We start from the raw sequence: 57,671 nt of genomic DNA, 5'->3' as shown, positions 1-57,671 counted from the left end.
GAACAGCGGGATACGGGAGGCCGTGGCCTGCTCCATCGCGTTGGCGAGCAGCGCGGCGGAACCGGTGGCCACGGCGGGCTCCCGGCCGGTGTACGGGCCGAGGAATATCCGGTCCTGCGCGTAGTCGTTGACCGGATAGTTGTCCATGGTGACCAGCGGATGCTCGAAGGCGTCCCGCGCGCCCGCCAGTTCGCGGCCGGTGATGGTGCGCGGCACCACGCCGACGCCGGTCCAGGCCACGCTGACGCCGCCGTCCAACTGCTCGGCGAGCGCGCGCCGGTAGTCGGTGGCGCCCTCCTGGTAGAACTCGGTCGGCATCACCGACAGCGGCTCCGCCTCCGGGTGCCGCTCCGCCAGATGGCGTGCCACCACGCCCGCGACCCGCGCGTGCGCCCGCGCCGCCGCCCGAGGGCCGGACCCGAAGGTCTCCGCGTCCTTGGAGCAGTGCCACTCGCTGTAGCTGACGTCCTGGAACTGCAGCTGGAAGGCGCGGAAACCGAGCGCCCACATGGCGTCGATCTTCCGGGTGAGCGCCTTCATGTCCGCGTCGTCGGCCAGGCACATCGACTGCGCGGGCGCGACGGCCCAGGCGAGGGTGACGTGGTTGCGGCGCGCCCGTTCGGCCAGTTCGCGGAACTCGGTCCGCTGGGCCGCCGGATACGGGTCGCGCCAGCGGGCCTGCCGGAACGGGTCGTCGCCGGGGGCGTAGAGATAGCGGTTCTGCTTGGTGCGGCCCATGAAGTCGAGCTGCGACAGTCGCTGTTCGCGGTTCCAGGGCTGGCCGTAGAACCCCTCCGTGGTGCCGCGCACGGCGGTCCCGGGCCAGTCGCGGACGACGACGCCCGCGACGGTCCCCCGGTCGATGAGCTGGCGCAGGGTCTGCACCCCGTGGAAGAGGCCGTCGTCCCCGACGCCGTCGAGGGCGACGGTGTCGCGGCCCGCGACGCGGCCGACGGCGAGCCGGTAGCCGCCGGAGGGAAGGTCGGCGCGCTCCGGCGCGCGCAGGGCGCGCAGCGCCGACGCGGCCTCGCCGCCGCCGAGGTGCACCACGGGGCCGCGTCCCGGCAGCGCGGTGTGCACGGTCCGCACGCCCGCGGCGTGCAGCAGCTCCGTCAGCAGCGCGGCCGCGTACGGGTCGGCGGAGGGTCCGGCGGCGACGGTCACCTCGTCGCCGAGCCGTACCGCCTCTCCCTGGGCGCGCAGCGACTGCGGACGCGGCCACACCGCCGGGGGCGCGGCGGAGCCCTGAGGGTCCTGCGCGGCGCCTGCGGGGGAGCCGGGCTCCTGCGGCTGGAGGGTCGCGCCGTGTGCCGCTCCCGCCCCGCCGAGCAGGCCGCCGATGACGGCCACGGCGACGGCTGCCGCTGTACGTCTCCTGGCCCCGAGCCGCACGGCTCTCTCCCCTCGTCGCGCCACTGCCGTTCCGGTCGGCCCGAGCCCACCACCACCACCGTCGGAGTGTCAATGCGCGTGGCCGTTGTGGGCGTTTTGCCGGATGTGGTGAATGATCGGAGACAACTGCCGGACGGGGAGCGGAATGTGACACGGAACACGTCGGCCGATCGGGTACGTCTGCGGTTCCGCCCGCTGGGTAGGGCTGCTGTGACCTCTCATGTCTGCTTGGAGTGATTACCGTGGCCGCATCCGCGCACCTGCTGCTCTCCGCCCTGTCCAAACAGGTTCCGGGACAGCTTCCTGGCCCGTCGAAACCGGCACCGAGCGCCTGCCCGCTCGACCACGAGGTGCCGCTCACCAGCGAGCCGTCGCTCGCCTATGACGTCCCTCTCACGAGCGAGCCGCCGCTCGCTCACGCCGCCCCTCTCACCAGCGAGCCCCCGCTCGCCGACATCGCGCCCCTCACGAGTGAGCCGACCGCCCACGGAACGGCAGGCGGTGCGGAGTCGCCAGGGGCCTAAGGAGTCCGCATGGGCCTTGCCCGGCTTGCCGAGCTGCACGGAGTCGCCACCGCGTTCTCGCCCGCCAGGGGCGTCACCGCCGCAGTCCCGGATGCCACCGTCGTGGCCGTTCTCGCCGCGCTGGACATCGACGCGTCCACGCCGGAGGCGGTACGCGCCGCGCTGGAGCGCGCCGAGCGGGCCGCCGCGGAGCGGCTGCTGCCGCCGACGGTGGTCGTATGGCGGGGCCCCGACGGCGGACGGCCGGCGATCCCGCCGGCCCTGACCGGCCTTCCCGCCGGCACCAGGCTCCGTCTGACCATGGAGTCGGGCCAGGAACTCGACTGGACGGCCCTCACATCCCCGGACACGGCTCCCGCGCCCTCGGACACGGCCCCGGCCCGTCCACCGGCCGGACGGGACCGGACGGCCGCGACGACCCCTTCTCCACCGGGTGCCGCCGCCCCGGCCGGCCAGGACCGGACCGCGCGAGGAGCCGGGCCCGGTGACGGCGCGGGCACCGCGCCGTGGCGGCAACTGCCGCTGGGTGTGCACCGGTTGCACGCCGAGGCGCCGGACGGGCGCTCCGCCTCCGTCACCCTCGTCGTCGCCCCGGACCGCGCGCCGGTCCCGGAAGGGCGTTCGCACGGCTTCCTGGTGCAGCTCTACTCGCTCCTGACCGCCCGCTCCTGGGGCATGGGCGATCTCGCCGACCTCGCGGAGCTCGCCGCCTGGTCCGGGCGCTCCCTCGGCGCGTCCTTCGTCCAGGTGAATCCGTTGCACGCGGGAGTGCCGGGCGCCCCCACCGATCCGTCCCCGTACCGCCCTTCCTCCCGGCGCTTCCCCGACCCCGTCCATCTGCGCGTCGAGGACGTCCCCGAGTACGTGTACGCGGACCCGGCGGCCCGGCAGCGTCTGGAGGAGCTGCGCGACAAGGCGGCCGAGCTGCGTGAGTCGGTGCTCGCCAAGGGGGCGTTGATCGACCGGGACGCCGTCTGGGAGCTCAAGCGGGAGGCGCTGGAGATCCTGCACCGCGTCCCCCTCGGGCCCGGGCGTCACGCCGCCTACTGCGCCTTCCTCGCCGAACAGGGCCGGGCGCTGGAGGACCACGCCACCTGGTGCGCGCTCGCCGAGGTGCACGGCCCCCAGTGGCACGACTGGCCGGCCGCGCTGCGCGACCCCCGCTCACCGCTCACCGCCGCGGCCAGGACCGAGCTGACCGACCGGGTCGACTTCCACAGCCGGCTGGTCTGGCTGACCGACGAGCAGCTCGCCGCCGCCGGCCGCGCGGCGAGCGGGGCCGGCATGGAGATCGGGATCGTCCACGACCTCGCGGTCGGGGTGCACCCCGGCGGCGCCGACGCCTGGGCGCAGCAGGACGCGTTCGCCGCGGGGATGTCGGTGGGCGCCCCGCCCGACGCGTTCAACGCCCACGGCCAGGACTGGGGCCTGCCGCCCTGGCGGCCCGACGCTCTGGCCGCGTCGGGCTTCGCCCCGTACCGGGGCCTGCTGCGAGGCATCCTGCGGAACGCGGGCGCGCTGCGCATCGACCACGTGATGGGCCTGTTCCGGCTCTGGTGGGTGCCGGCCGGCAGCCCGCCCACCGAGGGCGCCTACGTCCGGTACGACGCGGAGGCGATGCTCGCGGTGCTCGTCCTGGAGGCGCACCGCGCCGGCGCCGTCGTCGTGGGCGAGGACCTGGGCACCGTGGAGCCCGGCGTACGGGAGGCCCTCTCCCGGCGGGGCGTGCTCGGCACCTCCGTGCTCTGGTTCGAACGGGACTGGGACCGCGACGGGCGCCCGCTGCCGCCCGGGAAGTGGCGCGAGGGCTGCGTCGCCACCGCCACCACGCACGACCTGCCCTCCACGGCGGCCCGGCTGACCGGCGGCCATGTGGAGCTGCGCCACCGGCTCGGCCTGCTGGCCCGCCCCCTGGAGGAGGAGCGCACCGAGGACGCGGCCGACGTGACCGAGTGGCTGGGCCTGCTCGGCGGCCTCGGCCTGCTCCCCGAGGGCCCGGACGACGAGGAGGGCGCGATCCGGGCCGTGTACCGCTACCTGCTGCGCACCCCGGCCCGGATGGTCGGCATCTGGCTGCCGGACGCCGTGGGTGACCGCCGCCCGCAGAACCTGCCGGGCACCTGGGACCAGTACCCGAACTGGCGGCTGCCCGTGTCCGACGCCGAGGGACGCCCGACGAGTCTGGAGGAGCTGGCCGCCTCGCCGCGGCTGCACCGCCTGCTGGAGGTCTTCACCTCCCGTACGGCACCCCCGGACGCGCGGCTGTCATAGCCGTTCGCTACGTTGGGGACCGTGGACAAGAAGAACGCCTTGCGCGCCGGCGCCGTCGCGGCCGGTACGACGCTGATGATGCTGCTCATGTCGTCCCCGGCCCTCGCGCTCACCCCGGACGACGGCGACGACCCGGGTCCCGGCCTGAGCGTGGCCGAGACTCTCGGCCTGTACGTGGTGGCGCCGATCGCCCTCTTCGTGCTGATCGCCGGTCTGGTGATGGTGCTCGACAAGTCCAAGAAGCAGAGCTGACACAGGACTGACCCGTCCTGAGGGCGCCCGGGGTGCACATCGCACCCGGGGCGCCTTTGTCATGCCTGCCGAGCGCCGCCGACGGGCGTACCGTTCAGTTCTCCTTCAAAGATCCGTCGAAAACATTCGATGGACCTGATGATTCCTCCCGTGTGACGGTTGATCCGACTGCCGACGAGGCCCACTGAGGGCGGAGGAGACACAGGATGGCCGTGACGACGAAGGCGCGAGACGCGGATCCGACCGAGGAGAGAGGGACGGCACGCTGGGCGCGCGGCGCCGTGGGACCGGGGCTGCTGCTCGCCGCCGTCGCGACCGTCGTCTGGTCGGGGAGCTTCGTCACCTCCCGTGCGCTGCACGACTCGGTGCCGCCGGTGCAGGCGGCGTTCTGGCGCTGGATCGTCGCGATCGCCGCCGTCGCCCCCTTCGCCCTGCGGCAGACCTGGCGGCAGCGGGCACTGATCCGCCGCCATCTCGGCTTTCTGGCCGTCGCCTCCCTCCTCGGCGTCACCGTCTACAACACCCTCGTCAACCAGGCCGGCCTCACCACCTCCGCGGGCAACATGGGCATGATCATGGCCGCCTCGCCCGTCGTGATGGCGGCGTACGAGCGCCTGGGCGGCGCCCGGCTCGGGATGCGCCGTACGTTCGGAACGGCCGTCGCCTGCTGTGGCGTCCTGCTCCTCGTCGGCGACGGCTCGCCGACGGTCGACTTCGCCCCCGGCGACCTGTGGATGTTCGGCGCCGCCCTCAGCTTCGCCTCGTACAGCGCGCTGCTGCGCCGCCGCCCGGCCGGACTCGGGGGACCGGTCCTGCTGTTCACCACGTTCCTGCTCGGGGCATTGATGCTGCTGCCCGCGCAGCTGGTGAGCGTGGCCGTGCAGGGCGGCTTCCCGGCGACGGCCGGCACCGTCGGACCGCTGGTGTACGTCGGCGTGTTCTCCTCGGCGCTCGCGTTCTTCGCCTGGAACAGGGCGATCGCCCTGATCGGCGCGGCCAGGGCGGGCATCGTGTACTACCTGCAGCCCGTCTGTGTCGCGCTGCTCTCCTACGCGCTGCTGGGCGAGACGACGGGCGCCGTCCAGGTCGGGTGCATGGCGCTGATCCTGGGCGGGGTGGCCCTGGCGTCGGTCCAGCGGGGCGGGGACCTGCCGACGCCGCGCGGGGGGCCGGCCGGATAGCGTGCGGCGCATGACCGACTGGGACATCAAGAAGCTCCGGATCCTGCGTGCGCTCGGCGAGCACGGGACCGTGACGGCAGCGGCCGAGGCGCTGCTGATGACCCCGTCGGCCGTCTCCCAGCAGCTCTCCAACCTGGCCAGGCAGCTCGGCGTGCCGCTGCTGGAGTCCCATGGACGGCGGGTGCGGCTCACGGACGCGGCGCATCTGGTGCTGCGGCACGCGGAGGCCGTGTTCGCCCAACTGGAGCGCGCCGAGGCCGAACTGGCGCAGTACGTCGGCGGGGAGACCGGCCTGGTGCGGGTCGGGGCGTTCTCGACGGCCGTGCCCGCGCTCGTCGTACCGGCCCTGCGGCGGCTGCGGGAGGGCCACCCGGGGCTCGACGTCCGCATCCGGGAGGCGGAGGCCGCGGAGGCGTACGAACTGCTGGCGTCGGGCCGGGTGGACCTGGCCCTGTCGCTCGCCGCGCACGCCCCGACGGCCCGCGATCCGCGGTTCGCCCTGGTGCCGCTGCTGGCCGACCCGCTGGACGTGGCGCTGCCCGCCGGTCACCGGCTGGCCCGCTCCCCGGAGTTGCGGCTGGCCGACCTGTCCGGCGAGCCGTGGATCTTCGGCGGCAGCGGGCCGTGGTCCGAGATCACCCGCACGGCCTGCGAAGCGGCCGGTTTCGTGCCCGAGCAGGCGCACTCCGCCGCGGGCTGGGCGGCGATCCTGGCGATGGTGGAGGCCGGGATGGGGGTGGCGCTGGTGCCCCGGATGGCGGCCGAGCGGCGCTCCGGAGTGGTGATGTGCGCCCTGGGGGCCGACCGGCCCCGCCGCCATGTGCTGGCGGCGGTCCGGCGCGGCTCGGAGTCGGCTCCCGGAGTCTCCAGGGTGCTGGCCGCCCTGCGGGAGGAGGCGGCGGAGCGGGCGGGGTGATGCCGCGGTGCGGGGCGCGGCGGGCGGTCAGGAGTCCCGGGGCAGCACTCGCATCGGCACCCAGTCCGGGTGGGGCATCGCCGAAGACGCCGCACGCGGCGTGTGGCCGGGCACGGGGCGCAGCCTCCAGCGGCGCAGGACCGTGGCGAGAACGATGGTCGCCTCCGTCCAGGCGAAGGCGTCCCCGATGCACTTCCTGTTTCCCGCGCCGAACGGAACGTACTCCTCCCGCCCCCGTCCCGCCCACCGCTCCGGCAGGAAGCGGTCCGGGGCGAAGCGGTCCGGTTCGTCGTACAGCTCCGGGTCGCGGTGCATCGCGTAGAGGCTGAAGGCGACCTCGGCCCCGGCGGGCAGGGCGTGGCCGCCGACCTCGACCTCCGCGGTCGTACGGCGCATCAGCAGGGTGACGCCGTACAGCCGAATCGTTTCGTCGAGGACCCGCCTGACACCGGGCAGCCGCGGGATGTCCTGGAGGGTCACCGGCCTGTCGCCGACGACCTCGTCGATCTCCGCGACGAGCTGCTTCTCCGCCTCGGGATTGCCGGCCAGTTCGTGGAAGGCCCAGGCCAGGGTCGAGGCGGTCGTCTCCGTGCCGGCGAAGAGGATCGTACGGAGCTCGTCCCGGACCTCTGTGTTCGTCAGGCCCTCGCCGGTCTCCGCGTCCCGCGCGGCGAGCAGCACCGACAGCAGGTCGGGCCGGTCGGTCCGGCCGGACTCACGGGTGCGGGCGATGACCTCGTCGATGACCTGGCTCATGCTCGCCGAAGCGATGCCGAACTCGCGGTTGGCCCGGATCGGCAGCCGGTCCAGGAGTTTGGGCGAAGCCGCTCGTATCAGCATGTACTTCAGGACGACGGGCAGGTTCCGGCGCACCGACTCCACCGCCGGCTTGCCGATGTCCTGCGAGAACATCGTCGCCGCCAGTGTCTCGATGGCGTAGTCGACCATCACCTGGTCGACGGCGATCTCCTGGCCGGGCGACCAGGATTCGGCGAGAGCCATGGCGCGGCTGCTCATGATCTCCGCGTAGCCGCCGATGCGCTCGTGGTGGAACGTCGGCTGCATCAGGCGCCGGTGCTTGCGGTGGGTCTCACCGTTCGAGTTCGCCAGGCCGTTGCCGACGAGGGGCCGCACACGGTCGAAGAGCCGGCCCTTCTCGAAGCTGCGGGCGTGCTTCACGGTCACCTCGTGCACCATCCGGGCGCTCGTGGCGACGTACACGGGCATGGTGCCCAGGTCGACCCGGACCAGTTCTCCCTCATGTCGCAGGGACGTCAGAAAGCCGAGCGGGTCGCGCCACAGCTTCAGGGCGTGGCCCAGAAGCGGCAGGCCCCCGGGGGCGCGTGGGACCGACTGCAACTCAACAGACACCGCGGGATCCTTTGCTTCAGGCGGAGTGCCCGGCAGGCACCGGGTGGCGGACCGGCGCTGGTGCTGCGGCGGGAAGGTCCCACCACCAGGCGATCGCGGGGATGTCCAGCGGTTCTTCGCTGTCGTCGGTCGGGATGTCGGTGAACACGGACGGCATGTTCGCCGGGTCTTCCGGGGTGGTGTACCGCACGGAGCTGATGCCCCAGTCCTGGGCGCCGCGGATGAAGCAGCGCAGGCTGTGGAGGTACTGCCGGAGCTGGGGGCTGCCGTGGTCGGCCAGGTGCTCGCTCACTCTTTCGAACAGGCACATCACCCGGTCCCGTTGGGAGATCGCCAGCTCCAGCGCCCGGGTGGGAGTGATGCCGTGCCCCTGCTCGAGCACCCGCAGCGCGTTGAGGTAGTAGCCCGACCCTCTCCGCTCCTTGTGGTGGGAGAGGATGTCGTTGTCCCAGGTGATGACGAAGGACGCCATCTCGGCCACGGCGCGCACCGCCGTGCGGTCGCGCTCATGGGGCTGGAGCTCGTAGCCGTGCCCCATTTCCAGCATGGGAAGCACCACTGAGGTGGCACCGTCGTAGAGGCGCATCAGGGTGTAGTCGTTGAGGTCGGGGACGCTGCCCGCGCGCCGGTGCGCGGCCTCCCACACGACGGAGAAGAAGTACTCGCGCAGGGCGTCCACCCAGCGGGCCGTCTGGCCGGCCGTCGCGTAGCGGTCCACCCGGAGGCGCAGGTCCCGCAGGCCGGCGGCCAGCGGGTCGTCCTCCAGCATCGGCGCCTCGGGGTTCTGCGCCACCCGGATCAGGCGGTGGAGCAGGCCCGCCAGGTCGCCCGGGCGGTGGCCCAGTTCGCCCTCCTCGCAGTGGCCGTCGTCGACGCCGAAGAGCCAGAGGACGAAGTCGGCGAGGAGGGAGACGACCTCCTCGCGGCCCTCGGGAAGTATTCGGGCGGAGAAGGTGCCTATGTCCTGCGTGACCAGTTTGGCGCGCAGTTGCTCGGAACCGATGCGAAACGTTTCCGCCCAGGCCGCCGTCTGGACGTCGATGTCCGCGTGCCGTGGGTGGATCGCCGGCGGGATGGGAGAGAAGAGCGGCGGAACAGTCAACTCGGGCTCCACAGCGGCCTGCCTCTCGAAGCAGGGTGCGTCGGTTCAACGCGTCTGCAACACGCGCCACTTGCACCTCAGAATGATCAACTATCGCGCATAGTACTCAGCCGACCCAGCCGTTCCAACAGGGCGATGTCGCGACAAAACCGGCCAGGTCGGCCTATTTATCGGTCGGAACGGAAGAGTGACCTCCACGTCCCGCCGGGGCGGCGTGCGGGCGGCTGCTCGGGTTCGGCCACCGCGGGGACGGTCGGCACCGTGTCGGGCAGTGGACCGGGCGTGGAGGCGAAGTCCGTCCCCCGCTGCTTCCCGCCGTCGCTCGCCGAGCGGGGCGGTGTGAAGACGACCGGCAGCGCCTCCAGCCGCTTGGACAGCCAGGCCGCCCGCGACCGCAGCTCGTCCTCCGGGACGGCGAGCCGCACGTCCGGGAGCCGGGCCAGCAGCGAGTCGATGCCGGTGTCGGCGATCGCGCGGCCGATCTCCTGCCCCGGACACTCGTGGGGCCCGCTGCAGAAGGAGAGATGGGCGCGATTGCCGTGCAGCGGCGCGGTCACGTCCGGCCGGATCTCCGGATCGGCGTTGCCGGCCTCGAGACCCAGCATCAGGATGTCGCCGGCCTTGATCTGCTGACCGCCGAGCACCGTGTCGCTGATGGCCCATCGGCCGGGGATCGTCGAGAGCGGAGGCTCGTCCCAGAGCACCTGCTCCAGAGCGTCGGGCAGCGTCATGTGCCCGCCGGCGAGATACGCCCGGAAACGGCGGTCGGTCAGCACCATCCGCAGGCTGTTGGCGATCAGATTGACCGTGGTCTCGTTGGCGGCGACGAGCACGAGCCGCAGGTGCGCCATCACCTCGTCGTCGGTCAGGTCCGCCCGGTGGCTCAGCAGCAGGCTCGCGAGATCGTGCCCCGGAGTCACCTTCTTGCGCTCGACCAGGTCCCGCAACTGGTCCACCACGAAGTCGTTGCTGGCCAGAGCCGTCTCCGTGCCCTTCATCAGGTCCAGGGCCGCATCGACCAGCTCGGGCCCGTACTCCTCGGCCATGCCCAGCAGCTGGGTCATCACCAGCATGGGCAGCTTCTCCGCGAACTGGCCGATCAGATCGGCCTGTCCGCCCGCGGCGAAGGAGTCGACCAGCTGGTTCGTGTACCGGATGACGAAGCGCCGGATGCCGCGGCGGTCGAACTGCTCCAGGCTCTCCGTCACCGCGGAACGCAGCCGCCGGTGCTCCTCGCCGTCCACGAAGATGCAGTTCGGCTGCCACTCGACCATGGGGCGCAGCGGCGAGTCCGCGGTGACCCTGCCCTCCGCGAACATCCGCCAGTGCCGCGAGTCGCGGGTGAACCGGGAGGGGGAGCGGGTGACTTCGAGGATCTCCCGGTACCCCAGTACGAGCCACGCCGGCAGGTCGCCGTGCAGCAGTACCGGTGCCACCGGGCCGTGCTCCTCGCGCAGCAGCTCGTACAGGGCGCGTGGGTCCGCCTCCGCCTGCGCGCCGTACAGCCGGCGCAGGGCCTCCGGCGCCATGCCGTGGGCGGGGCAGCCCGGCGGGGGGACGGGGCCGGCCGGACTGGGGGTGGTCGGGCTGGGGGTGGTCATGACGCCTCCTGCGTCGTGGCGAGAGTCTGGAGATAGCGCATCAGCGTCATCAGCACGTCCCGGCTGGAGCCGCGCAGCCGCGCGTCGCACTGCACGATCGGCACCGCCGCCGGCAGGTCCAGCGCGGCGCGCAGCTCCTCCAGCGGATGCTCGGGCGCGTCGGGGAAGGTGTTGACGGCGACCACGAAGGGCACGCCGCGCTCCTCGAGCCGGCCGATCACGTCGAAGCTGACTTCGAGCCGGCGGGTGTCGACGAGCACCACGGCGCCCAGCGCGCCCTCGAACAGGCCGCGCCACAGGAACCAGAAGCGCTCCTGGCCCGGGGTGCCGAACAGATACAGCACCAGCTCCTCGTTGATGCTGATGCGGCCGAAGTCCATCGCGACGGTCGTGGAGGTCTTGCGCTCCACGCCCTGGGTGTCGTCGACGCCGACCCCGGCCTGGGTCATCGTCTCTTCCGTCGTCAGCGGCCGGATCTCGCTCACCGAGCCGACCAGTGTCGTCTTGCCGACGCCGAAACCACCCACGACGACCACCTTGACGGCGGTCGTGGCCGTCCCGGGCAGCACGTCCTCGCTCCTCGGCCCGACGGCCTGTTCAGAGCTTTCGAAGTCCATCGATCACTGCCTCAATCAATGCGCGGTCGGGGAGACGGGCGGCCTGGACCGGTGCGCGGGCCAGCACCTTGTCCTGGGCCAGAAGGTCGCTGAGCAGCACGGTCACGACGCTCACCGGGAGGCCCAGGTAGGCGGAGATCTCGGCCACCGACAGCGGGGCCTGGCAGATGCGGATGATCGCCGCGTGCTCCGGCTGCATGCCGGGCGCGGGACCCGATCTGGCCACGATCAGCGTGACCAGATCGAGCGTGGCGGGCGCGGACGAGCCGCTGCGGCCGCCAGTGATGACGTAGAGCCGCTCGGGACTGCTCTCTTCCCAGTCCCCGCCCGCGTCGCTCACGCGGTCTGCCCGTCGTGCCGCGGCGGCGTGCTCAGATGCTCGCCGATCCGCAGCACGAGGTCCCGCATCCGCTGGCCCATCAGCCCGGCGTCGACTCCCTCGTCGGCCAGCACCGCGAGGTACGCGCCCTCGCCGGCCGCCATCAGATAGAAGAAGCCGCCGTCCATCTCGATGACGACCAGCCGCATCCGCCCGTCGCCCTGCGGGAGTTCGGAGGCCACCGCGGCCGCCAGGCTCTGCAGCCCCGCGCAGGCGGCGGCCAGCCGGTCCGCCGTGTCGGTGTCCGCACCGTACTGGGCCATGCGCAGACCGTCGGCGGACAGGACGACGACGTTACGGGTCTGCGGAACGCCCTCCGCGAGGTCCTTGAGCATCCAGTCCATGTTGGTCTGGTTGGACTGCCGCTGAATCATGGCTGCTTGTTCCCCTTGCTTGGCTGGGTGGTGTCACCGGACAGGCCACTCTGGAACGCGGCCAGCCACATCCCGGGCTGCACCGCCGGTGCGGACGCCGTCCCGGCGGCGGTCGCGGAGTCCGCCTCGCCGGTCTCGGGTGCGGCCTGCGCGGTCGGAGTGACGGTCGCGGCCGGTGCGGCGGGCGCGACCGCGCGGGCCTTGCGGCGCCGCTGCGGCAGACCGGTCGGGGTCCGCTCGGTCACCTCCGGCACGTCGTCGTCGGCCGGGCCCGCCGCCGGGGCCGTCGGGCCCGTGACCGGCCTCGGCAGCCGCTCGTGGGTCTCCGAACCGGCGGCGCGGGGACCCGAGGCGGTGCCGATGCCGTGCGCCAGGCCGGTCGCCGAGGAGACCGTGGTGATCAGGTCCTGCGGTACGACCAGCACGGCCCGCACGCCGCCGTACGCCGACGAGCGCAGCGAGACCTGGAAGCCGTACGCCTGCGACAGCCGGCCGACCACCGCGAGGCCCAGCCGGGGGGTCTCGCCGAGGTCGTTGACATCGATGCCCTGCTGCGCCTGCCGGAGCATTCGCTCGGCCCGCAGACGGGCCTCCTCGCTCATGCTGACGCCGCCGTCCTCGATCTCGATCGCGATCCCGGACTGCACGTCGACCGCGGTCAGATGGACCTTGGTCTGCGGCGGCGAGTAGCGGGTGGCGTTGTCGAGCAGCTCCGACAGCGCGTGGATCAGCGGCTCGACGGCCGTGCCGACGACGGCGACCTCGGAGACCGAGTGCAGCTCCACCCGCTGGTAGTCCAGGATCCGCGACATGGCGCCACGCATCACGCTGTACAGCGGCACCGCCCTGCTCCACTGACGGCCCGGACGGGCGCCGCCGAGCACCGCGATGGAGTCCGCGAGACGGCCGATCAGGGCCGTGCCGTGGTCGATCCGCAGCAGGTCGCCGAAGACGCTGGGGGTCTGGCCGTGCCGGTCCTCCATCTCGCGCAGCTCCTGCGCCTGCTGGTGGACGATGGCCTGCACACGGCGGGCGATGTTCACGAAGGCACGCTGGGCGGACTCGCGCAGATCCTCCTCGGCGCTGACCGCCTCGACGACCGAGCGGAGCACCGCGCGGTGCTCGGCCGGGGCGTCGATCGAGGCGAGCACGTCCTCGGGGAACTCGCCCTTGCGGAGCCGCTCCACCACCTCGGGCAGCAACTCACCGGCGAGACGGCTGGTCTCGGCGGCCTGGCGGGCGAGCGTCGCCTCCTGGTCGGCGACGGTACGGCGCAGCCTGGCCGCCACTCTGCCGCGCCGCACGACCTCGGCGCAGGCGGCGGCGACCGCGGCGACCGCGACCACGCCGATCAGGGCCACGGGGGTGCGGGCCGAAGTCGGGACCAGGAACACGGCCGCGGCCGCGGCCGCGAAGGTCGCCACTACGGGCAGCTGCCAGAGGCGGCCGGCCGGGGGCCGTGGACTTCCCGTCGACGTTCCCTGTCGAACCATCGGCATCCTCAGAATCGAACGTGCAAGATCATAAGACGAACGGGAGCATATCCCGGTTCCTCAGGGCAGTTTGACGGTAGGTCATAAAGTCGCCGTGACGTATACGACTGAAATGGCAATCCGACGCGCCGTGTTCACGGAGTGAACATGAACCCACCGCAGCGGGCCCACGCTGGTGGTATGGGCCGGGGGCCGTGCGGCACCCCACCCCACCTGCGGGGTGCCCTGGGCTCGCCCGCGCACGGTGGTGAACTCCGGGCGGTCCGCCGGCCACGGGGGCGTGCCGGGGCTGCGTCCCCGGCAGCAGGGGTCTGCGCCGCATTCGCGTGTCGGGAAGTTGTGGTCCGGCGACTGGCCGGACGCCCGCTGGTGGCATCGGCCGCCGGGCCGCGGGGCAGGGCGGCACCCGCCCGCCGTCGGGCGTCGGGGGTTGCGGTCCCGCGACGGGTCATGCCCGCACTGGGCGGCATCGGGGGGAGCGCGCGCGTGGGTCCGGGTCCTCGCGGGCTCCGTCCCTTGCCCGGGCGGGCGATCGGTTGCCTGCGCGGCCGTGCGGCATGGCCGCTGCCCCCGGGGCGCGGGCGCGCGGTGGGTTGCCGCGGGCGCGGGCGCGGGCGGGTGCCGGCAGCGGCAAGCCGGCCGGTACCGGGTGTGGGGTGGCCCGGCCCCGGCCGTGGCGGTGACGTGGGGGCCGGGGCTGACCACGCCCGGCCCCGTACTCGACGGGGCCGGGACCGGTCAGGGCGTCAGGCTGCCGCCGCGTCCGCAGACTGGGCGCGGAGGGCGCGTTCGACGCCCGCGCGGGACTCGGAGACGAGGCGGCGCAGAGCCGCGTTCGGCTCGGCGGACTCGAGCCACGCGTCCGTCGCGTCCAGCGTCTCCTGGGAGACGAGCAGCGACGGGTAGAGACCGATCGCCACCTGCTGCGCCATCTCGTGGCTGCGCGACTCCCAGACGTCCTTGACGGCCGCGAAGTACTTGTCCGCGTACGGCGCCAGCAGCTCGCGCTGGTCGGTCTGGACGAAGCCCGCGATCACCGACTCCTGCACGGCGTTCGGGAGCTTGTCGCTCTCGACGACGGAGGCCCACGCCTCCGCCTTCGCCTCCGGGGTCGGGCGCGCGGCCCGCGCGGTCGCCGCGTGGCGCTCGCCCGCGGCGGTCTTGTCCCGCTCGTACTCGCCCGCGATGTCGTCCTCGTCGAAGACGCCGGTCGCGGCGAGCCGCTCCACGAAGGCCCAGCGCAGCTCGGTGTCGACGGCCAGGCCCTCGATCGTCTCGGTGCCGTCCAGCAGCGCCTGGAGCAGGTCGAGCTGCTGCGGCGTGCGTGCCGTCGCGGCGAACGCCCGCGCCCAGGCGAGCTGGTGGTCGCTGCCCGGCGCCGCCGCCCGCAGGTGCGCCAGCGTGGCGTCCGTCCACCGGGTGAGGCCGGCCTCGCGCCACCCGGGTGCCGCGTACAGGTCGAGGGCGAGCTTGACCTGGCGGTGCAGCGACTGGACGACGCCGATGTCGGACTCCTTGCCGATCCCGGACAGGACCAGCGCCAGGTAGTCGCGGGCGGCGAGCTCGCCGTCGCGGGTCATGTCCCACGCGGAGGCCCAGCACAGCGCGCGCGGCAGGGACTCGGTGAAGTCGCCCAGGTGCGCGGTGACGTTGCGCAGGGACTCCTCGTCGAGGCGGACCTTCGCGTACGACAGGTCGTCGTCGTTGAGCAGCACGACCGCCGGACGCGCCGTGCCCACGAGCTGCGGTACGTCCGTCAGCCCGCCGTCGACGTCGAGCTCGATCCGCTCGCGGCGCACCAGCTTGCCGGAGCCGTCCAGGTCGTACAGGCCGATGGCGATCCGGTGCGGGCGGAGCACCGGCTCCCCCTTGGCGCCAGCCGGAAGCGCCGGGGCCTCCTGGCGTACCGCGAAGGCGGTGACGGTGCCGGAGCCGTCCGTGGTGATCTCGGGCCGCAGGATGTTGATACCGGCTGTTTCCAGCCACGCCTTCGACCAGGTCTTCAGGTCCCGGCCGCTGGTCTCCTCCAGCGCGCCGAGCAGGTCGGACAGGCGGGTGTTGCCGTACGCGTGCGCCTTGAAGTACGCCTGCACACCGCGGAAGAACTCGTCCATGCCGACATACGCGACGAGCTGCTTGAGGACCGACGCGCCCTTGGCGTACGTGATGCCGTCGAAGTTCACGAGAACGTCGTCGAGGTCACGGATTTCGGCCATGATCGGGTGCGTCGACGGCAGCTGGTCCTGCCGGTACGCCCACGTCTTCATGGAGTTCGCGAACGTGGTCCACGAGTGCGGCCACTTCGAGCCCGGCGCGTACGCCTGGCACGCGATCGAGGTGTAGGTGGCGAACGACTCGTTCAGCCACAGGTCGTTCCACCACTCCATGGTGACGAGGTCGCCGAACCACATGTGCGCGAGCTCGTGCAGGATCGTCTCCGCCCGCACCTCGTACGCCGCGTCCGTCACCTTCGAACGGAAGACGTACTGGTCGCGGATGGTGACGGCGCCCGCGTTCTCCATCGCGCCGGCGTTGAACTCCGGCACGAAGAGCTGGTCGTACTTGGCGAACGGGTACGCGTAGTCGAACTTCTCCTGGAACCACTCGAAGCCCTGCCGCGTGACGTCGAAGATCGCGTCCGCGTCCAGGAACTCCGCCAGCGACGGGCGGCAGTAGATGCCGAGCGGGACGGACTGGCCGTCCTTCTCGTACGAGCTGTGCACGGCGTGGTACGGACCGACGATCAGTGCCGTGATGTACGTGGAGATCCGCGGCGTCGGCTCGAAGCGCCAGACGTTGCCGTCGGGCTCCGGCGTCGGCGAGTTCGAGACGACCGTCCAGCCCTCGGGGGCCTTCACGGTGAAGGCGAACGTCGCCTTCAGGTCGGGCTGCTCGAAGCTGGCGAAGACCCGCCGCGCGTCCGGCACCTCGAACTGCGTGTACAGATAGGCCTGCTGGTCCACCGGGTCGACGAAGCGGTGCAGCCCCTCGCCGGTGTTGGTGTAGGAGCAGTCGGCGACGACCTTGAGCTCGTTGTCGCCCTCGCGCAGATGCTTCAGCGCGATCCGCGAGTCCCTGAAGACCGCGGCGACGTCCAGCGGCTTGCCGTTCAGTACGACGTCGTGCACGGCCGGTGCGACGAGGTCGATGAACGTCTCCGCGTTCGCCTCCGCGGACGCGAAACGCACTGTGGTCTCGGACCGGTAGGTCCCGCCTTCCTGCGCCCCGGAGAGATCGAGGTCGATCTCGTACGAGTCAACGGTGAGCAGGCGCGCGCGCTGCTGCGCCTCTTCACGGGTCAGGTTTGTGCCAGGCACCCGGTCATCTCCTCGGTATGTGATGGTTGCGGAACATCCTTCCACGCGGGGTACGCCACCCGCCCGGGAGAATTCGCCACGGCTGCCCGCCCCCGCGGGAACCTCGTGAACGCCGCAGGGGGCGGACGCCGCACCGGCGCCCGCCCCCCGTCGCGAGCCTGCTCAGCCGCGCAGCTCCTCCGCGACGAGCTCCGCGATCTGTACGGCGTTCAGCGCCGCGCCCTTGCGCAGGTTGTCGCCCGACAGGAACAGCGCCAGACCGTTGTCCACGGTCTCGTCCACCCGGATGCGGCCCACGTACGAGACGTCCTTGCCGGCCGCCTGCAGCGGCGTCGGGATCTCGGAGAGCTCGACGCCCGGGGCGTCCTTCAGCAGCTCGTAGGCGCGCTCCACGGCCAGCGGGTTCGCGAAGCGGGCGTTGACCTGCAGCGAGTGACCGGAGAACACGGGGACGCGGACACAGGTGCCGGAGACCTTGAGCTCCGGGATCTCGAGGATCTTGCGGGACTCGTTGCGGAGCTTCTGCTCCTCGTCGGTCTCGTGCGAGCCGTCGTCGACGATCGAGCCGGCCAGCGGCAGCACGTTGAAGGCGATCGGGCGCTTGTAGACGCCGGGCTCGGGGAAGGCGACGGCCTCGCCGTCGTGGGTGAGCTCCTTGGCGCGGTCCGCCGCGGCCCTGACCTGGTCGTCCAGCTCCGCGACGCCCGCGAGGCCCGAGCCGGAGACCGCCTGGTAGGTGGTGGCGACCAGCGCGAGCAGGCCCGCTTCCCGGTGCAGCGGCTTGAGGACCGGCATGGCGGCCATCGTGGTGCAGTTCGGGTTGGCGATGATCCCCTTGGGGCGGTCCTTGATCGCGTGCGGGTTGACCTCGGACACCACCAGCGGCACCTCGGGGTCACGGCGCCAGGCGGAGGAGTTGTCGATCACGACCGCGCCCTGGCCCGCCACCTTCTCGGCGAGCGCCCTGGAGGTCGCGCCGCCGGCGGAGAAGATCGCGATGTCCAGGCCGGTGTAGTCGGCGGTGGAGGCGTCCTCGACCGTGATCTCCCGGCCCTCCCACTCGATGGTGGAACCCGCGGACCGGGCCGAGGCGAACAGCCGCAGCTCGTCCACCGGGAACTTCCGTTCGGCAAGGATCTTGCGCATGACCGTGCCGACCTGCCCGGTGGCTCCGACGATTCCGACCTTCACGGGGACTCCTCCGTACGTTCTTGCGGCCCTGTGCCGCTCCATGATGCGTATGTCCGCACTCGGCTTGTCCAATCGGTTGTCCGAGTGGCGGGACATGTGAGACACCTCATGCCGTCTGACCTGCGCGGACAGAAAGAAGGGGCGGGGACCCGTATCGGATCCCCGCCCCCACACTGTGCAGCCGGGGTGCTACTCGGTGACCTTGCCGATCACCACGCTGCCCGCGCCCGCGACGGTGCCGCGGCCGTTCAGCAGCCGGACCTCACCGAAGAACTGACGTCCCTCGGGTGCCGCCCCGCTCACCACGACCTCTGCGCCGACCTGCGCCGACCCGCCGGCCGGGAGCTCGACCGGCTTGGTCGAGTCGACCTTCAGCGTGCCGAGCGCCGAGGAGAAGTACACGTCGCGGTAGTCGAACTCGGTGGTCCCGGCCGGGACCGAGTAACCGTCGACCCTGATCGTGTAGGTGCCGGCGGCCGGCTTGACCAGGCTCACCGCCTCCTCAGAGTCGCCGTCCGCGGCCTGGCCGACGACCACGCCGTCCTTGAGGACGAACAGGTCCAGGTCGGCGCCGTTGTCGGACGTCGAGCCGATCGCCACGTCGAGTCGCTCCACGCCCTCGCCGATGGTGAGCGTGGACTCCTGCTGCTCACGGTGCGCGATCGTCGGACGGGCGACCTTCGCCGAACCGAGCGAGCCGCCGGCCGGCTTGCCGTCGATGGCGGCGAACTGGTTGGTGACGTTCCACTCGACGGCCGTCGGCGTGCCGATCTTGGCCTCGGGGAGCGTCTTGACGGCCGGGTCGAAGGCGGCGCCCAGCACCGTCACGTCCAGCTTGAACGGGTTGTCCAGCAGCGGGGACGTACGGCGCGACTCGACCTCGATCTCCCACACGCCGGGCAGCGGGTTCTCGTAGGACCGGACGTCCGGACGGCAGACGTTCGCCGGGTTCTCGTAGTTCGGGTAGCAGTTGATCGTCGACGTCGGGTCGACCGGCAGACCGTACGGGTGGATGCCGATGAACCGGGTCTGGCTGCCCTCGTCGAGCCCGCCGATCGCGACCTCGAGGTTCTTGGCGCCCTCGGGGACCGTGACGAAGTACGACTTGTGGCTGTTGCGCTGCACCGAGTCGGACTTCGAGACGGTGTATCCGGGCTTCGCGAGCTCGTCGGAGACGACCACGGTGGCCAGGATCTGCTTGTCCACGCCGACGGTGCGGCGGTCGTTCGCCTCGAGGATCGCGCTGTGCACGCCGGCCGTCTTCGGCCGGGCCTGGACGGTGACCGTGACCGGCTGGTTCAGCGGGAGCCTGACCTTGGAGCCGCCGAGCAGTCGGAAGGTGCCGTCGTTGTTCTTCCAGCGCAGCCTGTGCTCGACCGCCCTGTCCGGGCCGGTCGTGCGCGTGACGGTGACGTCGTACGTACGGCTCTTGCCGACCTGCAGACCGCCCTCGCGGTCGTAGAGGCCGGTGCCGAAGCCCGGGGTCTTCAGCGCGAAGTCGATCGAGGTGTCGACCGGCGCCTTGACCGTGTACTCGTGGGCGGTGACGCCGCGCCGGATCTGCTTCCAGGCGTCCACGACGTCGATCAGGCCCGCGCCCTGCTCGTGCGCCGCCACACCGCTGATGCGGTCGGCGGTGCTGGTCAGGGCGGTGCGCAGCTGCGCCGGGGTGAGCTCGATGCCACGCTGCTTCGCCGCGGAGAGCAGCAGCGCGGCCGCACCGGCGGCCTGCGGCGAGGACATCGAGGTGCCCTGCATCATCGAGTAGCCGGGCGGCAGCGCGTAGCCGGCCTCCTTGACCGGTCCGCCGGCCGCCCAGGTCTGGGTGGTGTTGACGGCCGCGCCCGGGGCGGTCAGCGTCGGCGTGAAGCCGCCGTCCTCACGCGGGCCGCGCGAGGAGAAGGGCAGCATCGCGTACTTCTTCTCGACACCGGAGCCGTAGTTGGCGGCCCAGGTCTCCTTGGAGATGGACGCGCCGACGGAGATCACCTTGTCCGCGACGGCCGGGTCGCCGAGGGTGTTGATGCCGGGGCCGGAGTTGCCCGCGGAGATCACCAGCTGGACACCGTAGGTGTCGATGAGCCGGTTGTAGAGCGCGGCGCGCGCGTTGTTGCCGTCGTTCAGCGCCGGCAGACCGCCGATGGACATGTTGACGATGTCCACGCCGCGGTTGATGACCAGGTCGGCCATGCCCTCGGTGAGCGCGACGTTGGTGCAGCCGCCGCTCCAGGTGCAGGCGCGCGAGGAGACTATCTTCGCGCCGGGCGCGGCACCGTTCATCCGGCCGCCGAAGAGGCTGTTGGCGGCGGTGATACCGGCGACGTGCGTGCCGTGCGAGCCCTCGATGACGCCGATGTTGACGTAGTCGGCCGTCGCGCCCGCGCTGTTGTAGACGACGTCGGTGCGGACCTCGATGACGAACGGGATGCGCTCGGCGATCGCGGTCTTCGGGTCGTCCTCGCCGAAGTAGCCCACCTGGAAGCCGTTCTTGTACGGCTTCATCAGGGTGTCGTCGGTGAAGTCGGCGTTGTTGTCCAGGTCGACGCGCGCCGTGCGGGTGCCCTCGTCGTAGAGGACCGCCCAGACGTCGGTGGTGTCGCCGTCCCGGTTCAGGTCGCCCGCCATGTCGCCGCCCTTGGTGGCGGCCTCGGCGAACAGGTTGAAGCGGTAGTCGCCGGCCGGGGCGGTGTAGGTGCGCCCGTTCACGGCGAACGTCGGGCCGGAGACAGCCGTGTTCATCCGCAGCCAGGTGCGGTCGCCGTCGGACACCGGGTCCGTGGCGGTGACCCAGTCGACGATCTTGCGCTCGCCGGTGGTCGTCTTCTGCAGCGCCGGGTGGGCGACGTCGACACCGGAGTCGAGGACTCCGATGGTCACGCCGCGGCCGTCGGCCTTCGGGTTCTTCTTGACGAAGTCCACCGCTCCCGTCTCGAACGACGGGTTGTACGGGTTCTTGGCCGGCGTCCCCTCCCCGGGCGCCGGGTACTGCTCGACCTGGGCCTCGGCAGTCCCTGCGGACGCGACGGTGTCCGCTGCCGGGGTGGGGTCGTCCAGCTTGATCTCGTGCTTGAGGTCGATACCGTGCACGCTGGACAGCTTGGCGGCCGAGTTGAGGGCCGCCTCCGCCTTGTCCGTGGGCAGCGTGGCACTCACATAGCCGAGTTCGTCGAAGGTGCGGCCGACGACTGCGCCCTCGACGGCGTTCAGCCGGTCCGTGACCTGCTCGGTCTTGCCGGGGGCGGTGGCCACCATGACGGTGACGCTCTTCTCGCCCTTGGCCTCGGCCTCAGCCAGCAGTTCCTCGTCGGCCTTGCCGATCTTGTCGGAGGACTTGGCGGCCTTGATCTCCTTGGTGCCCGCCGGGTCGTCGGCGGGCGTGGAGGCGACAGCCGGGGCGACGCCGGCGGCGACGAGCGCGGCCACCATGGAGGCGGCGGCCGCGACGCGCGCCACGCGTCTGTGCCGTGGCGTCGAGCGTCCTGTTGCGGAGCTCTCGGGTTGGGGGGTCATCAGTATCCCTGTTCGTGAAAGAGAGGGTCCGGAATACGGTGCCGGATGACCGCTCAGCCTTTCGTAAATGACAGGGGTTTGTGGAGGGTTGATCGAGGCAGATCCGCGCATGGCGTACATCCGCCACCGCGCACAGTCCGCCACAGGGAACGAATCGGTGCGTACCTCCCTCGCCCGTTCGGCGCGCCGGTAATCTCACCGGATGAACAAGGAGTTGAGGGTCGCGGCGTACGCCGTGTGCGTCCGGGACGAGCAGATCCTGCTGGCCCGCTGGGTCGCGCGCGACGGAACCAAGAAGTGGACGCTCCCCGGCGGCGGCATGGACCACGGAGAGGACCCCCTCGACACCGTCGTTCGCGAGGTGGCGGAGGAGACCGGGTACGTCTCCGAGATGACGGCCCTGCTCGGACTCGACTCGCTGCGCCGCCGCTATCCGCGCAGACTCGGCGCGTTCGCCGACTTCCAGGGCCTGCGGATCGTGTACGAGGGCCGGATCACCGGCGGCGAGCTGCGCAACGAGGTCAACGGGTCGACGGACCTGGCCGCCTGGCACCCCCTGGCGGCGGTGCCGGGCCTCGAACGCGTGGAACTCGTCGACGTCGGCCTGGAACTGTGGCGCTCCAGGCCCGCGCTCGGCAGGGCGGTTCAGCGGGGCAGGACCACCACGTAGGCGGCGGGATCGCGGTCCGCCGCGGCCATCAGCGCCGTACGCACCACGGTCGCCTGCTGCTCCGGGGCGTCGCGCAGTTGGCGCGGCGTGAGGTGTACGACCGTGATGCCCAGCCGCTCCAAGTGGTCCCGCTTACGGGCGTACCGCGACCACTCCGCGTCCTCGTCCCGGCGCGGGGTCCGGCTGTCCAGCTCCACGGCGACGGCCTGCTCGGGCCAGTACGCGTCGACCCCGCCGAGCCGCGGCCCGCCGGGGAGGCGGAGCTCCACGTTCCACAACGGGTCCGGCAGACCGCCGTCGCTCACCAGCCGGTACAGCCGGCCCTCGGCGAGCGCGCGGCGCTCCACGAGCAGGTCGTCGACGGCGCTGACGACGTGCGGCCGGTCCAGCAGCCCGGCGTCGTTCAACTCGCGCACCAGCGCGGCCGGTTCGCAGTGCCCGCCGCGCACGGCCTCCGTCAGCAGCCGGCCGGCCAGCCGCGCGTCGTCCAGCTGTGCCACCGCGTCGGCGACCGCGCGGGTCGCGGGGGCGACGGGCAGGCCGCCGATCTCCTCCGCCGCCGGCAGCGCGTGCCCCCGCAGCAGCCGGGCGCACCCCGCCGACCGCAGCCGCCGCGTCCGCGGCACCAGCACGTCGATCACATCGAGCGCCGTCAGCGACGGCACGGCCGAGAACCCGTACAGCGCGAGCGCGGCGAGTCCGGTGACCATGGCGTCGCCGTACGGCGATGCGCCCTGCCGCTCCTGCCGCTGCGCCGGCAGGACGGGCCGGCCGGCGTACAGCAGCACGGCGTGCAGCCGCTCGGTCCCGGTGGGCGGCCCCGGATGCAGCAGATACACCCCCGGCAGCAGCATCTGCCACGCCCCACCGGGCCGGCACTGCTCCGCGACCCGCGAGGGCGGGACACCGTGCGTCCGCAACTGCGCGCCGGACACGACGCGGTGGGACGCGGAGGGGAGGGGGAGCGGAAGAGAGGAGAGGGAAGCGTCGGGCTGACTCATGCCGATGATGTGCCCGCGTCGCCGGACCGGCCTAACCGCTGTTACGAACCCGTCGACAATTCGGGACGACCCTGCCCTAAAGTACGCCCGTTCGACTACCGACACCGCGTCCTGCGTTTGGCGCTCTGGGAGCTCGGCGGTCTTGTCGGGGCGCTGGCCCCGAACCCCGCGCCTCAATCGCCGGCGGGGCTGGATGTGTCCGGTTCCGTGCCGGGTCCGGCGGCTTGAGCGCCCGGCGGGCTGGGAGCCTGCCGGTCTTGTCGGGGCGCTGCCCCGAACCCCGCGCCTCAATCGCCGGCGAGGCTTGAGCTGCCGGGCTCAAGCCCGGCCTGGGGGTACCTCCCACGGCCGCCAGGCCGTAGGGGGAGTTTGAGGCCACCGCGCGGAGCGCGGTACCGGGCCTGGGCGGAGCCCGGGTCGCCGCCCGGAGGGCGGTGCGGGGTCCGGGGCATGCCCCGGTTTCGGGAAGGGGCGGGGTGGAGAACAGGCGGCCCCCGCCCCGCGCCCCGTCACCCCCCGTCCCGCCCCTGCGCCCCCAACGCCCGCGCCAAGTCGTCGCGTGCCTCGGCCACCAGCCGCCGCAGCGCCGGCGCCGCCGACGGGTGCGCGGCGAGCCACTCGTCCGTCGCGGCGAGCGTCGCGGGGGAGTCCTGCAGGGACGGGTACAGGCCCCGCACCACGTCCATCCCGATCTGGATCGACCGCTGCGCCCACACGCGTTCGATCGCCTCGAAGTACTTCTCCGTGTACGGCGCGATCAGCGCACGCTGCGACGGCTGGACGAAGCCCGAGATCGTCGCCTCGACCAGCGCGTTGGAGAGCGCGTCCGACTCGACGACCGCCGCCCACGCCTGGTCCTTGACCGCCGCCGACGGCCGGGACGCCAGGCAGCGCACCTCGTGCCGCTTGCCCGACGCCGTGTCGTCGCGCGCCAGTTCCGCCGCGATCGCGGACTCGTCGGCGACGCCGTGCGCGGCCAGCGGTTCGAGGAACGACCAGCGCAGCTCCTGGTCGACGTCCAGGCCGTCGATCTTCGCGGTGCCGGCCAGCAGACCGCCCAGCAGCCCCAGGTCCGCGTCGGACGCGGCGACCGACGCGAAGAACCGCGCCCACGTCAGCTGGTGCTGGCTGCCCGGTTCCGCGTCCCGCAGCTCCCGCAGCGCGCCCTCGGCGGCCAGCCGGCCGCCCTCCTCGCGCCAGGAGGGCGCGACGTAGTGGACGAGGGCCGAGCGGGTCCACGCGTGCAGCATCTGCAGCACGCCGATGTCGGACTCGCGGCCGGCGAACTTCAGCACCAGACGGACGAAGTCCCGCGCCGGCATCAGCGCGTCCCGCGTCAGGTTCCACAGCGCCGACCAGCACAGCGCCCGCGCCAGCGGGTCGGTGATGGCGCCGAGGGACGCCCGCAGCGTCTCCAGCGACCCTTCGTCGAAGCGGAGCTTGCAGTACGTCAGGTCCTCGTCGTTGACCAGGACCAGCCCCGGCCGCTCCGCGCCCGCGAGCCCGGCGACGACCGTCCGAGCCCCGGTGACGTCCACCCCGGTCTGCGCGTACCGCACCAGTTCGCCGTCCTGGAGGCGGTACAGGCCGACCGCCACCCGGTGCGGCCGCAGCGTCGCGCCGTCCTGGGCGATCGCCAGCTCCGCGATCCGGCCGTCGTCCCCGAGGACGACCTCGGGGGTCAGCGAGTTGACGCCGGACGTCTCCAGCCAGGAGCGCGACCAGGTCTTCATGTCGCGCCCGGAGGTCTCCGCCAGCACGGACAGCAGGTCGCCGAGCCGGGTGTTCCCGTACGCGTGCCGCTTGAAGTAGCGCCGCGCGCCCTCCAGGAACGCGTCCCGCCCGACGTACGCGACGAGCTGCTTGAGCACCGACGCGCCCTTGGCGTACGTGATGCCGTCGAAGTTGAGCTTGGCGTCCTCGAGGTCACGGATGTCGGCCGTGATCGGATGCGTCGACGGCAACTGGTCGGCCCGGTACGCCCACGCCTTGCGGTTGTTGGCGAAGGTGACCCAGCCGTTGGTGAAGCGGGTGGCCTCCACCATCGAGAACGAGCCCATGAAGTCCGCGAAGGACTCCTTGAGCCACAGGTCGTCCCACCACTGCATGGTGACCAGGTCGCCGAACCACATGTGCGCCATCTCGTGCAGGATGACGTTGGCCCGGCGCTCGTACGACGCCTGCGTCACCTTGCCGCGGAAGACGAACTCCTCGCGGAAGGTGACACAGCCCGGGTTCTCCATCGCGCCGATGTTGTACTCGGGCACGAACGCCTGGTCGTACTTCCCGAAGGGGTACGGGTAGTCGAAGTGCTCGTGGAAGAAGTCCAGGCCCTGCTTGGTGACGAGGAAGATGTCGTCGGCGTCGAAGTGCCGGGCGAGTCCCTTGCGGCACATCGCGCCCAGCGGGATCCGCAGCACCGTGCCGTCGGCGAGCTCGCGCTCGTACAGATCGGTCTCGTAGTGGTACGGACCGGCGACGATCGCGGTGATGTACGTCGAGATCGGCGCGGTCTCTGCGAACCGCCACGTCCCGTTCTCGGCGCGCGCGCCCTCGCGGTTGCTCCACACCGTCCAGCCCTCGGGAGCCGTCACCTCGAAGCGGAACGGCGCCTTCAGGTCGGGCTGCTCGAAGTTGGCGAAGACCCGCCGCGCGTCGGCCGGTTCGTACTGGGTGTAGAGGTAGACCTCGCCGTCCTCGGGGTCGACGAAGCGGTGCAGGCCCTCGCCGGTGCGGCTGTAGGCGCACTGGGCGTCGACGACCAGCACGTTCTCCGCGGCCAGGCCGTCGAGCGCGATGCGCGAGCCGTCGAAGACGGCGGCCGGGTCCAGCCGCTCGCCGTTGAGGGTGACGGCCGTCACGGCCGGGGCCACCAGGTCGACGAACGTCGAGGCGCCCGGCTCCGCGGCGCGGAAGCGGATCGTGGTCACGGACCGGTACGTGCGCGTCCCGGAGGAGTTCTCGGGCTCCCCGACCGCGGAACGCACGTCGAGGGCCACCTCGTACCCGTCGACCGACAGCAGTCCGGCCCGGGACCGGGCCTCGTCGCGGGACAGATTCTCACCGGGCACAAGCACTCCTTCGTGTCTCGTTCGAACAGAAGTGATCCTCCCACGGGAATCGACGGGGCCCTCGGCGGCGTTGTCAGGGCAGGCGCGCAGGGCGCCGCCCCTTTCCGAGGAGTGATATGTCGCACGACGGCAAGACGCCCGTGGACTTCTGGTTCGACCCGCTGTGCCCCTGGGCCTGGATGACCTCCCGCTGGATGCTCGAGGTCGAGAAGGTCCGTGACGTAGAGGTGCGTTGGCATGTGATGAGCCTCGCCGTGCTCAACGAGGACAAGCTCGACCAGGTCTCGGCGGAGTACCGCGACATGCTGGAGAACCAGGCGTGGGGCCCGGTGCGGGTCGTCGTCGCCGCCCAGCAGGAGTACGGCGACGAGGTGGTCGGCAAGCTCTACACCGCCCTCGGCACCCGCTTCCACAACGAGGGCCAGGGCCCCGTCCGCGAGGCCGTGGTCGCCGCCCTCGAGGAAGTCGGTCTGCCGGCCTCCCTCGCCGACTTCGCGGACAAGGACACGTACGACGCCCAGCTGCGCGCCTCCCACAAGGAGGGCATCGACAAGGTCGGCCAGGAGGTCGGCACGCCGGTCATCGCGGTCCCGGGCGCCGACGGTGAGCAGATCGCCTTCTTCGGCCCGGTCGTCACTCCCGCCCCCAAGGGCGAGGAGGCGGCCAAGCTCTGGGACGGCACGCTGATGGTCGCCTCGATCCCGGGCTTCTACGAGATCAAGCGGACCCGGACGACGGGCCCGATCTTCGACTGAGCGGTTCCCGCACCCACCGAACGCCAGAGGGACCCCCGGGCCATGACGGCCCGGGGGTCCCTCCGTCGTCGTGCCGCGCCGGTCAGTCGAGCGGGGCGCGGGCGCCGCGGCTCCGCTGGATCAGGTAGCCGAGCGCCGCCAGCAGCAGCGTCAGGCCGCCCGTCCACAGCAGTTGGACCCGGGTGCCCTCCTCGCGCGCCATCAGCACGAACACGGCCGCCATGCCCGCCAGCGCCACCCAGGTCAGGCCCGGGAACAGCCACATCTTCACGACCAGCTTCTCGGGCGCCTCGCGCTCGGTGCGGCGGCGCAGGACGAGCTGGGAGACGGCGATGAAGAACCAGACGACCAGGATGATCGCGCCGATCGTGTTGAGCAGCCACATGAAAATGTCGTTCGGCCGCCAGTACGACAGCAGCACGCACAGGAACCCGAAGAGAGAGGAGACGACGACGGCGACACGGGGCACGCCGCCGAAGATCCGGCCCAGCGCCTTCGGACCCTGGTCGCGGGCGACCAGCGAGCAGGCCATGCGGGAGGCGCCGTAGATGTTGGCGTTCATCGCGGAGAGCAGGGCGACCAGCACGACGACGTTCATGATCCCGCCCGCGCCGGGGATGCCCAGGTGGTCCAGGGTCGCGACGTACGGGCCGTCCTTCTCGACCGCCGGGTCGTGCCAGGGCACCAGCGTGACGATGACCGCCATCGAGCCGATGTAGAAGACGGCGATCCGCCACATCGCGGTGCGCACGGCCTTCGCGACACCCCGCACCGGGTGCTCCGACTCGGCGGCGGCGATGGTGACCGTCTCCAGTCCGCCGTAGGCGAAGACGGAGGCGAGCAGACCCACGATCAGGCCTTCGGTGCCGTTGGGCATGAAGCCGCCGTCGCCGGTCAGATTGGTGGCGCCGGGGGCGTCGACGTCCGGCAGGCCGCCGACGATGGCGAGCACACCGATGCCGAGGAAGAGCACGATCGCGCCGACCTTGAGGGCGGCGAACCAGAACTCGAACTCGCCGAAGTTCTTCACCGCCGCCAGGTTGGTGCCGCAGAACACCATCATGAACAGCGCCACCCAGGCCCACTCGGGCGTGCCCGGGAACCAGCCCGTCATGATCCCGGCGGCGCCGATCGCCTCCAGGCCGACGGCCACGCAGAGCAGGAACCAGAACGCCCAGCCGGCGGTGAATCCCGCCCACGGCCCGATCGCGCGCTCGGCGTGCACCGAGAAGGAGCCGGAGGCCGGGTTCGCGGCCGACATCTCGCCCAGCATGCGCATCACCAGCATGACGAGCAGACCGGAGAGCGCATAGGCGACGACGATCGACGGGCCGGCCGCGGCGATGCCGGCTCCGGAGCCGACGAAGAGCCCGGCGCCGATGACACCGCCGAGGGCGATCATCGACAGATGGCGTTGCTTGAGGCCGTGCGTGAGCGTGGCGTCCGCAGCGGCGTCGGCCTGCTGGTCGGCCTTCGCGGGCGCGGTGGTCCGAGACATGGGCGTGCCCTGTTCTGAGCTGAGACGGGGGAGTGGCCAAGTGTGGTCATGGCACCGCTCGCAAGGAACGGATGTCCGCTATACGGTCACGATGCTCACACAAGGTCAGAGGCCGTGCACACGAGCTCCACCTCTCGGTGACGCCGGTCACGTGCCCCCTCGCGCCGAGGTCCCAGTGCACGGTTCACCCGGTACGAGTTATGGAGTCCCTACAGTCTCCCTGAGCGGGGGCCCGCTGCGCAAAACGCAGACTGTGCCCCGGACCTCAGTGAGAAGCATCACGTCATCCGTCGCATGGTCGCGGCTCTTTGTGTGAATCCCACCAAGCCGTCAACCGCCGCTTTGTGGGCGGCTGCTCGTGATCCGGTGCGCTCCCGTGGGCTACCGTCGCCGTGTCCCGAACCGCCCACACCCTCGCCGGAGTCCCGATGAGCACTGCTGCCGCCCCCGTCCGACCGGGGCTCGTCCTCGCCGACCTGCTCCCTGCCTCCCGTGTGCGGGACATCACCCTGGTCGTCGGCGGCGCCGCGCTCACCGGCATCGCGGCGCAGATCGCCCTCCCGGTCCCCGGCTCCCCGGTCCCCGTCTCCGGCCAGACCTTCGCCGCCCTCCTCGTGGGCACCGCGCTCGGCGCCCGCCGCGGCCTGCTGTCGCTCGCCCTCTACGCGGTGGTCGGCATGGCCGGCATGCCGTGGTTCGCCCAGGGCGCCTCCGGCTATGCGATGCCGTCCTTCGGCTACATCCTCGGGATGCTGCTCGCCGCGGGCGTCGTCGGACAGCTCGCCCGCCGCGGCGGCGACCGCTCGGTGCTGCGCATGGCGGGCACCATGGCGGCCGGTTCGGCGGTCGTCTACGCGGTCGGCGTGCCCTATCTGGCGCTGGCCACCGGCAGGTCCCTCGGTGAGGCGGTCGCCGCGGGCCTGGTGCCGTTCCTGATCGGTGACGCGCTGAAGGCCGCCCTGGCGATGGGCGTGCTGCCCACCGCCTGGAAGCTCCTCGGCCGCCGCGGCTGACGCTCAGTCCCGATCGTCCCGATTGTCCCGATCGCGGAAGAGGCTCGCCGGGTCGTACACCGACCGCAGACCGGCGAGCCTCTTCCGCGTCCCGGGCTCGTGCAGCCCCCGCGTACGGCTGCCGCAGCCGAAGGCGAAGTTGACCGAGCGGCCCAGCGTCAGCGGCTCCAGCACCTGGAACACCCGCGCGTGCAGGGCCTCCACGACCCCCGCCTCCGTGTCCGGGCCCAGCGGGTTGAGGATCCACAGCAGATACCGGGCAGCACGGAACGGCACCGCGTTCCGCTGCTCCTTCGCCGTCGCGCCGCCCAAGTGGTTGATCTGGACCACCGACATGACCGGCGCGTCCGGCCCGGTGAGCCGCAGCACCTCGCGCGCCCGGCCCGCGTCGACAGCTAGCAACCCCTGCCGCCGCCGACCCGCGCCGGCGGTTTTCCCGCCCCGAGCCGGATCGCCGCGGTCGCACATGCCACACTCGGACCATGCGCGTGTACCTCGGCTCCGACCATGCCGGCTTCGAACTCAAGAACCACCTCGTCGAGTGGCTCAAGGCCCACGGCCACGAGCCCGTGGACTGCGGTCCCCACATCTACGACGCACAGGACGACTACCCGCCGTTCTGCCTGCGCGCCGCCGAGCGGACGGCCGCGGACGAGGGCAGCCTCGGCATCGTGATCGGCGGCTCCGGGAACGGCGAGCAGATCGCCGCGAACAAGGTCAAGGGCGTGCGTGCCGCGCTCGCCTGGAGCGAGCAGACCGCGGCCCTCGGCCGCGAGCACAACAACGCCAACGTGGTGGCGATCGGCGGCCGGATGCACTCCCTGGAGGAGTCCACCAAGTTCGCCGAGATCTTCCTGAACACCCCGTACTCGGGCGAGGAGCGCCACACCCGCCGCATCGAGATGCTCTCCGCGTACGAGACCACCGGCGACCTGCCCCCGATCCCGGCCCACCACCCGCAGCAGGGCTGATGCCCGAGGGGCACACGATCCACCGACTGGCCGCCGACCACCGCGAGAGGTTCGGCGGCCGGTCCGTGCGTGCGACGAGCCCGCAGGGGAAGTTCTCCGACAGCGCGGCACTGATCGACGGCCAGGTGCTCGAGTACGCCGACGCCCACGGCAAGCACCTCTTCCTCGGGTTCGGGCCGCTCGGCTGGGTCCACATCCACCTCGGCCTGTTCGGCAAGGTCACCTTCGGCGACGCGCCGGCGCCGCCGCCCACCGACACGGTGCGGCTGCGTCTCGCCAACGCCACGTCCTACGTCGACCTGCGCGGCCCCACGGCCTGCGCGCTGCTCACCGACGGCGAGAAGCAGGCGATACACGACCGCCTCGGCCCGGACCCGCTCAGACCGTCCGACACCCCGGACCGGGCCTGGTCACGGATCTCCCGCTCCCGCACGACGATCGCCGCGCTCCTGATGGACCAGAAGATCGTCGCGGGTGTCGGCAACGTCTACCGCGCGGAGGTCCTCTTCCGCCACGGCATCGACCCCTACCGGCCCGGCAGGGACCTCACGCGCGCCCAATGGGACGCGATCTGGGACGACCTGGCCGCCCTGATGCGCGAGGGCGTACGCAACAACCGCATCGACACCGTCCGCCCGGAGCACCTGCCCGAGGCGATGGGCCGCCCGCCGCGCGTCGACGACCACGGCGGCGAGGTCTACGTCTACCGCCGGGCGAACATGCCGTGCCACGTCTGCACCACGCAGATCCGCACGGCGTCGCTCTCGGCCCGCAACCTCTTCTGGTGCCCGAACTGCCAGCTGCAGCGCTGACGGCTCCGGCGTCGGTCGGGCACATCCAGCCCCGCTGGGGCACCTCCCACGGCCGCCAGGCCGTAGGGGGAGTTTGAGGCGCGGGGGTCCGGGGGCGGAGCCCCCGATTACGGGAAGGTGGGGGTACCCCCGCGGCCGCCAGGCCGCAGGGGGAGGGTAGGGGAACGAGCCCGCCGCAGGCGCCTCCGCCCCTCCAACATGCCCCCGCTTAAAACCCGTGCGGCAACCACGGCGCCACGTCCGACCCGAACGCCACCGACGCCTCCCGCAGCGCCCCCTCCCGCACCTCCCGTACCCGCCCCGCCCCCGCCAGGGACGTCAGCGACACGCCCCCCAGATACGCGGCGCCCAACTCCCCCACCCCGAGCTCCAGATCCGCCGCGTCCCGCGTCCGCGCACACGTCGCGCCCTTCGCGTCCCCGGTGAGCCGCCACCGCCCCGTGTTCCACGGGCAGAACGCGTCGTCGACCTCGAACACCACGTCCACCGGCGCCGTGTACCGCCGCGCCTCCAGCGCCGCGCCGACGTCGACCAGCCGGACGTGCAGCGAGTCCCGGACCTGCACGTCGCAGCGGCGGATGTCGCTGACGAGGTGCAGCAGCGGGTCGTCGACCGGACGGCTGCGGGACCGGACGGCCGTCGTCAGGTCGATGTCGCACAGGAACCGCCACAGAACCGCGTACGCCACCGGGTCGAGCGCGTCGATGTGCCGTACCGAGATCGAGCCGTGGGGACCGGCCAGGGTCCAGTCCGGCTTGTTGTGGAACCGGGCGTAGCCCACGACCTGCCCGTCCCGCTCGGCGAGCACGCACTGCATCGGGGACGCGCCCTGCCGCTCGCTCGGCGGGTCGAGCAGCGGCAGCCGCTCCCACCCCGGACGGCGCGCGAGCATCCCGGGCCGCGCGCCGATCGTGCGCCGGTACACCTCCTCGCACGCCTCTGCGCCCTCGGCGACCGAGACGAACCGCAGCCGGACGTCCTCGCCGCCCGCCGGCACGGCGATGCGCACCCGTGAGGAGTCGATCTCCACGGACAGTTGACGGGTGGCGATGCCGTAGCCGAACCGGCCGTAGATCTCCGGCTCGGAGGCCGTCAGCACGGCGAGCGGCTCGCCCCACGAACGGACGTCGTCGAGCTGACGGCGCATCATCGACGTCAGAATGCCGCGCCGCCGGTGGGTGGCCGCGACGCTGACCATGGTCACTCCGGCCGCGGGCACGAACGTGCCGCCCGGCGCGGACACCGAGAAGGTGAACGCACCGGCGGTGCCCACGCACTCCTCGCCGTCCCAGACGCCGATCGAGCGCTCGGTCTCGGTCAGCGACTCCCACAGCTCGCGCTCCTGCCGGGCCTCCGCGACCCCTCCGAAGGCGCGTTCCAGACTCGCGTACCACCGGTCCCACTCGGACTGCCGCAGCACCCTCAGATCTGTCGTCATATGCCATCCCTACCAGCCGCCCACGGCGCGTCGCGACCCGATTTCGAACTAACTGTCGTGGGGTCCCCCTGCACGGCGGGGCGGCGGGTGGATAAGGTCCCCGCAATGGCCCACGGCTCTCAAGCAGACTCGTTCACGGCCCGGATGCGCAAAGCCGTGCACCGGGCCCGTACGACGCTGCGCCGATCCGCCGTCGACTACTTCCGCGGCGACGGCTCCGACTGGCTCGCGCTGGTCGGACTGCTGCTCACCGTCCCCGCGATCACCTGGGGAACGATCGCCGCACCGGTGTGGTGCTCACCGGTGGCGCTGGTCCTGCCGATCGTCGCCGGCGGGCTGCTGCTGCGCCCGGCGAGCCTGCTCGGTCTCTACGCGGCCGCAGCGGGCGCCCTCATCGTCGAGTCGATGGTGCTCGGCCCGTATCTGGAGGGCCCGGCCAGGGTCACCCCGGGCACGGTCCTCGTCGTCGCGGCATGTGGTCTTTTCGGGCTGCTCATCGCCCAGTTCAGGGCGAGGGTCGGCGTGCCGTGGCGGCGCGGCGGCACCATGCTCTTCGACCTGCGCGAGCGCATCCGCGTGCAGAGCGCCCTGCCGCGGCTGCCGAAGGGCTGGCACCAGGAGATGGCGCTCCGCCCGGCCGGCGGCCAGTCCTTCTCCGGCGACTTCACGGTCGCCGCCCGTACCAACGGCGGCCGCACCCTGGAGGTCGTCCTCACGGACGTCTCCGGCAAGGGGATGGACGCGGCGTCGCGGGCGCTGCTGCTGTCGGGGGCGTTCGGCGGACTGCTGGGCTCGCTGCCGCCGCACGGCTTCCTGCCCGCGGCCAACGGCTATCTGCTGCGCCAGGACTGGGACGAGGGCTTCGCCACGTCCATCCATCTCGTGCTCGACCTCGACTCGGGCGACTACGAACTGTTCTCCGCCGGGCATCTGCCCGCGCTCCAGCTCCACGCGGGCAGCGGGCGCTGGGAGGAGAAGTCCGCCGAGGGCCCGCTCCTCGGGGTCTACGACACGGCGCAGTTCGACCCGGTCAAGGGCTCCCTGCGCTCCGGCGACGTGCTGATGCTGTTCACCGACGGGCTGGTCGAGGCGTCCGGCCGCGACATCAGCGAGGGCATCGACCGGCTCACCGGCGAGGCCGACCGCTATGTGGCCTCCGGGTTCGAGGGCGCGGCCTGGCATCTGATCGAGGCGGTCGCCAAGGACGTCAACGACGACCGCGCGCTGCTGCTGCTGTGCCGCCAGGTCTGACACCGCTGCCACGCGCGTACAGTCGTCGCATGTCGGAGCAGATGCTGAGCCTGGCCGAGGTCGAGGCGATCGCCCGTGAGGCGCACGCCGCACAGCAGGACAAGGCGGGCCGCCCGTACGCGGAACACATCGCGGCCGTCGCCGAGGGCGTGCGCGCCCGGGGCGGCAGCGACGACCAGATCGCCGCGGGCTGGCTCCACGACGCGGTCGAGGACGGCGTGCTGAGCCGCGCCTGGCTCGAGGGCGCCGCCCTGCCCAGGCCCGTGAAAGACATGGTCCTCGCCCTCACCAAAGGGGAGGACGAGGACCTCGAGGTCTATACGCGGCGCATCCTGGACACTCCCGGCGCGCTGCTGGTCAAACAGGCCGACCTGGCCCACAACGCCGATCCCGCGCGCCTCGCCGTGCTCGACGAGGCGACGCGGAACAGACTGACCGCCAAGTACGCCAGGACCCGTGAACTGCTGGGCCTGACCGCCGACTAGAGCCGGTACTGCCGGGTACTCACCGGCGCGGGCCCGACTCGGCGGCGTCCTGGCGGAACGCCCACTTCATCTCGGGCTCCGTGACGAACCGCAGGGCCCGGCGTACGGGTGGCGAGCACATCAGGGTCACCATGACGCCCGTACCCAGCGTCAGCACCACCAGACCGACCGGACCGCCGAGCCACGGCCGGCTCTCGAACAGCCCCCAGTAGTCACCGGCCTTGACCGCGAAGCCGTGCAGCAGGTAGCCGCAGATGGTCCCGGCGCCCAGGGCCGTGAACCAGGCCCGGCGGCTCGGCACCAGCGCGAGGAACGCGGCGCTCAGCACCAGCGCGCACCCGAAGAGCGCGACGACCACCACCAGGCCCGACCACCACGGCCAGCCCCGCTCCTGCACGCTGCTGGAGCGGTAGAACCAGCTCAGGTTCATACGGGGGGCCACCCAGTACGCGAAGAGCAGCGCCCCCGCGAGGACGGGCACGGCCAGCAGCCGCGCCTGTGGCCGCCGCAGCAGCTGGAAGTGCTCCGGCTTCAGACACAGGCCCAGCACGAAGAAGGGCAGGAACTGCAGCACCCGCATGAGGTTGAGGTCGTCCCCGATGCCGTCGGAGAGCGACGCCAGCACACTGATGGAGAGCGCGATGGACATCGGCCACCGCACCGACTGCCACAGCGGGGCGGTCAGCCGCCAGATGAACAACGCGGCCAGGAACCAGGTCAGATAGAACGGGTCGAGCAGGCTGATCGGCCGCGACGGATCGTCGTTCGCGTACCGGGCGAACAGCGAGTAGGCCACCTCGAAGACGACGTACGGCAGAGCGATGCCCGTCAGTAGTCGTCTGAGCTGATGCGGTTTGCCCCGGTAACTCCGGGAGAAGTAGCCGGAGACGATGATGAAGGCCGGCATGTGGAAGGTGTAGATCACCATGTACAGGGCACGCGTTGCCCTGCTGCCCTCCATCACCGGCTCCCAGGCGTGCGCCACCGCCACCAGCACGATGGCCAGATACTTCGCGTTGTCGAAGTAGGCGTCCCGACCGGTGGCCTTGGCAGCCGCCCCAGGGGCGGACTTCAGGCCACTCGCGGCCGGGGCGGCAGCGGTCGCCGTCCGGTTCTCCGGGATGGTCTCCGACTCCTTGACCTCGGGCCCAGGCGTCCTCTCGTATCCCTGCGCAGCGTGGAACATTCAAGGCACCCTAGCCCCCGATATTCGCTGCGCAAAACACGCTGGACACCTGGCCCATTCGAATACGATGCTCGCGACGGTGAGCCGATATGTCCTGGTTGGACCCGCATGAACAGTGCATATCGCTCACGTGTCGCGGTCGCGTGAATTGACTCACGGAGATGCTTCGAATTTCTCGTGACAGAAGTGTGGGGACAGTGAAACGATCAAGGGTAATTCCTTTTCGTGTTTCACCCGGGCGGCCCCGCCGGGGCGGCAGCAACCGCCGCGCCCCGTATCCGTGATGGCGTGATCTTGTCCAGGACGGTTCGTCACCCGGCCACAGGGGCAAGGGGGTTGATGGCACGATGGTGCGGGCAGGGGCGTGCTGGGCCGCGCGCTCCGGGCCGGTAAGGCGGACCGACCGAGGGTGTGATCAGTTGTGGCCATTTCACTGTCAGTGGTGCTTCTGTTGGCGATCGTCCTCGTGGTGTTGATCCGCGGCGGCTCCATCAAGGCCGGACCCGCCATCGTGGCGGCCCTCTTCGGCTTCTTCGTCGCCTCGACGGGCATGGCGCCGTCGATCGAGAGGTTCATGAACTCGATAGCCGAGACGATCAACCGGATCAGCTTCTGAGCCGCCCCGCCGCCGGGCCGAGGCGCGCACCGGGCGGGTGACGGAAAGAGTGAGCCCAGGCACACGTGCGGGTGCGCGGACGACAGTGAAGATCGGAAACGCCTCAGGGCCAGGCCGGAGGATGAACCTCCGACCTGGCCCTGAGGCGTGTGGAGCGGGCGACGGGAATCGAACCCGCGTAGCTAGTTTGGAAGACTAGGGCTCTACCATTGAGCTACGCCCGCACGCTCGCACCGCAGGTCACGTGGCCCGCGGCACGAGAAGCATCGTAGCGGGTCCGGGGCGCTCGACGCACACCCCGTCCGTCGTGCGGTAAAACGCGCGGCGCCCGCCCGCCGGGCATGTACCCTACGGTTCGCACCGACGGGGTGTGGCGCAGCTTGGTAGCGCGTCCGCTTTGGGAGCGGAAGGTCGTCGGTTCGAATCCGGCCACCCCGACCACCAGCAAGATCACGTTGTGAGGCGCCTCCCGCTTGCCGTTACTATGCAAGCTGCGTGCCCGTGTGTCTGATGTGCCGGGCTCGATCCGCTGAATCGCCGTTTTCGGTGCAGCAGAACCCCCAAGATGTCAGCCACCAAGGAGACCGAACCGTGAAGAGCGCCGTGGAGAACCTGAACCCGACCCGGGTTCGGCTCACTGTCGAGGTGCCCTTCGAGGAGCTCAAGGCCAGCCTCGACGCGGCGTACAAGAAGATCAACCAGCAGGTCACGGTCAAGGGCTTCCGTAAGGGCAAGATCCCTGCCCGAGTGATCGATCAGCGGTTCGGCCGTGGTGCGGTGCTGGAGGAAGCGGTCAACGACGCGCTTCCCAAGCTCTACACCGAGGCGGTCAACGAGGCCGAGCTGAACCCGCTGGGCCAGCCCGAGGTGGACATCACCGAGCTGAAGGACGGCGAGACGCTGGCCTTCACGGCCGAGGTCGACGTCCGTCCCGAGATCGAGATCCCGGACTACTCCGGTATCGAGGTCACCGTCGACGCCGTCGAGGTCAGCGACGAGGACGTCGAGAAGGCGGTGGAGGAGCTGCGTGAGCGCTTCGCCTCCACCAACCCCGTCGAGCGCGCCGCCGCCGAGGGCGACGTCGTCACGCTCGACCTCGAGGCCAAGGTCGACGGCGAGGTCCTGCCCGACGGTGTCGCCGAGGGTGTCTCGTACACCATCGGTTCCGGCGAGCTTCTCGAGGGCATCGACGAGGCCGTCACCGGCCTGGAGGCCGGCGGCGAGGCCACCTTCACCTCGCAGCTGAGGGGCGGCTCCGCCGAGGGCAAGGACGCCGAGGTCAGCGTCAAGGTCACCGCCGTGGCCGCCAAGGAGCTCCCCGAGCTGGACGACGACTTCGCCCAGATGGCGAGCGAGTTCGACACTCTCGAGGAGCTGAAGGCGGACAGCCGCAAGCGCCTTGCGAACATGAAGCAGTACGACCAGGCCACGCAGGCCCAGGAGCGTGTTCTCGAGAAGCTGCTCGAGCTGGTCGAGGTCCCCGTCCCCGAGAAGCTGCTCGAGGACGAGATCAACACCCGCAAGCACAACCTGGTCAACCACCAGCTGGGCCAGATGGGCCTCGACCTCGCCAAGTACCTGGAGATCCAGGGCAAGACCGAGGAAGAGTTCGATGCCGAGACCAAGGAGCAGGCGGTCAAGGGCATCAAGACCCAGTTCGTGCTGGACGAGCTGGTCAACAAGGAGAAGCTGAACGTCAACCAGGAGGAGCTCACCGAGCACCTCATGCGGCGTGCGCAGTCCTCCGGCATGAGCCCGGACCAGTTCGCCCAGGCCGTCGTCGAGGGTGGCCAGGTGCCGATGCTCGTCGGCGAGGTCGCCCGCGGCAAGGCGCTGGCCGTGGTCGTCGAGGCCGCCAAGGTCCTCGACACCAACGGTGAGGTCGTCGACCTCGAGGACGAAGAGGAAGAGACCGAGACCGCCGCCGAGACGGTCGAGGCCGCCGTCGAGGGTGACGGCGAGGAGAAGACCGAGGCCTGAGCCTCGCGCTGACCCTGCTACGGGCTCCGGGTGCCACTGTGGTGCCCGGGGCCCGTACGCGTACCGCCGCAGCCCCACGGGCCCGTTCCCGGCCGCCGTGGACCCGCTGGGGGCGCCGGGGTGGACGGTGTGGACCTTGCGCTCCGAGCGAACAGTTCGGGAAGCGGGATGGCTCTGTCCGACCTGCGCGTTAGGGTCCATGAATACGAGGGCAGGGGAGTCCCCGCCCCCGGTACGAAGACGCTGAGACGGCCGAAGCCGTCAGAGACGAGCAGGTGGAATACGTGACGAATCTGATGCCTACAGCCGCCGGCGAGCCCTCCATCGGTGGTGGCCTCGGCGACCAGGTCTACAGCCGGCTGCTCGGCGAACGCATCATCTTCCTGGGCCAGCAGGTCGACGACGACATCGCCAACAAGATCACCGCGCAGATGCTGCTCCTCGCCGCCGACCCGGACAAGGACATCTACCTCTACATCAACAGCCCCGGCGGTTCGGTGACGGCCGGCATGGCGGTCTACGACACCATGCAGTACATCCCGAACGACGTGGTGACGATCGGCATGGGCATGGCCGCCTCCATGGGCCAGTTCCTGCTGACCGGCGGTGCGGTCGGCAAGCGGTTCGCGCTGCCGAACACCGACATCCTCATGCACCAGGGTTCGGCCGGCCTCGGCGGCACCGCCTCGGACATCAAGATCCAGGCCGAGTACCTGCTCCGCACGAAGAAGCGCATGGCGGAGATCACCGCCCAGCACTCCGGCCAGACCGTCGAGACGATCATCCGCGACGGCGACCGCGACCGCTGGTTCACCTCCGAAGAGGCCAAGGACTACGGCCTCATCGACGAGATCATCTCCGCCGCCTCGGGCGTCCCGGGCGGTGGCGGCACCGGCGCCTGAGCCGCACCGCACCGACCCCCTCCCGAGCCCGCAGAACGCCACCAGGATGGTGAACACCCACATGAGCAACTTCTCCGCGAGCGGCCTCTACACCGGCCCGCAGCCGGACAGCCGCTACGTCGTCCCGCGCTTCGTCGAGCGCACCTCGCAGGGCGTGCGCGAGTACGACCCGTACGCGAAGCTCTTCGAGGAGCGCGTGATCTTCCTCGGCGTGCAGATCGACGACGCGTCCGCGAACGACGTCATGGCGCAGCTGCTGTGCCTGGAGTCGATGGACCCGGACCGCGACATCTCGATCTACATCAACAGCCCCGGTGGCTCCTTCACCGCGCTGACGGCGATCTACGACACGATGCAGTTCGTGAAGCCGGACATCCAGACGGTCTGCATGGGCCAGGCGGCGTCCGCCGCGGCCGTGCTGCTCGCCGCCGGCACGCCCGGCAAGCGGATGGCCCTGCCGCACGCCCGCGTCCTGATCCACCAGCCGTCCTCGCAGACCGGCCGCGAGCAGCTCTCCGACCTGGAGATCGCGGCCAACGAGATCCTGCGGATGCGTGAGCAGCTGGAGGAGATGCTGGCGAAGCACTCCACCACGCCGCTGGAGAAGATCCGGGACGACATCGAGCGCGACAAGATCCTCACGGCCGACGGCGCGCTCGCGTACGGCCTCGTGGACCAGATCGTCTCGACCCGTAAGAGCACGGCCGGAGCGGCCGCCTGACGTACGACGGCCCTTGGCGCGGTACACGACAATGTGTGAACCGCGCCAAGGGGGGCCCGAACCGAGGGCTCGGCAAGGTACCGTCGAATATGAGGCACCAGGAGCCGGCTGAACCAAGCCGCTCCCAGGCGATTGGGGAAGCACCTCGTGGCACGCATCGGTGATGGCGGCGACCTGCTCAAGTGCTCGTTCTGCGGAAAGAGCCAGAAGCAGGTGAAGAAGCTCATCGCAGGCCCCGGGGTGTACATCTGCGACGAGTGCATCGACCTCTGCAACGAGATCATCGAGGAGGAGCTCGCCGAGACCTCCGAGGTGCGGTGGGAGGAGCTCCCCAAGCCGCGCGAGATCTGTGAGTTCCTCGAGGGGTACGTCGTCGGGCAGGAGCCCGCGAAGAAGGCCCTCTCGGTCGCGGTGTACAACCACTACAAGCGCGTCCAGGCCGGCGAGAACGGCGGAGCGCAGGGCCGGGACGACGCGATCGAGCTCGCCAAGTCCAACATCCTTCTGCTGGGCCCCACGGGCTCCGGCAAGACGCTCCTCGCGCAGACCCTCGCCCGCATGCTGAACGTCCCGTTCGCCATCGCGGACGCGACGGCGCTCACGGAGGCCGGCTACGTCGGCGAGGACGTCGAGAACATCCTGCTCAAGCTGATCCAGGCGGCCGACTACGACGTCAAGAAGGCCGAGACGGGGATCATCTACATCGACGAGATCGACAAGGTCGCCCGCAAGAGCGAGAACCCGTCGATCACCCGGGACGTCTCCGGCGAGGGCGTCCAGCAGGCGCTCCTCAAGATCCTTGAGGGCACCACCGCCTCGGTGCCCCCGCAGGGCGGCCGAAAGCACCCGCACCAGGAGTTCATCCAGATCGACACGACGAACGTGCTCTTCATCGTGGGCGGCGCCTTCGCCGGCCTCGAGAAGATCATCGAGTCGCGCGCAGGAGCGAAGGGCATCGGCTTCGGCGCGACGATCCGCTCCAAGCGCGAGATCGAGGCGAGCGACCAGTTCCAGGAGGTCATGCCGGAGGATCTGGTCAAGTTCGGCATGATCCCCGAGTTCATCGGCCGCCTCCCCGTCATCACCTCGGTCCACAACCTGGACCGCGAGGCCCTCCTCAAGATCCTCGTCGAGCCGCGCAACGCGCTGGTCAAGCAGTACCAGCGGCTGTTCGAACTCGACGGCGTCGAGCTGGACTTCGACCTCCCGGCCCTGGAGGCCATCGCCGACCAGGCCATCCTCCGCGGCACCGGCGCGCGCGGCCTGCGCGCCATCATGGAGGAGGTCCTCCAGTCGGTGATGTACGAGGTCCCGTCCCGCAAGGACGTTGCCCGCGTCGTCATCACCCGCGACGTCGTCCGCAACAACGTCAACCCGACGCTGGTCCCGCGCATCGTCAAGGACGACGGCAACGGCCGCCACGAGAAGAGCGCGTAGCGCTCACCGCGTGAACACGTAAGGGGCGCCCGGTCATCGACCGGGCGCCCCCTTACGCGTGACGGGCGGTGTTACGCCTTGACGCGGACGTCGTTGCGGACGTCGGCAGCGAGCTTCGCCGCCTCGTCGAGCGAGGTGCCGGCCGCACCCTGGATCGGCTCGACGATGCCGATCGTGCTGTAGTCCGCCCAGAGACACATGTGCGTGTTCTGCACGACCCCAGTGAGCTTGTTCTTGCTCTCGGCCTGCTGGCACTTCATCAGAGCACCGTCCAGACCGTCGGGTTCGACCTCCTTGGGGTCCCCGATCAGCTTCGTATCGGAACCCTTGGTGTTCTTCTTGAATTCGGCCATCGTGGCGTCGAGAACCTTCTCCGGGTCCTCGATCTTGCCGTAGACGCCGATGAAGACGATGTTCTTCGCCTTCGACACCTTCTCGGCAGCCTCCGGGTCGCCGGGGGTGATGCCGGTCAGATCGATGGTCGAGTAGGTGCTGGCGATCGACATGGGGTCGGTGACCCCGCCGGCGGCCAGGACCGCCTTGCTGTCCTTGTCCGCCGGCTGCGGCTTCGGCTCGTCCTTGACGGCGCGCTTGTACTCGCCGCCGATGATGGTCGCCGGCGCCGTCAGCTTGTGCGCACCGTCGTCCTCCAGGCCGCCACCGCCGCCCAGCAGGAGGTAACCGCCGCCGCCGATGACTGCCAGGGCCACGACCACGGCGCCGATGATCAGGCCGGTCTTCTTGCCGCCACCGCCCTGGGCCGGCGGCGGGGGCGGGTAGCCGCCCGGCTGCTGCGCGCCGTACTGGGGCTGCTGGCCGTACGGGGCGGGCTGGCCGGGCTGCTGCGGGTAGCCGTACGGCTGCTGCTGCTGCGGCGGCACGCCCTGCGGGGCCTGCTGCGGGTACCCGTAACCGGGCTGCGGGGTCTGCGGCTGCTGGCCGTAAGGGCCCGGCTGGCCCTGCGGCTGCTGGCCGTAGGGCCCCGGCTGGCCGTACGGTCCGGGCTGCTGCGGCTGCTGCCCGCCGTACGGGCCCGGCTGGTTGTAGCTCATTCCAGTCCTCCTCGGATGGCGGCCGATGTGGGGCGGAGCGGCCGTTCCCTGCTTGTGTTCGACAAAGTCCTGGCGGCCTGGCCCCCAGCAGGCCGAAGGGCGCCGGGTGGCCCCGGGCGCCCTTCCGTCGCGACCTCTGCGGGTCAGAGCTTGACGCGAACTTCCTTGCGGAGCTTGGCGGTGGTGGCCGCCGCCTCCTCCGGAGCAATGGCCTTGCCGGACGCCATGGACGCGACATCCATGGGCATGACCATGCCCATGGTGCTGTAGTCGCTCCACACGCACATGGTCATCGACATCTCCTTCGGACCGGCGGTCGCGCCGGAGGAGGAGCCACTGAGATCCATCTTGGCTTCCTGGCACTTCAGAACCGCGCCGTCGAGCTCGGCAGGCTTGTACTCCTTGGGGCTGCCCACGAGCGTCACCTCCTTGTCGTCCTCCTTCTCCGCCTCCTGCTTCGTGAAGGCGAAGAATGCGTCGACCACAGCCTCCGGGTTCTCGATCTCGCCGTAGGCGCCGCCGAAGGTCAGCATCTTCTGCGTGAACGGGTTTTCCTTGTCCCCCGCCTGGTAGTTCGCGTTGACCTGCTTGGCGCCCTTCACGCCCCACTGCTCGGCGTTCTTCATGTCCTCGTCGGAGGAGTTGCTGCTGGAGTCCTTCTTCTTGTACTCGCCCAGCACCGTCGCCGGTGTCGTCAGCTTGTGCGGCCCGTCGTCGGCGACGTCGCTGCCGCCGCCGCCCGCGAACCACCACACACCGCCGGCGACGACGGCGACCGCGACGACTGCGGCTGTGACGATCAGCCCGGTCTTCTTCTTCGGCGCGCCGGGCGGGGGCGGCGGGACCTGGCCGTACTGCGGCTGCGCGCCGTACTGGGGCTGCTGGCCGTACGGGGCGGGCTGGCCGGGCTGCTGCGGGTAGCCGTACGGCTGCTGCTGCGGCGGCACGCCCTGCGGGGCCTGCTGCGGGTACCCGTAACCGGGCTGCGGGGCCTGCGGCTGCTGGCCGTAGGGCCCCGGCTGGCCGTACGGTCCGGGCTGCTGCGGCTGCTGCCCGCCGTACGGGCCCGGCTGGTTGTAGCTCATTACGGGTGGTCCCCTCGTGATGTTTACGTGTTGCGAACATCCTGTCCCAAGGCCGCGTCCAGGTGGGCGGCGGGGCCCACACCGTTACGGAAGAATCGGGTTTCAGTACGGCACTGTGACACCTCTAAACTGGCCGGGTGACCGAGAAGACTCAGCAGCAGACAGCGCCCCCTTCCGAACTGCCGACCCAGTACGCGCCGGCCGAGGTGGAGAGGCCGCTGTACGAGCGCTGGGTAGAACGGGGTTACTTCGAGGCCGACGCGAAGAGCGACAAGCCTCCGTTCACGGTCGTCATCCCGCCGCCGAACGTCACGGGCAGCCTCCACCTGGGCCACGCCTTCGAGCACACGCTGATCGACGCCCTCACCCGCCGCAAGCGGATGCAGGGTTACGAGACGCTGTGGCAGCCCGGCATGGACCACGCCGGTATCGCCACCCAGAACGTCGTCGAGCGCGAGCTCGGCAAGGAGGGCAAGTCCCGCCACGATCTGGGCCGTGAGGCGTTCATCGAGCGGGTCTGGCAGTGGAAGGGCGAGTCCGGCGGCCAGATCTCGGGCCAGATGCGCCGCCTCGGCGACGGCGTCGCCTGGTCGCGCGAGCGCTTCACCATGGACGAGGGGCTCTCCCAGGCCGTCCAGACCATCTTCAAGAAGCTCTACGACGACGAACTGATCTACCGCGCCGAGCGCATCATCAACTGGTGCCCCCGCTGTCTGACCGCCATCTCCGACATCGAGGTCGAGTACCAGGACGACGACGGCGAGCTCGTCTCCATGACGTACGGCGAGGGCGACGAGACCATCGTCGTCGCCACAACTCGCGCCGAGACGATGCTCGGTGACACCGCCGTCGCCGTCCACCCCGACGACGAGCGCTACCGGCACCTGGTCGGCAAGCGGATCAGGCTGCCGCTGACGGACCGTACGATCCCGGTCGTCGCGGACACGCACGTCGACCCCGAGTTCGGGACCGGCGCCGTCAAGGTGACGCCCGCCCACGACCCGAACGACTTCGAGATCGGGCAGCGGCACAACCTGCCGTCGCTCGCGGTCATGGACGAGCGCGCCGTCATCACCGTCCCGGGCCCGTTCGAAGGGCTGGACCGGCTGGAGGCGCGCAGCGCCATCGTCGGCGCCCTGCGCGCCGAGGGCCGGATCGTCGCCGAGAAGCGCCCGTACGTCCACTCCGTCGGCCACTGCTCTCGCTGCAAGACCACCATCGAGCCGCGTCTTTCCATGCAGTGGTGGGTCAAGGTCGGTCCGCTGGCGAAGGCCGCCGGCGACGCCGTCCGCGACGGCCGGGTCAAGATCCACCCGCAGGAGATGGAGAAGCGGTACTTCGACTGGGTCGACAACCTCCACGACTGGTGCATCTCGCGCCAGCTGTGGTGGGGCCACCGCATCCCGGTCTGGTACGGCCCGAACGGCGAGACCGTCTGCGTCGGCCCCGACGAGCAGCCGCCGACGGGCGAGGGCTGGCACCAGGAGACCGATGTCCTCGACACCTGGTTCTCCTCCGGCCTGTGGCCGTTCTCCACGCTCGGCTGGCCCGAGCAGACCGAGAGCCTCGCGAAGTTCTATCCGAACTCCGTCCTGGTCACCGGCTACGACATCCTCTTCTTCTGGGTCGCCCGGATGATGATGTTCGGCCTGTACGCGATGGACGGCACCCCGCCGTTCCACACCATCGCCCTGCACGGCATGGTCCGCGACCAGTTCGGCAAGAAGATGTCCAAGTCCTTCGGCAACGCGGTCAACCCGCTGGACTGGATGGACAAGTACGGCTCCGACGCGCTGCGGTTCACGCTCGCGCGCGGTGCCAACCCGGGCGTCGACGTCCCGATCGGCGAGGACTGGGTCCAGGGCTCGCGGAACTTCGCGAACAAGATCTGGAACGCCACCCGCTTCGCGCTGATGAACGGCGCCACGGTCGAGGGCCCGCTGCCCACGCCCGAGGAGATGTCGTCCACCGACCGCTGGATCCTGTCGCGGCTGAACACGACGGTCGCCGAGGTCGACGCGTACTACGAGGACTACCAGTTCGCGAAGCTCTCGGAGACGCTGTTCCACTTCGCCTGGGACGAGGTCTTCGACTGGTACGTCGAGCTGTCCAAGACGACCTTCTTCGCGGGCGGCGAGCAGGCGAAGGTGTCCGGCCGGGTCCTCGGCGAGGTCCTGGACGTGATGCTGCGACTGCTGCACCCGGTCGTCCCCTTCGTCACCGACACGCTGTGGACGACGCTGACCGGCGGGGAGTCGCTGGTCGTCGCCGACTGGCCGGCCGACAGTGGTTTCCGTGACGAGGCCGCGGAGCGGGAGATCGAGCTCGTCCAGCAGGTCGTCACCGAGGTCCGCCGGTTCCGCAGCGACCAGGGTCTGCAGCCCGGCCAGAAGGTCCCGGCCAGGCTCATGCTGGACGGCACGGCGCTCGCGCCGCACGAGGCCGCGATCCGTCAGCTGCTGCGTCTGCAGCCGGAGGGCGAGGGCTTCCACGCCACCGCTTCCCTCCCGGTCGCCGGTGCGACCGTGGCGCTCGACCTGTCGGGCACGATCGACGTCGAGGCGGAGCGCAAGCGGCTGACGAAGGACCTGGGCGCGGCGCAGAAGGAGGTCGCGCAGGCGACCGCCAAGCTCGGCAACGAGGCGTTCCTCGCCAAGGCCCCGGACCAGGTGGTCGACAAGATCCGGACCCGGCTCGCCAAGGCCGAGAAGGACATCGCGCGGATCGACAGCCAGCTCGGCAGCCTGCCCGAGAGCTGACGGACGGCTGCGGCCGGGGCCCCGGGGGACTCCCCGGGGCCTCGGCCTTTTCTGTCGGTGCCCGTCCGTAGACTGGACCCGTGAGCGAGCACCCCGATCCCTTCGACGAGTCCGACGCCTTCGACGAGCAGGACGACCAGGACGAGTCCGCCGCGTCCGACACCTTCGACAAGATCGTCGACGCAGAGACCGACCGCGACCCCGACCTGGCGGTGATCGAGGCCGGCAGCCGCACGCTGCGCGCACAGGCCGGGATGCCGCAGGCCGACCATGTGCCCGCCCGGCCCGCGGACCCGGAGGTGGACAAGGCGCTCCGGGAGGTCGAGGCCGATCTGGCGACGCGCTGGGGCGAGACCAAGCTGGAGCCCTCCGTCGCCCGGATCGAGGCGCTGATGGACGTGCTGGGCGAGCCCCAGCGGGCGTACCCGTCGATCCACATCACGGGCACGAACGGCAAGACGTCCACGGCCCGGATGATCGAGGCCCTGCTCTCCGCGTTCGAACTGCGCACCGGCCGGTACACCTCGCCGCACGTGCAGTCGGTCACCGAGCGGATCAGCCTGGACGGCGCGCCCGTGTCCGCCGAGCGGTTCATCGAGACGTACCAGGACATCAAGCCGTACGTGGAGATGGTCGACGCGAGCCAGGACTATCGGCTCTCCTTCTTCGAGGTGCTCACCGGCATGGCGTACGCCGCATTCGCCGACGCGCCGGTGGACGTGGCCGTCGTCGAGGTCGGCATGGGCGGCAGCTGGGACGCGACGAACGTGATCGACGGCTCGGTCGCCGTGGTCACCCCCATCGACCTCGACCACACCGACCGGCTGGGCTCCACGCCCGCCGAGATCGCGGTGGAGAAGGCCGGGATCATCAAGCAGGGTGCGACGGTCGTACTGGCGCAGCAGCCGGTGGACGCGGCGCAGGTCATGCTGAAGAAGGCCGTCGAGGTCGACGCGACGGTCGCCCGCGAGGGCATGGAGTTCGGCGTCGCCGCGCGCGAGATCGCGGTCGGCGGGCAGCTCCTGACGCTGCGCGGCCTGGGCGGAGAGTACGACCAGATCTTCCTCCCGCTGTACGGCGCGCACCAGGCGCACAACGCCGCGGTGGCGCTCGCCGCGGTGGAGGCGTTCTTCGGTGTGGGCGCGGGGGAGTCCCGCACTCTGGACGTGGACACGGTCCGCAAGGCGTTCGCCGCCGTGTCGACGCCCGGCCGGCTCGAGGTCGTGCGCCGCAGTCCCACCGTCGTGCTGGACGCCGCGCACAACCCGGCGGGCGCGCGGGCGACGGCGGCGGGCGTCACGGAGTCGTTCGGCTTCTCGCGCCTCATCGGCGTGGTGGGGGCCAGCGACGACAAGGACGTCCGCGGCTTCCTGGAGGCGTTCGAGCCGATCTTCGCGGAGGTCGTCGTGACGCAGAATTCGAGCCACCGCGCGATGGACGCGGACGAGCTCGCCGCGGTCGCCGTGGAGGTCTTCGGCGACGAGCGGGTGGTCGTCGAGCCGCGGCTGGACGACGCGCTGGAGGCGGCGATCACGCTTGCTGAGGAGGAGTCCGAGTTCGCCGGCGCCGGTGTGCTGGTGACCGGTTCGGTGATCACGGTCGGCGAGGCCCGGCTGCTGCTGGGGAAGGGCTGACATCGACGTGCGTACGCTCTGTGCATCGACCCTGATCGGCGAGTTCTTCGTGATCGGCTTCGCCGGTCTGGTCGCCATGAAGTCGGACGACGTCTCGATGACGGCGGTCTGGACGGTCTGCGGCGTCCTGATGCTGGTGTCGCTGCTGCTGTGCGGCATGATCACCCGGCCGGGCGGGATCCAGCTCGGCTGGGCGCTGCAGATCGCGCTGATCGCCAGTGGGTTCGTGGTGCCGACGATGTTCTTCCTCGGCGCCCTCTTCGCCGGTCTGTGGTGGGCCTCCGTCCACTTCGGCCGCAAGGTCGACGAGGCGAAGGCGAAGTGGGCCGCGCAGGCGGACGCGGGGGCCGAGGCCGAGTAGGCGGCAAGGGCGGTCGTCGGGCCCGGGGCGGGTGACGCCCCGGGCGTCACACCCGGTAATCTCGCCCCAACCGCACACTTCCTGGCCTGCAAGGAGCCGCACACCATGACTCAGCGCACCCTCGTCCTTCTCAAGCCGGACGCTGTCCGTCGCGGACTCGTGGGCGAGGTCATCGGCCGCATCGAACGCAAGGCCGACTGGAAGATCGCCGCGCTGGAGCTGCGGCAGCTGGACCGCGCCACCCTGGAGCAGCACTACGGCGAGCACGTCGGCCGGCCGTTCTACGAGCCGCTGGTGGAGTTCATGCTCTCCGGTCCGGTCGTCGCCATGGTCGTCGACGGAGAGCGCGTCATTGAGGGCGTACGCCAACTGGCCGGTCCCACGGACCCGATCGCGGCCGCTCCCGGGTCCATTCGGGGCGACTTCGGCACAATCGTCCGGGAGAATCTGATCCACGCTTCGGACTCCGAGGAGTCCGCCATTCGGGAACTGAAGCTTTTCTTCCCCGGCCTTTCCTGACAGCGCATCAGCCGAAGCGCGCCGAGGGGCCTTCCGGGCGATCTTTTCCTGGCCGCAGGCTCTCGGCAGCGCGGTCCGGAAGGGGCCCGGTCACGGCGCTCTCCCCCTAACCACCGGGCCCGGGGCCCACTGGTCGGCGCCACTGGACGGATCCCCGCAGACAGCCCGCACAGGGCCCTGCCCTGGGGCGACCGATGGAATTTCGGTCGCCCTTCGGTATATGCAGGGGTATTGCGGGAACGCATCGCCCCAACGCATCGTCACCATTAACAAGAGGTGGACCACCGCGCGGTGTCGCTGCAGGCGGCACTACGATGTAAGCCTCCACGCCACACGCACCCACCTCGCCATCCTGAAAAGCCGTCAACGCTCGATTGGGAAGGCCAGACGCATCCTCATGGGGAACAACATGTCGTTCATCGGCCGTGACATGGCTGTTGACCTCGGGACCGCCAACACGCTGGTGTACGTCAGAGGCCGGGGGATCGTTCTCAACGAGCCGTCCGTCGTCGCCATCAACACCAACACGGGCGGCATTCTCGCGGTCGGCGCCGAGGCGAAGAAGATGATCGGCCGGACGCCGGGGAACATCGTTGCCGTCCGGCCGCTGAAGGACGGCGTGATCGCCGACTTCGAGATCACCGAGCGGATGCTCCGCTACTTCATCCTGAAGATCCACAAGCGCCGGTACCTCGCCCGGCCCCGTGTCGTCGTCTGCGTGCCCTCCGGGATCACGGGAGTCGAGCGCCGCGCGGTCATCGAGGCGTCGACGCAGGCGGGTGCGCGGCAGGTCCACATCATCGAAGAGCCCATGGCCGCCGCCATCGGCTCCGGACTCCCCGTCCACGAGGCCACCGGCAACATGGTCGTGGACATCGGCGGCGGCACCACGGAGGTCGCCGTGATCTCGCTCGGAGGAATCGTCACGGCACAGTCCATCCGTGTCGCCGGCGACGAGCTGGACAACGCGATCATCCAGCACATCAAGAAGGAGTACTCGCTCCTCCTCGGTGAGCGGACCGCGGAGAACATCAAGATCACCATCGGTTCCGCGTACGAGATGGAGACGGAGGAACACACGGAGATCCGCGGCCGCGACCTGGTGTCCGGGCTGCCCAAGACCGTGGTCATCTCCGCCGCCGAGGTCCGCAAGGCCATCGAGGAGCCGGTCAACGCGATCGTCGACGCGGTGAAGACCACGCTCGACAAGTGCCCGCCCGAGCTGTCCGGCGACGTCATGGACCGCGGCATCGTCCTCACCGGCGGCGGTGCGCTGCTGCGCGGACTGGACGAGCGGCTGCGCCGCGAGACGGGCATGCCGATCCACATCGCGGAGAACCCGCTGGACTCGGTGGCGCTCGGGTCCGGCAAGTGCGTCGAGGAATTCGAGGCGCTCCAGCAGGTGCTGGACTCCCAGCCGCGTCGTTAGCCGGTCGGGCCGGTCCGTCCGACGGCCCGGCCATGCGCCGTACGGGGGTCGGCAGGCCACCACTTGGGGTCCTCCCCGCGCCGAGGCGGGGGGAGGATCGTTGCTCCACACGACACGACCATTCCTACGAGGAAGGCACGGCCGCCGCACGTGAGGGACACAAAGGAGAGCCGGCTGCTCCTGGTGCTGCTGATCGCCATCGCTTTCGCCTTGATCACGGTGGACATCCGCGGCGGTGAGGAGTCACCGGTCGACGGTGCCCGACAGGCCGCGGCGTCGGTCTTCGGCCCCGTCGAGAACGGTGTCGCGGCGGCCGTCGATCCGATCGGCAACGCGATCGGGGCGGTCCGGGACTCCGGTGACCGCCACGACCGCATCAAGCAGCTCCAGCTGGAGAACGCCCAGCTCAAGCAGCGGCTCGGCAGCGACGAGCGCAAAGAGAGCAGACTGCGCCAGCTGGACGGCCTGATCAGAACGGCCGCCGCCGGGCAGTACGGCATCAAGGGCGCGGAGGTCATCGCCATAGGAGCGGCCCAGGGCTTCTCCTGGACGGTGACCATCGACATCGGCTCCGACGACGGCATCCGGCGCGACATGACCGTCATCAACAACGACGGACTCGTCGGCCGGGTGACCACCGTCGGCCCGCGCACCTCGACCGTGCTGCTCGCCAACGACCCCGACTTCACCGTCGGCACCCGTATGGAGAAGACCGACGAACTGGGCTTCGCGACCGGCCAGGGCGACCGGCCGCTGCTGGTCCAGCTCCTCAACGGCAAGTCGAAGGTCAAGAAGGGCGACCGGCTCGTCACCTTCGGCTCGCAGGCCAACAAGCCCTTCGTGCCGGGCGTCCCGGTCGGCGAGGTCGTCCGCGTGGATCCCGCCCGCGGCGACCTCACCCGCAACGTGTATGTGCGGCCGTACGTCGGCTTCAGCAAGCTCGACATCATCGGCGTCGTCGTCCAGGCCCCGCGCAGCGATCCGCGCGACACGGTCCTGCCGTCGAAGCCGGTCGCGCCGGAGCCCACGCCCACGGTCACCGTGACGGTCACCCCGGGAGCGATCCCGCCGGAGGGCGAAGGACAGGCACAGGGCGACGGCCAGGCGCAGGGCGACAGTCTGCCGCAGGACGGCGGCCTCGATCCCGGCGCGGGTGACGGCGGCGACGCCACAGGCCAGAACGACGACCAGTAGGAGCTGATCCGTCATGCGTTTCAACCGGATGCTGCTCTCCACGGCGCTGGTCGTGGTCGCCCTCGTCCTCCAGGTCTCCGTCCTCTCCCGACTCCAACTGCCCGGCGCGGTACCCGACCTGATGCTGCTCACCGTGCTCGGACTGGCGATGGTGTACGGGCATGTGGCCGGCGCGTTCGTCGGCTTCGGCGCCGGTCTGCTCGCCGACCTCGCCCCGCCCGCCGACCACGCCGCCGGCCGCTACGCCCTCGTGCTGTGCGTCATCGGCTATCTCGCCGGTCTGGTCCGCCCGGAGAACGGCAAGCCGCTGCGGTCGGCCACCGGCCCCATGGCCGTGGTCGTCGCGGCGGCCGTCGGCTCCACGCTGCTGTACGCACTGGTCGGCGCCCTGGTGGGCGACGACGCGGCCCGCCACGTGGGCCTGACGAGCCTGCTGTTCACCGCCGTGATCTACGACCTGATCCTCGCGCCGTTCACGGTCCCGCTGATCATGTGGCTCGCCAGACGCAGCGACAACGATCCGCTCGCCGAGAGCCAGAGCCCGGCCGGCACCGACGTCGCCGCGGGCTGGCTGTCCTCCGGCACGGGACTGCGCATCGGAAGCCAGCGCGGCGGCCTGCGGCTCAGGGCGGCGAAGACACGCGCCGCACGGGCCGGACGCATCAAGGGAGTCAAGCGACTGTGACCGAGGGGGCAGCAGCGTGAGCAACATTCCGGAGACGGGACGGACCGCCCGGGTCCAGATCCGCCTCGTCATCATCCAGGTACTCGTCTTCTCCCTCCTCTTCACCCTCGGCGGCCGGCTCTGGTACCTCCAGATCCGCAACGGCGAGGAGTACACCGACGAGGCGAAGAGTAACCATGTGCAGCGGGTCGTCCAGCCCGCGATCCGGGGCTCGATCCTCGACGCCCGCGGCGTGCCGCTCGCCGACAACGAGACCCGCCTCGTGGTCTCCGCCTCCCGCACCGAACTGATGAAGATGAAGGACGACGGAAAGGCCGTCCTCACCCGGCTCGCCGGCGTCCTCGGCATGAAGCCGAAGGACGTCATCGACAAGGTCCGGCTCTGCGACTCCAAGACGCCCCAGCCCTGCTGGAACGGCTCCCCGTACCAGCCGATCCCGGTCACCGACGAGGCCACCACCCAGCAGGCGCTGCAGATCCGCGAACAGGCCGAGCACTTCCCCGGCATCACCGCGGAGCCCACCGCCGTCCGCCGCTACCCGGCCCCCGGCAAGGCCCGTACCGCGCAGGTGCTCGGCTATCTGTCCCCCGTCACCGACGAGGAGATCCAGAAGGCCAAGGACAGCCCCTCGCCCTATCTGCGCTCCGACCAGGTCGGCCGCAGCGGCCTGGAGCGCAACTACGACAAGGAACTGCGCGGCCAGGCGGGGGTCACGTCCTACGAGGTGGACAAGCTCGGCCGGGTCATGGGCCAGACCGAGGCGGACCCGGGCGTGCCCGGCTCCCACCTCGTGACGAGCATCGACGCCCGTGTCCAGGGCGTCGCCGAGTACGAGCTGAACCAGGCGATGAAGATCGTACGGAAAGAGACCGACAAGATCACCGGTCGCCCGTACGAGGCCGACGCGGGCGCCGTCGTCGTCATGGAGGCCAAGACCGGCCGGGTCGTCGCCATGGCCTCCCAGCCCGACTACGACCCCAACGCATGGGTCGGCGGCATCTCCGCCAAGGACTACGCCAAGCTCACCGGCAAGGAGTCCAACCACCCGCTGCTGAACCGGGCCACCCAGGGCCAGGCGCCCGCCGGCTCCGTCTTCAAGGTGGTCTCGGCGAGCGCGGCCGTGCGGGCCGGCCACCCCTTCAACGACCTCTACAACTGCAGCAGCTCCTACAGCATGGGCAACCGGAGCTTCGCCAACTTCGAGTCCCAGGGGCATGGCCCCATCACTCTCGGCGATGCTCTCAAGTACTCCTGCAACACCGTCTTCTACCGTCTCGGCCACGAGGAGTGGCAGCGCGACGGCGGCCTCAAGCCCAAGAAGGACGCCAAGGACTGGTTCTACCGGACCGCCCGTGACTTCGGGTTCGGCGCCGAGACCGGCATCGACCTGCCGAACGAGGTCAAGGGCCGCGTCCCCGACCGCCAGTGGAAGCAGGACTTCTGGGAGGCGAACAAGGACGCCTGGTGCAAGCAGGGCAAGAAGGGCGGCACCTATGTCCAGCAGATCGCCTATGAGAACTGCCTCGAAGGCAACCAGCTGAAGGCCTTCGACAGCATCAACTTCGCCATCGGCCAGGGGGACGTGCTCATCACGCCCATCCAGTTGGCCACCACCTACGCCGCCATCAGCAACGGCGGCACCCTCTACAACCCCACCATCGGCAAGGCCGTGATCAGCCCCGACGGCAAGCGGATCGAGGAGATCAAGCCCCAGTCCCACGGCAAGCTGCCCGTGGACGCCCAGACCATCAAGGACCTCGACAAGGGCCTGCGCTCCGTCGTCGGGCCCGGCGGCACCGCCTCCTGGAGGTTCGGCGGCTGGCCGCAGGACAAGATCCCGATGCGGGCCAAGACCGGTACCGCGCAGGTCTACGGCAAGCAGACCACCTCGTGGTTCGCCACCTACACCGACGACTACACGATCGTCATGACGATCTCCCAGGGCGGCACCGGCTCCGGCGCCTCCGGACCCGCGGTGCGCAACATCTACGAAGCGATGTACGGCCTGGACAAGGAGGGCAACCAGGACCTGAAGAGGGCCCTGCTCCCCAAGCCGCAGAAGAAGCTGCCCAAGATCCTGCCGGACGGCTCGATCGAGACCCCGGAGATCAAGCCCTACGTGCCCCCGAAGCCGAAGGACACCGAACAACTGCTCGCGGGCGCACCCGCGCGGAGGGACTGAGCCATGACCACCGGTGGCTTCTCCGTCTCCGGCTACGGGCCGGAGCGCGGCGGGATCTGGAGCCGGCTCAGCGCCCGTGACTCGGTGGTGCGCAGGCTCGACTGGCCGATCCTGTTCTCCTCCGTCGCGCTGTCCCTGCTCGGCGCGCTGCTCGTGTGGTCCGCGACCCGCGGACGCACCGAGCTCAACCAGGGCGACCCGTACTACTTCCTGGTCCGGCACCTGCTCAACACCGGCATCGGCGTGGTGCTGATGATCGGCACCATCTGGCTCGGGCACCGCACCCTGCGCGGCGCGGTGCCGGTGCTGTACGGGCTGTCCGTGGTGCTCGTGCTGCTCGTCCTCACCCCGCTGGGCGCCACCATCAACGGGGCGCACGCATGGATCCAGCTCGGCGGCGGATTCTCCCTGCAGCCCTCCGAGTTCGTGAAGATCACGATCATCCTCGGGATGGCGATGCTGCTCGGCGCCCGGGTCGACGCCGGCGACCAGGCGTATCCCGACCACCGCACCGTCGCCAAGTCGCTGGGGATCGCCGTCATTCCGATGGTGATCGTCATGATGATGCCGGACCTCGGCTCGGTCATGGTCATGGTGGTGATCGTCCTCGGCGTACTGCTCGCCTCCGGCGCGTCCAACCGCTGGGTCTTCGGCCTCATCGGCGCCGGCGCGGCGGGCGCGGTGGCGGTCACCGCGCTCGGACTGCTCGACGAGTACCAGCTCAACCGCTTCGCCGCCTTCGCCAACCCCGAACTGGACCCGTCCGGCGTCGGCTACAACACCAACCAGGCGCGGATCGCGATCGGCTCCGGCGGGCTGTACGGCGAGGGCCTGTTCAACGGCCACCAGACCACGGGCCAGTTCGTGCCCGAGCAGCAGACCGACTTCATCTTCACCGTCGCCGGGGAGGAACTCGGCTTCCTGGGAGCCGGGCTGATCATCTTCCTGCTGGGTGTGGTGCTGTGGCGCGCCTGCCGGATCGCACGCGAGACGACCGAGCTGTACGGCACGATCGTGGCCGCCGGGATAATCGCCTGGTTCGCCTTCCAGTCCTTCGAGAACATCGGCATGACCCTCGGCATCATGCCGGTCGCCGGCCTGCCGCTGCCGTTCGTCTCCTACGGAGGCACGTCGATGTTCGCCGTGTGGATCGCGATCGGGCTGCTCCAGTCGATCCGGGTCCAGCGCCCCATAAGCGCGTAGCCCCCGGGGGCGTCGTCTCCGGGCCCGGAGGGCTGCCGCTCGGGGAGAGGGCGGGCTAGATTCATGGAATGGCGGACACCAAGCGCGAGATCGAGCGTAAGTACGAAGCCACCCCCGACACCCCGATGCCCGACCTGAGAGAAGTGCCCGGCGTGGCCGACGTCGTGGGGAAGGGGGTCGCCGAGCTCGACGCCGTGTACTACGACACGGCCGACCTGCGGCTGGCAGCCGCGTCCGTCACCCTGCGCCGCCGGACCGGCGGCGCGGACGCCGGGTGGCATCTCAAGCTGCCGGTGTCGCCCGGGGTGCGGGACGAGATCACCGCGCCCCTGTCCGACGGGGTTCCGGCCGGACTCGCCGCCCTGGTACGGGCGTACGCACGGGGCGAGGAACTCGTCCCCGTGATGCGGCTGCTGTCCTCCCGGGACGTGCACCACCTCGTCGACGCCGACAGCGCGCTCCTCGCCGAACTCAGCCGGGACGCCGTCGTCGCCGAGCGGCTCCACGGCGGGGACGGCACCGCCCAGTGGGACGAGATCGAGGTGGAGCTGGCGGACGGCGGCGACCCGGCCTTCCTGGACGCCGTCGACAAGCGGCTCCGCAAGGCAAAGGTGCGCGCGGCCGCAGCCCCGTCGAAGCTCGCCAGGGCGCTCACCGAGACCGGTGCGGGTCCGGCCCGCCCGTCCGAGCCGCCCAGGGCGCGCACCGCCGGGGACCATGTCCTCGCGTATCTGCGCGAGCAGACGGCCGCGATCGTCGCGTACGACCCCGGTGTGCGGCGCGACATGCCCGACGCCGTGCACCAGATGCGGGTCGCGACCCGGCGGCTGCGCAGTGCGCTGCGCACGTACCGCAAGGTCCTCGACCGGCATGCCACGCAGCCGGTGATCGACGAGCTCAAGTGGCTCGCGGGGGAGCTGGGCGTGGCCCGTGACCAGGAGGTGCTCGCCGAGCGCCTGCACAGCCGGGTCGACGCCGTACCGGCGACACTGCTGCTGGGCCCGGTCGCCGCACGGCTGCGGCTGTGGTCCGTCCAGGGGGCGGTGGAGGCGCGCAGGACCGCCGTCGCCGCGCTCGACAGCGACCGGTATCTGGCGCTGCTCGACGCGCTGGACGCGCTGCTCGCCGACCCGCCGCTGCTGAAGGCCGCGGCACACGCGGCCGAGGGCGTCCTCGCCGCGGCGGTGCTGAAGGAGTACGACCGGCTGGCCGACCGCATGGACATGGCGCTGTCGCTGCCCGTGGGCGAGGAACGGGACCTCGCCATGCACGACGCCCGCAAGGCCGCCAAGCGCGCACGGTACGCGGCCGAGGTGGCGCGGCCCGCGCTCGGGAAGGCGGCGAAGCGCTTCGGGAAGCGGGTGAAGGCGGTGCAGCAGGTCCTCGGCGACCACCAGGACAGCGTGGTCGCACGCGAGGCGCTGCGGGACCTCGCGGTCCGCGCGGACGCGGCGGGCGAGAACGCCTTCGTCTGGGGGCTGCTCCACGGCCGGGAGGAGGCCCGCGCCGGGGCCCGGGAGACGGAGCTCCCCGGGGTCTGGGCAGCGGCGTCGGCCCCGGAAATCCGGGCGGCGCTCGACGGCTGAGGGTACGGGTACGCTTGAGAGTCGCCCCCTTGTCAGCCCAGATAGGTTTCCATGTCTGCCGAGTCGGTCTTCCCACAGCTCGAAGCGCTGCTTCCGCATGTGCAGAAGCCCATCCAGTACGTCGGCGGTGAGCTCAACTCCACCGTCAAGCCCTGGGAGTCCTGCGACGTCCGCTGGGCCCTCATGTACCCGGACGCCTACGAGGTCGGTCTGCCCAACCAGGGCGTCATGATCCTCTACGAGGTGCTGAACGAGCGCGAGGGCGTGCTCGCCGAGCGCACGTACAGCGTGTGGCCGGACCTCGAGGAGCTGATGCGCGAGCACAAGGTGCCGCAGTTCACCGTGGACAGCCACCGGCCCGTCGGCGCGTTCGACGTGTTCGGCCTCAGCTTCTCCACCGAGCTCGGCTACACCAACATGCTCACGGCCCTCGACCTCGCGGGCATCCCGCTGGAGTCGAAGGACCGCACGGTCGACCATCCGATCGTGCTGGCCGGCGGGCACGCCGCGTTCAACCCCGAGCCGATCGCGGACTTCATCGACTGCGCGGTCATCGGCGACGGCGAGCAGGCCGTGCTCGACATGACCGCGATCATCCGCGCCTGGAAGGCCGAGGGCCGCCCGGGCGGGCGCGAGGAGGTCCTCTTCCGCCTCGCGAGGACCGGCAACGTGTACGTGCCGCGC

At 70.9% G+C, this 57,671-nt stretch carries 47 protein-coding genes and 2 tRNA genes (2 of these 49 running past the window's edge); 29 read left to right on the top strand and 20 right to left on the bottom strand.

Annotated features, from left to right (window positions below):
- Positions 1–1,392: the 5' end (the start) of a beta-N-acetylglucosaminidase domain-containing protein gene (locus tag ACWD01_RS01290; protein ID WP_451156829.1), read on the bottom strand. It extends 1,560 nt beyond the left edge of the window; the window shows 1,392 of its 2,952 coding nt (coding positions 1–1,392); the start codon lies at positions 1,390–1,392; its stop codon lies beyond the left edge, outside the window.
- A 242-nt stretch (positions 1,393–1,634) separates the two neighbouring features.
- Between ACWD01_RS01290 and ACWD01_RS01285 the strand changes: the two genes are divergently transcribed.
- The 5 genes from ACWD01_RS01285 (at position 1,635) to ACWD01_RS01265 (ending at position 6,536) form a co-directional block, all read left to right on the top strand.
- Positions 1,635–1,916, top strand: coding sequence for a hypothetical protein (locus ACWD01_RS01285; RefSeq protein WP_451156827.1), 282 nt, complete (start codon positions 1,635–1,637; stop codon positions 1,914–1,916).
- 9 nt (positions 1,917–1,925) lie between these two features.
- A complete protein-coding gene (gene malQ, locus ACWD01_RS01280; protein ID WP_451156825.1) occupies positions 1,926–4,187 on the top strand; it encodes a 4-alpha-glucanotransferase in 2,262 nt (753 codons plus the stop codon).
- Between the two features lie 21 nt (positions 4,188–4,208).
- Positions 4,209–4,439 carry a hypothetical protein gene (locus tag ACWD01_RS01275; protein WP_451156823.1) on the top strand — a complete coding sequence of 77 codons (231 nt, stop codon included), beginning with the start codon at positions 4,209–4,211 and terminating at the stop codon, positions 4,437–4,439.
- A 206-nt stretch (positions 4,440–4,645) separates the two neighbouring features.
- Positions 4,646–5,620 (top strand): DMT family transporter, encoded by a 975-nt coding sequence (locus ACWD01_RS01270; RefSeq protein WP_451156821.1) that lies wholly within the window; start codon positions 4,646–4,648, stop codon positions 5,618–5,620.
- Positions 5,621–5,630: 10 nt separating this feature from the next.
- Positions 5,631–6,536, top strand: a complete 906-nt coding sequence (locus tag ACWD01_RS01265) for a LysR family transcriptional regulator (RefSeq protein WP_451156819.1) — start codon at positions 5,631–5,633, stop codon at positions 6,534–6,536.
- Between the two features lie 27 nt (positions 6,537–6,563).
- Here ACWD01_RS01265 and ACWD01_RS01260 read toward each other — a convergent pair whose 3' ends face one another.
- From ACWD01_RS01260 to ACWD01_RS01215, 10 genes are all read right to left on the bottom strand, one after another.
- Complete coding sequence (locus ACWD01_RS01260; RefSeq protein ID WP_451156817.1) at positions 6,564–7,907, bottom strand: cytochrome P450; 1,344 nt, start codon at positions 7,905–7,907, stop codon at positions 6,564–6,566.
- Positions 7,908–7,923: 16 nt separating this feature from the next.
- Positions 7,924–9,021 carry a selina-4(15),7(11)-diene synthase gene (locus ACWD01_RS01255; protein WP_451156815.1) on the bottom strand — a complete coding sequence of 366 codons (1,098 nt, stop codon included), beginning with the start codon at positions 9,019–9,021 and terminating at the stop codon, positions 7,924–7,926.
- Positions 9,022–9,176: 155 nt separating this feature from the next.
- Positions 9,177–10,610 carry a cytochrome P450 gene (locus tag ACWD01_RS01250; protein ID WP_451156813.1) on the bottom strand — a complete coding sequence of 478 codons (1,434 nt, stop codon included), beginning with the start codon at positions 10,608–10,610 and terminating at the stop codon, positions 9,177–9,179.
- Positions 10,607–11,227, bottom strand: coding sequence for a GTP-binding protein (locus ACWD01_RS01245; protein ID WP_356889762.1), 621 nt, complete (start codon positions 11,225–11,227; stop codon positions 10,607–10,609). The genes ACWD01_RS01250 and ACWD01_RS01245 overlap by 4 nt, the downstream gene beginning before the upstream one ends.
- Positions 11,208–11,567: a DUF742 domain-containing protein gene (locus tag ACWD01_RS01240; RefSeq protein WP_451156811.1), complete on the bottom strand. Its 360-nt coding sequence runs from the start codon at positions 11,565–11,567 to the stop codon at positions 11,208–11,210. The genes ACWD01_RS01245 and ACWD01_RS01240 overlap by 20 nt, the downstream gene beginning before the upstream one ends.
- The gene (locus ACWD01_RS01235) at positions 11,564–11,980 is read right to left on the bottom strand and encodes a roadblock/LC7 domain-containing protein (RefSeq protein WP_356889766.1); all 417 of its coding nucleotides are present in this window, start codon (positions 11,978–11,980) and stop codon (positions 11,564–11,566) included. The genes ACWD01_RS01240 and ACWD01_RS01235 overlap by 4 nt, the downstream gene beginning before the upstream one ends.
- Positions 11,977–13,473, bottom strand: coding sequence for a sensor histidine kinase (locus ACWD01_RS01230; protein WP_451156809.1), 1,497 nt, complete (start codon positions 13,471–13,473; stop codon positions 11,977–11,979). The genes ACWD01_RS01235 and ACWD01_RS01230 overlap by 4 nt, the downstream gene beginning before the upstream one ends.
- Positions 13,474–14,219: 746 nt before the next feature.
- On the bottom strand, positions 14,220–16,790 hold the full coding sequence (gene pepN, locus ACWD01_RS01225) for an aminopeptidase N (RefSeq protein WP_451156807.1): 2,571 nt from the start codon (positions 16,788–16,790) through the stop codon (positions 14,220–14,222).
- A 162-nt stretch (positions 16,791–16,952) separates the two neighbouring features.
- Complete coding sequence (locus ACWD01_RS01220; RefSeq protein WP_451156805.1) at positions 16,953–17,981, bottom strand: aspartate-semialdehyde dehydrogenase; 1,029 nt, start codon at positions 17,979–17,981, stop codon at positions 16,953–16,955.
- Positions 17,982–18,170: 189 nt separating this feature from the next.
- Positions 18,171–21,491 carry a S8 family serine peptidase gene (locus ACWD01_RS01215; protein WP_451156803.1) on the bottom strand — a complete coding sequence of 1,107 codons (3,321 nt, stop codon included), beginning with the start codon at positions 21,489–21,491 and terminating at the stop codon, positions 18,171–18,173.
- 202 nt (positions 21,492–21,693) lie between these two features.
- On the opposite strand from ACWD01_RS01215, the gene ACWD01_RS01210 reads away from it, so the two are divergent.
- On the top strand, positions 21,694–22,161 hold the full coding sequence (locus ACWD01_RS01210; RefSeq protein ID WP_451156801.1) for an NUDIX hydrolase: 468 nt from the start codon (positions 21,694–21,696) through the stop codon (positions 22,159–22,161).
- Here the strand turns inward: ACWD01_RS01210 and ACWD01_RS01205 are convergent.
- Positions 22,137–23,162, bottom strand: coding sequence for a hypothetical protein (locus ACWD01_RS01205; RefSeq protein WP_451156799.1), 1,026 nt, complete (start codon positions 23,160–23,162; stop codon positions 22,137–22,139). The genes ACWD01_RS01210 and ACWD01_RS01205 overlap by 25 nt on opposite strands.
- A gap of 509 nt (positions 23,163–23,671) precedes the next feature.
- On the bottom strand, positions 23,672–26,233 hold the full coding sequence (gene pepN / locus ACWD01_RS01200) for an aminopeptidase N (RefSeq protein WP_451156797.1): 2,562 nt from the start codon (positions 26,231–26,233) through the stop codon (positions 23,672–23,674).
- Between the two features lie 116 nt (positions 26,234–26,349).
- On the opposite strand from pepN (ACWD01_RS01200), the gene ACWD01_RS01195 reads away from it, so the two are divergent.
- Complete coding sequence (locus ACWD01_RS01195) at positions 26,350–26,988, top strand: mycothiol-dependent nitroreductase Rv2466c family protein (RefSeq protein ID WP_451156795.1); 639 nt, start codon at positions 26,350–26,352, stop codon at positions 26,986–26,988.
- 82 nt (positions 26,989–27,070) lie between these two features.
- Here the strand turns inward: ACWD01_RS01195 and ACWD01_RS01190 are convergent, their stop codons facing one another.
- Entirely contained in the window at positions 27,071–28,486 is a 1,416-nt protein-coding gene (locus ACWD01_RS01190; protein WP_451156793.1) for an amino acid permease, read from the bottom strand.
- A 428-nt stretch (positions 28,487–28,914) separates the two neighbouring features.
- Between ACWD01_RS01190 and ACWD01_RS01185 the strand changes: the two genes are divergently transcribed.
- On the top strand, positions 28,915–29,499 hold the full coding sequence (locus tag ACWD01_RS01185; RefSeq protein WP_451156791.1) for a biotin transporter BioY: 585 nt from the start codon (positions 28,915–28,917) through the stop codon (positions 29,497–29,499).
- 3 nt (positions 29,500–29,502) lie between these two features.
- Here the strand turns inward: ACWD01_RS01185 and ACWD01_RS01180 are convergent, their stop codons facing one another.
- The gene (locus tag ACWD01_RS01180; RefSeq protein ID WP_451156789.1) at positions 29,503–29,901 is read right to left on the bottom strand and encodes a hypothetical protein; all 399 of its coding nucleotides are present in this window, start codon (positions 29,899–29,901) and stop codon (positions 29,503–29,505) included.
- Positions 29,902–29,981: 80 nt separating this feature from the next.
- Between ACWD01_RS01180 and ACWD01_RS01175 the strand changes: the two genes are divergently transcribed.
- Entirely contained in the window at positions 29,982–30,470 is a 489-nt protein-coding gene (locus tag ACWD01_RS01175) for a ribose-5-phosphate isomerase (protein ID WP_356889790.1), read from the top strand.
- Complete coding sequence (locus ACWD01_RS01170; protein WP_451156787.1) at positions 30,470–31,282, top strand: Fpg/Nei family DNA glycosylase; 813 nt, start codon at positions 30,470–30,472, stop codon at positions 31,280–31,282. Before ACWD01_RS01175 ends, ACWD01_RS01170 begins: the two co-directional genes overlap by 1 nt.
- 208 nt (positions 31,283–31,490) lie before the next feature.
- On the opposite strand, the gene ACWD01_RS01165 is transcribed toward ACWD01_RS01170, so the two are convergent.
- A complete protein-coding gene (locus ACWD01_RS01165) occupies positions 31,491–32,720 on the bottom strand; it encodes a GNAT family N-acetyltransferase (RefSeq protein WP_451156785.1) in 1,230 nt (409 codons plus the stop codon).
- A gap of 105 nt (positions 32,721–32,825) precedes the next feature.
- On the opposite strand from ACWD01_RS01165, the gene ACWD01_RS01160 reads away from it, so the two are divergent.
- Positions 32,826–33,971 carry a PP2C family protein-serine/threonine phosphatase gene (locus ACWD01_RS01160; RefSeq protein WP_451156783.1) on the top strand — a complete coding sequence of 382 codons (1,146 nt, stop codon included), beginning with the start codon at positions 32,826–32,828 and terminating at the stop codon, positions 33,969–33,971.
- 29 nt (positions 33,972–34,000) lie between these two features.
- Complete coding sequence (locus ACWD01_RS01155) at positions 34,001–34,456, top strand: HD domain-containing protein (RefSeq protein ID WP_451156781.1); 456 nt, start codon at positions 34,001–34,003, stop codon at positions 34,454–34,456.
- A 19-nt stretch (positions 34,457–34,475) separates the two neighbouring features.
- Here the strand turns inward: ACWD01_RS01155 and ACWD01_RS01150 are convergent, their stop codons facing one another.
- On the bottom strand, positions 34,476–35,642 hold the full coding sequence (locus tag ACWD01_RS01150; protein WP_451156779.1) for an acyltransferase family protein: 1,167 nt from the start codon (positions 35,640–35,642) through the stop codon (positions 34,476–34,478).
- Between the two features lie 421 nt (positions 35,643–36,063).
- On the opposite strand from ACWD01_RS01150, the gene ACWD01_RS01145 reads away from it, so the two are divergent.
- Positions 36,064–36,258 (top strand): hypothetical protein, encoded by a 195-nt coding sequence (locus ACWD01_RS01145; RefSeq protein WP_356889802.1) that lies wholly within the window; start codon positions 36,064–36,066, stop codon positions 36,256–36,258.
- A gap of 150 nt (positions 36,259–36,408) precedes the next feature.
- On the opposite strand, the gene ACWD01_RS01140 is transcribed toward ACWD01_RS01145, so the two are convergent.
- A tRNA-Gly gene (locus ACWD01_RS01140) sits at positions 36,409–36,482 on the bottom strand.
- Positions 36,483–36,622: 140 nt separating this feature from the next.
- On the opposite strand from ACWD01_RS01140, the gene ACWD01_RS01135 reads away from it, so the two are divergent.
- From ACWD01_RS01135 to clpX, 5 genes are all read left to right on the top strand, one after another.
- A tRNA-Pro gene (locus tag ACWD01_RS01135) sits at positions 36,623–36,699 on the top strand.
- Positions 36,700–36,849: 150 nt separating this feature from the next.
- Positions 36,850–38,238: a trigger factor gene (gene tig, locus ACWD01_RS01130; RefSeq protein ID WP_451156771.1), complete on the top strand. Its 1,389-nt coding sequence runs from the start codon at positions 36,850–36,852 to the stop codon at positions 38,236–38,238.
- Positions 38,239–38,534: 296 nt separating this feature from the next.
- Positions 38,535–39,140: an ATP-dependent Clp protease proteolytic subunit gene (locus tag ACWD01_RS01125; RefSeq protein WP_451157341.1), complete on the top strand. Its 606-nt coding sequence runs from the start codon at positions 38,535–38,537 to the stop codon at positions 39,138–39,140.
- Between the two features lie 46 nt (positions 39,141–39,186).
- A complete protein-coding gene (locus ACWD01_RS01120; RefSeq protein ID WP_451156769.1) occupies positions 39,187–39,861 on the top strand; it encodes an ATP-dependent Clp protease proteolytic subunit in 675 nt (224 codons plus the stop codon).
- A 147-nt stretch (positions 39,862–40,008) separates the two neighbouring features.
- Positions 40,009–41,298: an ATP-dependent Clp protease ATP-binding subunit ClpX gene (gene clpX / locus ACWD01_RS01115; protein ID WP_356889808.1), complete on the top strand. Its 1,290-nt coding sequence runs from the start codon at positions 40,009–40,011 to the stop codon at positions 41,296–41,298.
- Between the two features lie 71 nt (positions 41,299–41,369).
- Here clpX and ACWD01_RS01110 read toward each other — a convergent pair whose 3' ends face one another.
- Both ACWD01_RS01110 and ACWD01_RS01105 read right to left on the bottom strand, forming a co-directional pair.
- The gene (locus ACWD01_RS01110; protein ID WP_451156767.1) at positions 41,370–42,350 is read right to left on the bottom strand and encodes a hypothetical protein; all 981 of its coding nucleotides are present in this window, start codon (positions 42,348–42,350) and stop codon (positions 41,370–41,372) included.
- A gap of 143 nt (positions 42,351–42,493) precedes the next feature.
- Entirely contained in the window at positions 42,494–43,435 is a 942-nt protein-coding gene (locus ACWD01_RS01105) for a hypothetical protein (protein WP_451156765.1), read from the bottom strand.
- A 137-nt stretch (positions 43,436–43,572) separates the two neighbouring features.
- On the opposite strand from ACWD01_RS01105, the gene ACWD01_RS01100 reads away from it, so the two are divergent.
- From ACWD01_RS01100 to ACWD01_RS01050, 11 genes are all read left to right on the top strand, one after another.
- Positions 43,573–46,194 carry a valine--tRNA ligase gene (locus ACWD01_RS01100; RefSeq protein WP_451156763.1) on the top strand — a complete coding sequence of 874 codons (2,622 nt, stop codon included), beginning with the start codon at positions 43,573–43,575 and terminating at the stop codon, positions 46,192–46,194.
- Between the two features lie 80 nt (positions 46,195–46,274).
- Positions 46,275–47,828, top strand: coding sequence for a bifunctional tetrahydrofolate synthase/dihydrofolate synthase (gene folC, locus ACWD01_RS01095; protein ID WP_451156761.1), 1,554 nt, complete (start codon positions 46,275–46,277; stop codon positions 47,826–47,828).
- A gap of 7 nt (positions 47,829–47,835) precedes the next feature.
- Positions 47,836–48,189 (top strand): DUF4233 domain-containing protein, encoded by a 354-nt coding sequence (locus tag ACWD01_RS01090; protein ID WP_451156759.1) that lies wholly within the window; start codon positions 47,836–47,838, stop codon positions 48,187–48,189.
- 105 nt (positions 48,190–48,294) lie between these two features.
- Positions 48,295–48,708 (top strand): nucleoside-diphosphate kinase, encoded by a 414-nt coding sequence (gene ndk / locus ACWD01_RS01085; RefSeq protein WP_451156757.1) that lies wholly within the window; start codon positions 48,295–48,297, stop codon positions 48,706–48,708.
- Positions 48,709–49,117: 409 nt separating this feature from the next.
- On the top strand, positions 49,118–50,137 hold the full coding sequence (locus ACWD01_RS01080; protein WP_451157339.1) for a rod shape-determining protein: 1,020 nt from the start codon (positions 49,118–49,120) through the stop codon (positions 50,135–50,137).
- 150 nt (positions 50,138–50,287) lie between these two features.
- On the top strand, positions 50,288–51,331 hold the full coding sequence (gene mreC, locus ACWD01_RS01075) for a rod shape-determining protein MreC (RefSeq protein ID WP_451156755.1): 1,044 nt from the start codon (positions 50,288–50,290) through the stop codon (positions 51,329–51,331).
- A gap of 13 nt (positions 51,332–51,344) precedes the next feature.
- Positions 51,345–52,016 carry a rod shape-determining protein MreD gene (gene mreD / locus ACWD01_RS01070; protein WP_451156753.1) on the top strand — a complete coding sequence of 224 codons (672 nt, stop codon included), beginning with the start codon at positions 51,345–51,347 and terminating at the stop codon, positions 52,014–52,016.
- Positions 52,017–52,032: 16 nt separating this feature from the next.
- The gene (gene mrdA / locus ACWD01_RS01065) at positions 52,033–54,198 is read left to right on the top strand and encodes a penicillin-binding protein 2 (protein WP_451156751.1); all 2,166 of its coding nucleotides are present in this window, start codon (positions 52,033–52,035) and stop codon (positions 54,196–54,198) included.
- Between the two features lie 3 nt (positions 54,199–54,201).
- Entirely contained in the window at positions 54,202–55,401 is a 1,200-nt protein-coding gene (gene rodA, locus ACWD01_RS01060) for a rod shape-determining protein RodA (RefSeq protein WP_451156749.1), read from the top strand.
- A gap of 68 nt (positions 55,402–55,469) precedes the next feature.
- Positions 55,470–56,987 (top strand): CYTH and CHAD domain-containing protein, encoded by a 1,518-nt coding sequence (locus ACWD01_RS01055; protein ID WP_451156747.1) that lies wholly within the window; start codon positions 55,470–55,472, stop codon positions 56,985–56,987.
- A gap of 51 nt (positions 56,988–57,038) precedes the next feature.
- On the top strand, positions 57,039–57,671 hold the 5' end (the start) of the coding sequence (locus ACWD01_RS01050; protein WP_451156745.1) for a TIGR03960 family B12-binding radical SAM protein. 1,293 nt of this gene lie beyond the right edge of the window; the window shows 633 of its 1,926 coding nt (coding positions 1–633); the start codon lies at positions 57,039–57,041; its stop codon lies beyond the right edge, outside the window.

Source organism: Streptomyces sp. NPDC002835 (assembly GCF_053591995.1).
The sequence above is the reverse complement of the archived record's forward strand: the minus strand, read 5'-3'. Positions and strand labels throughout refer to the sequence as shown.

Excerpts from the sequence above, each read along its gene's own strand:
- ACWD01_RS01245 (WP_356889762.1), bottom strand. The coding sequence starts at position 11,227 with ATGGACTTCGAAAGCTCTGAACAGGCCGTCGGGCCGAGGAGCGAGGAC.
- ACWD01_RS01250 (WP_451156813.1), bottom strand. The coding sequence starts at position 10,610 with ATGACCACCCCCAGCCCGACCACCCCCAGTCCGGCCGGCCCCGTCCCC.
- rodA (WP_451156749.1), top strand. The coding sequence starts at position 54,202 with ATGACCACCGGTGGCTTCTCCGTCTCCGGCTACGGGCCGGAGCGCGGC.
- ACWD01_RS01150 (WP_451156779.1), bottom strand. The coding sequence starts at position 35,642 with ATGTTCCACGCTGCGCAGGGATACGAGAGGACGCCTGGGCCCGAGGTC.
- ACWD01_RS01185 (WP_451156791.1), top strand. The coding sequence starts at position 28,915 with ATGAGCACTGCTGCCGCCCCCGTCCGACCGGGGCTCGTCCTCGCCGAC.
- ACWD01_RS01175 (WP_356889790.1), top strand. The coding sequence starts at position 29,982 with ATGCGCGTGTACCTCGGCTCCGACCATGCCGGCTTCGAACTCAAGAAC.
- ACWD01_RS01235 (WP_356889766.1), bottom strand. The coding sequence starts at position 11,980 with ATGATTCAGCGGCAGTCCAACCAGACCAACATGGACTGGATGCTCAAG.
- ACWD01_RS01205 (WP_451156799.1), bottom strand. The coding sequence starts at position 23,162 with ATGAGTCAGCCCGACGCTTCCCTCTCCTCTCTTCCGCTCCCCCTCCCC.
- ACWD01_RS01110 (WP_451156767.1), bottom strand. The coding sequence starts at position 42,350 with ATGAGCTACAACCAGCCGGGCCCGTACGGCGGGCAGCAGCCGCAGCAG.
- ACWD01_RS01120 (WP_451156769.1), top strand. The coding sequence starts at position 39,187 with ATGGTGAACACCCACATGAGCAACTTCTCCGCGAGCGGCCTCTACACC.
- ACWD01_RS01080 (WP_451157339.1), top strand. The coding sequence starts at position 49,118 with ATGTCGTTCATCGGCCGTGACATGGCTGTTGACCTCGGGACCGCCAAC.
- malQ (WP_451156825.1), top strand. The coding sequence starts at position 1,926 with ATGGGCCTTGCCCGGCTTGCCGAGCTGCACGGAGTCGCCACCGCGTTC.
- ACWD01_RS01215 (WP_451156803.1), bottom strand. The coding sequence starts at position 21,491 with ATGACCCCCCAACCCGAGAGCTCCGCAACAGGACGCTCGACGCCACGG.
- ndk (WP_451156757.1), top strand. The coding sequence starts at position 48,295 with ATGACTCAGCGCACCCTCGTCCTTCTCAAGCCGGACGCTGTCCGTCGC.
- ACWD01_RS01265 (WP_451156819.1), top strand. The coding sequence starts at position 5,631 with ATGACCGACTGGGACATCAAGAAGCTCCGGATCCTGCGTGCGCTCGGC.
- ACWD01_RS01230 (WP_451156809.1), bottom strand. The coding sequence starts at position 13,473 with ATGGTTCGACAGGGAACGTCGACGGGAAGTCCACGGCCCCCGGCCGGC.
- ACWD01_RS01195 (WP_451156795.1), top strand. The coding sequence starts at position 26,350 with ATGTCGCACGACGGCAAGACGCCCGTGGACTTCTGGTTCGACCCGCTG.
- ACWD01_RS01165 (WP_451156785.1), bottom strand. The coding sequence starts at position 32,720 with ATGACGACAGATCTGAGGGTGCTGCGGCAGTCCGAGTGGGACCGGTGG.
- ACWD01_RS01125 (WP_451157341.1), top strand. The coding sequence starts at position 38,535 with ATGCCTACAGCCGCCGGCGAGCCCTCCATCGGTGGTGGCCTCGGCGAC.
- ACWD01_RS01105 (WP_451156765.1), bottom strand. The coding sequence starts at position 43,435 with ATGAGCTACAACCAGCCGGGCCCGTACGGCGGGCAGCAGCCGCAGCAG.
- ACWD01_RS01160 (WP_451156783.1), top strand. The coding sequence starts at position 32,826 with ATGGCCCACGGCTCTCAAGCAGACTCGTTCACGGCCCGGATGCGCAAA.
- ACWD01_RS01055 (WP_451156747.1), top strand. The coding sequence starts at position 55,470 with ATGGCGGACACCAAGCGCGAGATCGAGCGTAAGTACGAAGCCACCCCC.
- ACWD01_RS01190 (WP_451156793.1), bottom strand. The coding sequence starts at position 28,486 with ATGTCTCGGACCACCGCGCCCGCGAAGGCCGACCAGCAGGCCGACGCC.
- ACWD01_RS01270 (WP_451156821.1), top strand. The coding sequence starts at position 4,646 with ATGGCCGTGACGACGAAGGCGCGAGACGCGGATCCGACCGAGGAGAGA.
- mreD (WP_451156753.1), top strand. The coding sequence starts at position 51,345 with ATGCGTTTCAACCGGATGCTGCTCTCCACGGCGCTGGTCGTGGTCGCC.
- ACWD01_RS01170 (WP_451156787.1), top strand. The coding sequence starts at position 30,470 with ATGCCCGAGGGGCACACGATCCACCGACTGGCCGCCGACCACCGCGAG.
- ACWD01_RS01155 (WP_451156781.1), top strand. The coding sequence starts at position 34,001 with ATGTCGGAGCAGATGCTGAGCCTGGCCGAGGTCGAGGCGATCGCCCGT.
- ACWD01_RS01210 (WP_451156801.1), top strand. The coding sequence starts at position 21,694 with ATGAACAAGGAGTTGAGGGTCGCGGCGTACGCCGTGTGCGTCCGGGAC.